This window comes from Stenotrophomonas maltophilia, from assembly GCF_900186865.1.
GTDB lineage: Bacteria > Pseudomonadota > Gammaproteobacteria > Xanthomonadales > Xanthomonadaceae > Stenotrophomonas > Stenotrophomonas maltophilia.
The window spans coordinates 3,215,824-3,272,575 of record NZ_LT906480.1 but is presented as its reverse complement, the minus strand read 5'-3'; the positions used below and the strand labels follow the sequence as shown (position 1 = coordinate 3,272,575).

General features: G+C 66.1%; 50 protein-coding genes (2 of these 50 running past the window's edge). 18 read left to right on the top strand and 32 right to left on the bottom strand.

From position 1 onward, the window contains the following. From lpdA to CKW06_RS15570, 5 genes are all read right to left on the bottom strand, one after another. On the bottom strand, positions 1-411 hold the beginning of the coding sequence (lpdA, locus tag CKW06_RS15590; protein ID WP_005410273.1) for a dihydrolipoyl dehydrogenase. Its footprint begins 1,026 nt before the window's first position; the window shows 411 of its 1,437 coding nt (coding positions 1-411); its start codon is at positions 409-411; its stop codon lies beyond the left edge, outside the window. Positions 412-474: 63 nt separating this feature from the next. Continuing rightward, entirely contained in the window at positions 475-1,677 is a 1,203-nt protein-coding gene (gene sucB / locus CKW06_RS15585) for a dihydrolipoyllysine-residue succinyltransferase (protein WP_005410272.1), read from the bottom strand. A 40-nt stretch (positions 1,678-1,717) separates the two neighbouring features. Beyond that, entirely contained in the window at positions 1,718-4,549 is a 2,832-nt protein-coding gene (locus tag CKW06_RS15580; protein ID WP_005410271.1) for a 2-oxoglutarate dehydrogenase E1 component, read from the bottom strand. A gap of 186 nt (positions 4,550-4,735) precedes the next feature. Next, complete coding sequence (locus CKW06_RS15575; RefSeq protein WP_024956655.1) at positions 4,736-5,632, bottom strand: GNAT family N-acetyltransferase; 897 nt, start codon at positions 5,630-5,632, stop codon at positions 4,736-4,738. An 8-nt stretch (positions 5,633-5,640) separates the two neighbouring features. Continuing rightward, complete coding sequence (locus tag CKW06_RS15570; protein ID WP_038645462.1) at positions 5,641-7,056, bottom strand: ribosomal protein uL16 3-hydroxylase; 1,416 nt, start codon at positions 7,054-7,056, stop codon at positions 5,641-5,643. Between the two features lie 572 nt (positions 7,057-7,628). Here CKW06_RS15570 and CKW06_RS15565 point away from each other — a divergent pair. Then, positions 7,629-8,980 (top strand): IS3 family transposase gene (locus CKW06_RS15565; protein ID WP_095052030.1). Its coding sequence is split into 2 segments (ribosomal slippage): positions 7,629-8,076 and positions 8,076-8,980, totalling 1,353 coding nucleotides; the frame shifts between segments, so codons are not numbered across the junction. 170 nt (positions 8,981-9,150) lie between these two features. Here the strand turns inward: CKW06_RS15565 and purB are convergent. After that, positions 9,151-10,518 (bottom strand): adenylosuccinate lyase, encoded by a 1,368-nt coding sequence (purB, locus tag CKW06_RS15560; protein ID WP_024958488.1) that lies wholly within the window; start codon positions 10,516-10,518, stop codon positions 9,151-9,153. A 293-nt stretch (positions 10,519-10,811) separates the two neighbouring features. Between purB and CKW06_RS15555 the strand changes: the two genes are divergently transcribed. After that, complete coding sequence (locus tag CKW06_RS15555; RefSeq protein WP_024958487.1) at positions 10,812-12,239, top strand: class II fumarate hydratase; 1,428 nt, start codon at positions 10,812-10,814, stop codon at positions 12,237-12,239. Between the two features lie 103 nt (positions 12,240-12,342). Here CKW06_RS15555 and CKW06_RS15550 read toward each other — a convergent pair whose 3' ends face one another. From CKW06_RS15550 to CKW06_RS15520, 7 genes are all read right to left on the bottom strand, one after another. Further along, positions 12,343-12,768: a hypothetical protein gene (locus CKW06_RS15550; protein ID WP_005413932.1), complete on the bottom strand. Its 426-nt coding sequence runs from the start codon at positions 12,766-12,768 to the stop codon at positions 12,343-12,345. A 100-nt stretch (positions 12,769-12,868) separates the two neighbouring features. Continuing rightward, positions 12,869-13,480, bottom strand: a complete 612-nt coding sequence (locus CKW06_RS15545) for a YggN family protein (protein WP_005413931.1) — start codon at positions 13,478-13,480, stop codon at positions 12,869-12,871. A gap of 30 nt (positions 13,481-13,510) precedes the next feature. Beyond that, entirely contained in the window at positions 13,511-14,398 is an 888-nt protein-coding gene (locus CKW06_RS15540; protein WP_024958486.1) for a GIN domain-containing protein, read from the bottom strand. A 25-nt stretch (positions 14,399-14,423) separates the two neighbouring features. Beyond that, positions 14,424-15,452 carry an ABC-2 transporter permease gene (locus tag CKW06_RS15535; protein WP_024958485.1) on the bottom strand — a complete coding sequence of 343 codons (1,029 nt, stop codon included), beginning with the start codon at positions 15,450-15,452 and terminating at the stop codon, positions 14,424-14,426. Further along, on the bottom strand, positions 15,449-16,324 hold the full coding sequence (locus tag CKW06_RS15530; RefSeq protein ID WP_005410262.1) for an ABC transporter ATP-binding protein: 876 nt from the start codon (positions 16,322-16,324) through the stop codon (positions 15,449-15,451). Before CKW06_RS15530 ends, CKW06_RS15535 begins: the two co-directional genes overlap by 4 nt. Further along, the gene (locus CKW06_RS15525) at positions 16,324-16,683 is read right to left on the bottom strand and encodes a GntR family transcriptional regulator (RefSeq protein ID WP_005410261.1); all 360 of its coding nucleotides are present in this window, start codon (positions 16,681-16,683) and stop codon (positions 16,324-16,326) included. The genes CKW06_RS15530 and CKW06_RS15525 overlap by 1 nt, the downstream gene beginning before the upstream one ends. 2 nt (positions 16,684-16,685) lie before the next feature. Next, positions 16,686-16,922: a hypothetical protein gene (locus tag CKW06_RS15520; RefSeq protein WP_005410260.1), complete on the bottom strand. Its 237-nt coding sequence runs from the start codon at positions 16,920-16,922 to the stop codon at positions 16,686-16,688. Between the two features lie 366 nt (positions 16,923-17,288). On the opposite strand from CKW06_RS15520, the gene CKW06_RS15515 reads away from it, so the two are divergent. From CKW06_RS15515 to CKW06_RS15495, 5 genes are all read left to right on the top strand, one after another. Beyond that, a complete protein-coding gene (locus tag CKW06_RS15515; RefSeq protein ID WP_005410259.1) occupies positions 17,289-17,876 on the top strand; it encodes a glutathione peroxidase in 588 nt (195 codons plus the stop codon). A 96-nt stretch (positions 17,877-17,972) separates the two neighbouring features. Continuing rightward, on the top strand, positions 17,973-18,950 hold the full coding sequence (locus tag CKW06_RS15510) for an FKBP-type peptidyl-prolyl cis-trans isomerase N-terminal domain-containing protein (protein WP_005410258.1): 978 nt from the start codon (positions 17,973-17,975) through the stop codon (positions 18,948-18,950). Positions 18,951-18,973: 23 nt separating this feature from the next. After that, positions 18,974-20,323, top strand: coding sequence for a UDP-glucose dehydrogenase family protein (locus CKW06_RS15505; RefSeq protein WP_005410257.1), 1,350 nt, complete (start codon positions 18,974-18,976; stop codon positions 20,321-20,323). Further along, positions 20,316-20,558 (top strand): SlyX family protein, encoded by a 243-nt coding sequence (locus tag CKW06_RS15500; protein ID WP_005410256.1) that lies wholly within the window; start codon positions 20,316-20,318, stop codon positions 20,556-20,558. Before CKW06_RS15505 ends, CKW06_RS15500 begins: the two co-directional genes overlap by 8 nt. Before the next feature lie 10 nt (positions 20,559-20,568). After that, positions 20,569-21,249 (top strand): DUF2058 domain-containing protein, encoded by a 681-nt coding sequence (locus CKW06_RS15495; RefSeq protein WP_024957247.1) that lies wholly within the window; start codon positions 20,569-20,571, stop codon positions 21,247-21,249. Between the two features lie 48 nt (positions 21,250-21,297). On the opposite strand, the gene CKW06_RS15490 is transcribed toward CKW06_RS15495, so the two are convergent. From CKW06_RS15490 to CKW06_RS15475, 4 genes are all read right to left on the bottom strand, one after another. Continuing rightward, positions 21,298-22,485, bottom strand: coding sequence for an MFS transporter (locus tag CKW06_RS15490; RefSeq protein WP_024957246.1), 1,188 nt, complete (start codon positions 22,483-22,485; stop codon positions 21,298-21,300). 85 nt (positions 22,486-22,570) lie between these two features. Further along, complete coding sequence (metH, locus tag CKW06_RS15485; protein ID WP_024957245.1) at positions 22,571-25,255, bottom strand: methionine synthase; 2,685 nt, start codon at positions 25,253-25,255, stop codon at positions 22,571-22,573. A 57-nt stretch (positions 25,256-25,312) separates the two neighbouring features. Beyond that, positions 25,313-26,404 (bottom strand): homocysteine S-methyltransferase family protein, encoded by a 1,092-nt coding sequence (locus CKW06_RS15480; RefSeq protein ID WP_024957244.1) that lies wholly within the window; start codon positions 26,402-26,404, stop codon positions 25,313-25,315. 13 nt (positions 26,405-26,417) lie between these two features. Beyond that, positions 26,418-27,347 carry an ArsR/SmtB family transcription factor gene (locus tag CKW06_RS15475; protein WP_005410251.1) on the bottom strand — a complete coding sequence of 310 codons (930 nt, stop codon included), beginning with the start codon at positions 27,345-27,347 and terminating at the stop codon, positions 26,418-26,420. A 153-nt stretch (positions 27,348-27,500) separates the two neighbouring features. Here CKW06_RS15475 and CKW06_RS15470 point away from each other — a divergent pair, with 153 nt between their 5' ends. After that, the gene (locus tag CKW06_RS15470) at positions 27,501-28,649 is read left to right on the top strand and encodes an acyl-CoA dehydrogenase family protein (RefSeq protein ID WP_024957243.1); all 1,149 of its coding nucleotides are present in this window, start codon (positions 27,501-27,503) and stop codon (positions 28,647-28,649) included. Positions 28,650-28,694: 45 nt separating this feature from the next. Here CKW06_RS15470 and CKW06_RS15465 read toward each other — a convergent pair whose 3' ends face one another. After that, positions 28,695-29,612 carry a hypothetical protein gene (locus tag CKW06_RS15465; RefSeq protein WP_024957242.1) on the bottom strand — a complete coding sequence of 306 codons (918 nt, stop codon included), beginning with the start codon at positions 29,610-29,612 and terminating at the stop codon, positions 28,695-28,697. 208 nt (positions 29,613-29,820) lie between these two features. On the opposite strand from CKW06_RS15465, the gene CKW06_RS15460 reads away from it, so the two are divergent. Then, positions 29,821-30,183 (top strand): hypothetical protein, encoded by a 363-nt coding sequence (locus CKW06_RS15460; protein WP_231910789.1) that lies wholly within the window; start codon positions 29,821-29,823, stop codon positions 30,181-30,183. A gap of 153 nt (positions 30,184-30,336) precedes the next feature. Here the strand turns inward: CKW06_RS15460 and CKW06_RS15455 are convergent, their stop codons facing one another. From CKW06_RS15455 to CKW06_RS15445, 3 genes are read right to left on the bottom strand one after another with little or no spacing between them, the layout of a single operon-like run. Next, positions 30,337-33,510 (bottom strand): multidrug efflux RND transporter permease subunit, encoded by a 3,174-nt coding sequence (locus CKW06_RS15455; RefSeq protein WP_024957240.1) that lies wholly within the window; start codon positions 33,508-33,510, stop codon positions 30,337-30,339. Between the two features lie 15 nt (positions 33,511-33,525). Then, complete coding sequence (locus CKW06_RS15450) at positions 33,526-34,794, bottom strand: efflux RND transporter periplasmic adaptor subunit (protein ID WP_024957239.1); 1,269 nt, start codon at positions 34,792-34,794, stop codon at positions 33,526-33,528. Further along, on the bottom strand, positions 34,794-35,450 hold the full coding sequence (locus tag CKW06_RS15445) for a TetR/AcrR family transcriptional regulator (protein ID WP_005410245.1): 657 nt from the start codon (positions 35,448-35,450) through the stop codon (positions 34,794-34,796). Before CKW06_RS15445 ends, CKW06_RS15450 begins: the two co-directional genes overlap by 1 nt. Positions 35,451-35,700: 250 nt before the next feature. On the opposite strand from CKW06_RS15445, the gene CKW06_RS15440 reads away from it, so the two are divergent. The 3 genes from CKW06_RS15440 (at position 35,701) to CKW06_RS15430 (ending at position 42,633) form a co-directional block, all read left to right on the top strand. Next, entirely contained in the window at positions 35,701-40,677 is a 4,977-nt protein-coding gene (locus CKW06_RS15440) for an NAD-glutamate dehydrogenase (RefSeq protein ID WP_024957238.1), read from the top strand. A 190-nt stretch (positions 40,678-40,867) separates the two neighbouring features. Further along, positions 40,868-41,641, top strand: coding sequence for an NAD kinase (locus CKW06_RS15435; protein WP_005410243.1), 774 nt, complete (start codon positions 40,868-40,870; stop codon positions 41,639-41,641). Positions 41,642-41,688: 47 nt separating this feature from the next. Beyond that, positions 41,689-42,633, top strand: a complete 945-nt coding sequence (locus CKW06_RS15430; RefSeq protein ID WP_024957237.1) for a 5'-nucleotidase — start codon at positions 41,689-41,691, stop codon at positions 42,631-42,633. A 180-nt stretch (positions 42,634-42,813) separates the two neighbouring features. On the opposite strand, the gene CKW06_RS15425 is transcribed toward CKW06_RS15430, so the two are convergent. From CKW06_RS15425 to asnS, 11 genes are all read right to left on the bottom strand, one after another. Further along, a complete protein-coding gene (locus tag CKW06_RS15425; RefSeq protein ID WP_024957236.1) occupies positions 42,814-43,365 on the bottom strand; it encodes a DUF2939 domain-containing protein in 552 nt (183 codons plus the stop codon). A 55-nt stretch (positions 43,366-43,420) separates the two neighbouring features. After that, positions 43,421-44,107 carry a DUF2461 domain-containing protein gene (locus CKW06_RS15420; protein WP_005410240.1) on the bottom strand — a complete coding sequence of 229 codons (687 nt, stop codon included), beginning with the start codon at positions 44,105-44,107 and terminating at the stop codon, positions 43,421-43,423. Further along, the gene (gene sbcB / locus CKW06_RS15415) at positions 44,104-45,543 is read right to left on the bottom strand and encodes an exodeoxyribonuclease I (RefSeq protein ID WP_024957235.1); all 1,440 of its coding nucleotides are present in this window, start codon (positions 45,541-45,543) and stop codon (positions 44,104-44,106) included. Before sbcB ends, CKW06_RS15420 begins: the two co-directional genes overlap by 4 nt. Continuing rightward, a complete protein-coding gene (locus CKW06_RS15410; RefSeq protein WP_012480765.1) occupies positions 45,543-46,910 on the bottom strand; it encodes an FAD-dependent oxidoreductase in 1,368 nt (455 codons plus the stop codon). The genes sbcB and CKW06_RS15410 overlap by 1 nt, the downstream gene beginning before the upstream one ends. A 31-nt stretch (positions 46,911-46,941) precedes the next feature. Beyond that, complete coding sequence (gene kynU / locus CKW06_RS15405) at positions 46,942-48,216, bottom strand: kynureninase (RefSeq protein ID WP_024957234.1); 1,275 nt, start codon at positions 48,214-48,216, stop codon at positions 46,942-46,944. 162 nt (positions 48,217-48,378) lie between these two features. Further along, on the bottom strand, positions 48,379-48,900 hold the full coding sequence (locus CKW06_RS15400; protein WP_005413911.1) for a 3-hydroxyanthranilate 3,4-dioxygenase: 522 nt from the start codon (positions 48,898-48,900) through the stop codon (positions 48,379-48,381). Between the two features lie 20 nt (positions 48,901-48,920). Continuing rightward, entirely contained in the window at positions 48,921-49,583 is a 663-nt protein-coding gene (gene can / locus CKW06_RS15395; protein ID WP_005413910.1) for a carbonate dehydratase, read from the bottom strand. A gap of 74 nt (positions 49,584-49,657) precedes the next feature. Next, positions 49,658-50,296 carry an FMN-binding negative transcriptional regulator gene (locus CKW06_RS15390; RefSeq protein ID WP_024957233.1) on the bottom strand — a complete coding sequence of 213 codons (639 nt, stop codon included), beginning with the start codon at positions 50,294-50,296 and terminating at the stop codon, positions 49,658-49,660. Positions 50,297-50,303: 7 nt separating this feature from the next. Continuing rightward, positions 50,304-50,618, bottom strand: a complete 315-nt coding sequence (locus tag CKW06_RS15385; protein ID WP_005410233.1) for a hypothetical protein — start codon at positions 50,616-50,618, stop codon at positions 50,304-50,306. Between the two features lie 7 nt (positions 50,619-50,625). Beyond that, positions 50,626-50,925, bottom strand: a complete 300-nt coding sequence (locus CKW06_RS15380; RefSeq protein ID WP_005410232.1) for a hypothetical protein — start codon at positions 50,923-50,925, stop codon at positions 50,626-50,628. A 30-nt stretch (positions 50,926-50,955) separates the two neighbouring features. Beyond that, positions 50,956-52,350 carry an asparagine--tRNA ligase gene (gene asnS, locus CKW06_RS15375; protein WP_005410231.1) on the bottom strand — a complete coding sequence of 465 codons (1,395 nt, stop codon included), beginning with the start codon at positions 52,348-52,350 and terminating at the stop codon, positions 50,956-50,958. 128 nt (positions 52,351-52,478) lie between these two features. On the opposite strand from asnS, the gene CKW06_RS15370 reads away from it, so the two are divergent. The 6 genes from CKW06_RS15370 to smc form a co-directional block, all read left to right on the top strand. Beyond that, complete coding sequence (locus CKW06_RS15370) at positions 52,479-52,817, top strand: HesB/IscA family protein (protein ID WP_005410230.1); 339 nt, start codon at positions 52,479-52,481, stop codon at positions 52,815-52,817. 66 nt (positions 52,818-52,883) lie between these two features. Beyond that, positions 52,884-53,426: a CbrC family protein gene (locus tag CKW06_RS15365; protein WP_024957232.1), complete on the top strand. Its 543-nt coding sequence runs from the start codon at positions 52,884-52,886 to the stop codon at positions 53,424-53,426. A 229-nt stretch (positions 53,427-53,655) separates the two neighbouring features. After that, positions 53,656-54,093: a 30S ribosomal protein S6 gene (gene rpsF / locus CKW06_RS15360; RefSeq protein ID WP_005410228.1), complete on the top strand. Its 438-nt coding sequence runs from the start codon at positions 53,656-53,658 to the stop codon at positions 54,091-54,093. An 11-nt stretch (positions 54,094-54,104) separates the two neighbouring features. Then, positions 54,105-54,335, top strand: a complete 231-nt coding sequence (gene rpsR, locus CKW06_RS15355; RefSeq protein ID WP_002804494.1) for a 30S ribosomal protein S18 — start codon at positions 54,105-54,107, stop codon at positions 54,333-54,335. 104 nt (positions 54,336-54,439) lie between these two features. Continuing rightward, complete coding sequence (gene rplI / locus CKW06_RS15350; RefSeq protein WP_005410227.1) at positions 54,440-54,889, top strand: 50S ribosomal protein L9; 450 nt, start codon at positions 54,440-54,442, stop codon at positions 54,887-54,889. 258 nt (positions 54,890-55,147) lie between these two features. Next, on the top strand, positions 55,148-56,752 hold the 5' portion of the coding sequence (gene smc / locus CKW06_RS15345) for a chromosome segregation protein SMC (RefSeq protein WP_024957231.1). The gene runs 1,899 nt beyond the window's last position; the window shows 1,605 of its 3,504 coding nt (coding positions 1-1,605); its start codon is at positions 55,148-55,150; its stop codon lies off the right edge, out of view.

Genomic DNA, 56,752 nt, shown 5'->3' with positions numbered 1-56,752 from the left:
ACCGTCATGCTGGGTGACCTTGACCACGTTGCCTGGCTGCAGTTCGCCAAAACCATAATAGGCAGCGACCTTGTTGGCCTTGAACAGCATGCCGATGCCGCCGGTGAACTGCTTGACGATCTTGTCCTTGCGGCCAACCATCGCCTCGACGTCGATCTTGGCATCCTTGAAGCTGATGCCGTGGTCGCCAAAGATGTGGCCCATGTTCCAGAACTGGCGCGAGGAATCCAGCAGCGCCTTGGACGGGATGCAGCCCACGCGCAGGCAGGTGCCGCCGAGGGCCGGCTTGCCGTCCTTGCCCAGCGCCGCGTCGATGCAGGCGGTCTTCAGGCCCAGCTGGGCCGCGCGGATGGCAGCGTGGTAACCGGCCGGGCCGGCACCGATGACGACGACGTCGAATTGTTCAGCCATTGAATTATTCCTTGATGCATTACCAGAACCCCTCCGCGCAGGCGCGGAGGGGCGGGAGGTGTCTTACAGGCCGAACAGCATGCGGCCCGGGTTTTCCAGCTGGTTCTTGATGTCCACCAGGAACTGCACCGAATCCTTGCCGTCGATGATGCGGTGGTCGTACGACAGCGCCAGGTACATCATCGGCGCGATCACGACCTGGCCGTTCTGGGCGATCGGACGCTCCTTGATGGCGTGCATGCCCAGGATGGCGCTCTGCGGCGGGTTGATGATCGGGGTCGACAGCAGCGAACCGAAGGTGCCGCCGTTGGTCACGGTGAAGGTACCGCCCTGCAGTTCATCCAGGCCCAGCTTGCCGTCACGCGCCTTCTTGGCGTAGTCGGCGATGGTCTTCTCGATGTCGGCAAACGACATGCGCTCGACATTGCGCAGGACCGGGGTGACCAGGCCCTTTTCGGTCGAGACGGCGATCGAGATGTCCGAGTAGCCGTGGTAGATGATGTCGTCGCCGTCGATCGAGGCGTTGACCAGTGGGAAGCGCTGCAGCGCGTTGGCGGCGGCCTTCACGAAGAAGCTCATGAAGCCCAGCTTGATGCCGTGGGCCTTGACGAACTCGTCCTGCAGTTCCTTGCGCGCCGCCGACACCTTGGACAGGTCGACTTCGTTGAAGGTGGTCAGCATGGCGGTGGAGTTCTTCGACTCCATCAGGCGCTCGGCAATGCGCTTGCGGATGCGGGTCATCGGCACGCGCTCTTCCGGACGTGCACCACCGGCCTTGCCGGCGCCGCCGTTGCGGGCGAAGTTGACGATGTCTTCCTTGGTCACCGCGCCGCGACGGCCGGTGCCGTCGACGTCGGCCGGGTTCACGCCTTCGGTGATGGCGGTGAAGCGGGCGCCCGGCGGCAGCGCATCGGCGGCCGACTTGGCGGCCGGGGCCGGAGCGGCGGCAGCGGCCGGAGCAGCAGCGGCCGGGGCAGCGGCTGCAGCCGGAGCGGCTTCGGCAGCCGGAGCCGGGGCAGCAGCCACGGCGCCTTCTTCGATGATCGCCACGACCTGGCTGGAGGTCACGGTCGAGCCTTCGGCGAACTTGATTTCCTTCAGCACGCCGTCGACCGGCGACGGCACTTCCAGGACGACCTTGTCGGTTTCCAGGTCAAGCAGGTTTTCGTCGCGCTTGACGGCGTCGCCCACCTTCTTGTGCCAGGTGGCGATGGTGCCGTCGGCGACGGATTCGGGCAGTACCGGGGCTTTGACTTCGGTGGCCATTGCGGGAGCTTCCTGGTTTGTCTTCTAAATAGGGGGAGGATTATTCAGCGAACGTGTCGTTGAACGGGTTGACCAGCGCGTCGGCGATCAGCTGCTGCTGTTCGCGGACGTGGTCAGCCATGTGACCGGCAGCCGGCGACGCCGAACGTGCGCGACCGGCGTAGTGCAGGTTCTGGCCATCGGCCAGGCAGAACTGCAGGTGGTGGCGGATCTGGTACCACGCACCCTGGTTCTGCGGTTCTTCCTGCGTCCACACCACGTCGGTGGCCTTGCCGTACTTCTTCAGCTCGGCAGCCAGCAGCGCACGCGGGAACGGATACAGCTGCTCCACGCGGATGATCGCCACGTCGTCCTGGCCACGCTTGGTCTGGTCTTCCAGCAGGTCGTAGTAGACCTTGCCCGAGCACAGCACCACGCGCTTGACCTTCTTGGCGTCCGCACTGGCGTCGCCGATCAGGTGCTGGAACTCGCCGTTGGCCAGTTCGTCCAGGGTCGACACGGCCAGCTTGTGGCGCAGCAGCGACTTCGGCGACATCACCACCAGCGGCTTGCGGGTGGTCAGGTGCAGCTGGCGGCGCAGCATGTGGAAGGCCTGTGCCGGGGTGGACGGAACCACCACCAGCATGTTCTCCAGTGCACACAGCTGCAGGAAGCGCTCCAGGCGCGCCGAGCTGTGCTCCGGGCCTTGCCCTTCATAGCCATGCGGCAGCAGCAGGGTCAGGCCGGAAATGCGGCCCCACTTGGCTTCACCGGCGGCGATGAACTGGTCGATCACCACCTGGGCGCCGTTGGCGAAGTCGCCGAACTGGCCTTCCCAGATGCACAGCGTGTTCGGATCGGTGGTGGAGAAGCCGTACTCGTAGGCCATCACCGCTTCTTCGCTCAGCAGCGAATCGATGACGGTGGCCTTCTCCGGCGAATCCACCAGCTGCCGCAGCGGCATGTAGTAGTTGTCGGTCTTCTGGTCGTGCAGGATCGCGTGGCGGTGGGTGAACGTACCGCGACCGACGTCCTGGCCGACCAGGCGCAGTGCGTGGCCTTCGTCGAGCAGGGTGGCGTAGGCCAGGTTCTCGGCAAAGCCCCAGTCGCCCGGGATCTCGCCGGCGGCCATCTTGCGGCGGTCGTCATAGACCTTGGCCACGCGCGAGTGCAGCTGCACGTCTTCGGGAATGGTGTTGATCAGCTTGGCCAGTTCGACCAGCTTGTTCTTCTCGACCTTGGTCGAGACCGGGTCGGACAGCTTGCCTTCCAGCAGCTTCGGCCAATCGACGAACAGCGGGCTGGTCGGCGGGGTCTTCTCGACCTTGGCCAGCTCGGTGGTCACCTCACCGGCATCGAGCTTCTCGCGGTAGGCATCGACCATCGCCTTGCCGGCACCGGCAGCGATCACGCCTGCCTTTTCCAGCTGCTCGGCGTACATCTCGCGGGTGGTCGGGTGCTTGCGGATCACCTGGTACATCAGCGGCTGGGTGATCGCCGGCTCGTCGGCCTCGTTGTGGCCCCAACGGCGGTAGCACATCAGGTCGATGACCACGTCCTTGGCGAACTTCTGGCGGAACTCGAAGGCCAGCTGCGCGGCGAACACCACCGCTTCCGGATCATCGCCGTTCACGTGCAGCACCGGGGCGGCGATCATCTTCGCCACGTCGGTGGCGTAGCGCGTGGAGCGCGTGTCCAGCGGGTTGGAGGTGGTGAAGCCGACCTGGTTGTTGACCACGATGTGCACGGTGCCGCCGACGGCGAAGCCGCGGGCCTGCGACATCTGGAACAGCTCCATGACCACGCCCTGGCCCGAGAAGGCCGCATCGCCGTGGATCAGGATCGGCATGACCTGCTTGCGTGCGGTGTCCTTGCGGCGCTCCTGGCGCGAACGCACGGAACCGGCCACGACCGGGTCGGCGATTTCCAGGTGCGACGGGTTGAACGCCAGCGCCAGGTGCACCGGGCCGCCGTCGGTAGCCACGTCGGCCGAGAAGCCCATGTGGTACTTCACGTCGCCGGCAGAAGCGTGCTCGTCGTGCTCGAACTTGCCTTCGAACTCGTCGAACAGCTTGCGCGGGTTCTTGCCGAGGGTGTTGACCAGCACGTTCAGGCGGCCGCGGTGGGCCATGCCGATCACCACGTCCTTGACGCCATCCTTGCCGGCGCTGCGGATGATGGTGTCCATCATCGGGATCAGCGAGTCGCCGCCTTCCAGCGAGAAGCGCTTCTGGCCGACGTACTTGGTGTGCAGGTAGCGCTCCAGGCCTTCGGCCGCGGTCAGGCGCTCCAGGGTGCGGCGCTGGGTGTCAGCGTCCAGCTGGTAGTTGCCACCGGCTGCTTCCAGCTTCTTGTAGATCCACTGGCGCTGCTCGACCTCGGAGATGTGCATGAACTCCGCACCGATCGAGCCGGTGTAGGTCGCCTTCAGGCGTGCCAGCAGGTCGCGCAGCTTCATGCGCGGCTGGCCACCGACGCCGCCGGTGCTGAACTCGCTGTTGAGGTCGGCATCGGACAGGCTGTGGAACGGCAGGCCCAGGTCCGGGGTGTTGACCGGCGCGGCCAGGCCCAGCGGATCGAGGCGGGCGTCCAGGTGGCCGCGCGAGCGGTAGGCGGTGATCAGACGACCGACATTGCGTTCACGCTCGTCGCCCGCACCGTTGCCGGTGCCGGCCTTCAGCGCTTCCTTGGCCGCGTCCGCAATGTGGGAGATGACGGCCGAGTGCGGAATGTCGCCTGCTTCGCGGCCCTTGAAGCCGTCGAAGTAGGTCTTCCATTTGGGATCGACACTGTCCGGGGAGACCAGGTACTGCTCGTACAGGTCCTCGACATAGGAGGCGTTGCCGCCGGCGAGCTGCGAAGATTGCGCAAACTGCTTCAGTTGATTGTCCACGATGGAGGGTGTTGATTCGCTTTGTGGGGTATGGCTTCAGAAGGACCCGGCAGGAAGATGAATAGCCCTGCGCGGGCGCGTTCAAACAGCCAAATTGTACCCCCATCCGGACAGGAAGGGGCACCAGAACGGGCATCCCGGGTCCCCCGGTGCCGCTTCCAGACAGGTTGAGTGGGCGGTACCCGCTCAGATGCCGAGCGCACGCAGTTCGCTGCAATCGCGCGAACGGTCCCAGACCCGCTGCAATTGCTGCTCGAACGGCTGCGAACGTGCAGGCAGCGCGACGCCTGCCTCGCCGTCGAGGCGATGACCGATCAGACGAAAGTAGAAGTCGCCGGCGTCGTTGAGCAGGCAGGCCGAGGCCAACGCACGGTCGATCGGGTCGGTGACCTCGCGGAACTGGATCACGCTGGGCAGGCGCTGGGCCAAGGCCAGCAGCGGCGCCCCGGCAGACGCGATGGCGGCGGCGTCGTGCACGATCACCCGGAGCTGCTTGTCGTGGCGGGCGGTGACGAAGCGGCGCAGGGCGGCCTGTACCGGCGGCGCGTCGAGCAGTCCCGGGTCCAGCTGACGGCTGTGCAGCCACACTTGGCGGCGGGCGCGGTGGACGATGGCCGTGGTGATGGCCACCGCCTGCTCGCGGCTGTCGATGGCACTGGCCGCGCCCAACCGGCGTCGCATCTGCTGGTGGCCGATGCCGGCCTCCTCGAATACCTCGCCTTCCGGCAGGAAGCCCTGGCGGGCATAGAAATCGCGGGCGGGCAGCTGGGCGTGCAGGTGCAGCTCGGCCAGGCCGAGCCTGCGCCCGGCCTCGACCAGTGCCTCCAGCAGGGCCTCACCGACCCCGTGGCTGCGATGGCTGGCCAGCACCGCCATGCGGCCGATGCGGCCGTCCGGGGCCAGCCGACCGGTGCCGACCGGCTGGTTGTCACTGTCCAGCGCCAGCACATGGGCGCTGAGCGGGTCCAGCGCATCGCGTTCCAGCTCGGCGGCGATGCCCTGTTCCTGCACGAACACGCGTTGGCGCACGTCGTGGATGGCGACGTGGGCGTCGGCGTGGCTGACCTGCTGGACCCGGACCATGGCAGGGCTCAGGCGCGACCGTCGTCGCTGTCGTCTTCGTCGTGATCCTCGAAGTTGACGATGACCTCGATGCCGTCGTCGTGCACGGTCACGGTGTGGACGTCGTCGGACACCGCGTCGGCGTCGATCGCGTCGACACGGTCACGGCCTTCGACCACTTCGCCGAGCACCACGGCGTCTTCGCCGTCATCCTCATCTTCAGCGTCATACACCTCGTTCGGATCGATCAGCTGGAACACGCCACCGACCAACAGCTGCTGGACCACCGCGCGGCCCTTGTCGGACAGGCCGCGATAGGCGGCGGCATCGAGCTGCTCGGCGCCGGCCAGGCGCTGCGCGTCCTTCACCGGCAGCGCGAAGTCCTGGCCGCTGACGTACAGGCTGGCGCCGCGCTTGGCCCGGCGCCAGGCCAGGCGTGCCCACGGATGACGCTGCAGCAGCAGGCCCGAGGCCAGGGCCTGGACCACTTCCTCCGGTGCCGGTGCGGCCTGGTGAGCCATCACTTCGCCAGCGGCGCGGTAGGTGGTGATGAAACGGCCGAACCAGTCACCCAGCTTGTCTGGATCGTTCATGCGGATGGCATTGAGCGCGGTGATCACCCGCGCCATCGCCACCGTGTCGATCTCGTTCGGGTCGGCCGGCACCTTCAGGTCGGCATCCTGGTAGCGGATGTTCTCGTCGGCATCGGCGATCAGGGTGTCCAGGTAGTCGCTGATCAGTTCCGCCGACGATGGCGCGCGCATGCCGAAGGAGAAGGTCAGGCAGGGGTCTTCGGCGACGCCGTGGTGCGGCACGTTCGGCGGCAGGTAGAGCATGTCGCCCGGCGCCAGCACCCAGTCGTGGGTGGGCTTGAACACCTTCAGCAGCTTCAGCTCCACGTCGGGGCGGAAGCCCAGCGGCGGCTGCCTGCCCTTGATCGATTCGCTGGCATCGATCTGCCAGCGGCGGTGGCCGTGGGCCTGCAGCAGGAATACGTCGTACTGGTCGACGTGGGCGCCGACCGAGCCGCCGGTGGCGGCGAAGCTGATCATCACGTCATCCATGCGCCAGCGCGGCAGGAAGCTGAAGTGCTCGATCAGGGCGCGCACGTCCGGGTCCCACTTGTCCACGTCCTGTACCAGCAGGGTCCAGTCATGGTCGGGCAGGGCGGGGAACACGTCTTCCTGGAACGGGCCGGTGCGCACGCGCCAGCCGTCCTGGGTCTTGTCGTGCTCGATCAGGCGCGCCAGCACGCCTTCTTCGCAGGCCAGCCCGGCCAGGTCTTCCGGCTGCACCGGGGTCTGGAAGTCGGGGAAGGCGTTGCGGATCAGCAGCGGGCGCTTCTGCCAGAAGTCGCGCAGGAAGGTGGCCGGCGCCATGCCCAGCGGCTGGCCGGGGCGGGCGGTGACTTCGATGAGGGGGGCGGAGGACTTGCGGGCGGCCATGGGGGAATCCTTGCAGCGGAAAGCGGGAGGGGCGGCGCAGCGGGCCGCCTGAGATATCCATTGTCCGCCGTTCGTGGGGATTGCGCACGTGCGCGGGTTTGTCGCGGGGTGTCCGGCCAACGGCGGAGCCCCTCGTGGCGGGGGGGGTTGGTCGCGCAAAGCGCTGGCTTCATGGGCTGGGCCGGGCGGGGTGGGTTCGCGGGACACGCCGTGAACCCGTCCCTGGGGGCTCGATGGCGCCATCCATGGCGCCAACGGTCCCGCGAACCCACCCCGCCCGGCCCCTGACAGTTTCCTGCGCGGCCCGCCACGGAATGGAAGAAGAAAAAGCAAGGCAAAAGCGGGTCGCGCGCTGCGCTTGCTCATCCCAAAACAAAAGAGGGACGCGGCGAAGCCGCGTCCCTCTCAATTCCGTCCCGAAAACCCAACGCTCTTCGATCCGTCACCGGGAAACTGTCAGAGGCGGGGCGGGAGGGGCCAGCGGGACCGTTGGCGCCATGGATGGCGCCATCGAGCCCCCATGGTGAAGTGCCCCCCGGGAGTTGGACGTCAGATCCAACCCCGAGGGATACATGAACAGATACGACGCACGTTTCAAACTGCAGGTCGCCAAAGAGGCCTGCAAGACCTCCACATCGGTCAAAGCCATTGCCCGTCGCCACGGCCTTGAGTTCTCCACGGTCAGGCGCTGGGTGGCGACCTATCGGCTGCATGGTTGGCGCGGATTTCATCGCCAGGCCCGGTTCTATGACCTCCCGTTCAAGCTGGCTGTCCTGGAAAAGATGAGCCAGGACGGCATGTCCGGGCGGGAGGCCACCACCTACTTCCAGATTGGTGATGCCGGCGCGGTGGGGCGATGGCAGCGCCTGTATGCTCAAGGCGGTGCCCAAGCGTTGGCACCGCCTCCGCCGCTGCCCCGAAAGCCGATGAAAAAGACCCGGTCGTCCAAGCCACCTGAGGAAATGAGTCGCGATGAGCTGCTCAAGGAAGTCGCCTATCTGCGTGCGGAGACCGACTACCTAAAAAAACTCGATGCCTTGATCCGGGAAGAGCAGGCGGCGCAAGACGCAAAGCGCAAGCCATCCAAGGATTGAGGCAGGTTCATACGCTGTCGCTTCTGCTCGAAGCGGCAGAGCTGTCACGCAGTACGTTCTATTACCAGAACCATGTCCTGGCCCATCCGGATCAGGACGAGGCAGCCCTGTGCGAGCGCATCCGTGCAATCTACGATCAAAGCCAAGGGCGCTATGGCTATCGCACGGTGACGCTGGAATTGGCCAATCAGGGTCATCGGACCAATCACAAGCGGGTACAGCGCCTGATGGGGGAGATGGGCCTGAAATCACGGGTACGGGTGAAGCGCTACCGGTCCTTCAAGGGGGCCGCCAATGTTGTGGTTGGCAATGACCTCAATCGTCAATTCCACGCCGAGCGCCCCAACCAGAAGTGGGTGACCGACGTGACCGAGTTCAAGGTACAAGGCATGAAGCTGTACCTGTCGCCGATCATGGACCTCTACAACGGCGAAATCGTGGCTTATCAGATCAAGCGCCAGCCCGTGTTCGATCTGGTAGGTCAGATGCTGGAGGAGGCCATCAAGAAGCTTTCGCCGGATGAGCGCCCCATGATCCACTCCGACCAGGGCTGGCAGTACCAGCATGAAAACTACCGGCACATGCTGGAAAAACATTCGTTGAAACAAAGCATGTCCCGGCGTGGCAACTGCCTGGACAATGCGGCGATGGAGAGCTTCTTCGGGACGCTGAAGTCGGAGTTCTTCTACCTGAACAGCTTTGACAGCATCGAGAGTCTGGAGGCTGGGCTGGTGGAATACATCCAGTACTACAACCAGGAGCGCATCAAACTGAAACTGAAAGGTCTGAGCCCGGTAGAGTACCGGGAGCGGGCCCAATCGGCCGCCTGACCCCGTCCAAGTCTCGGGGGTCACTTCATGGATGGGTTCACGGCGTGTCCCGCTGGCCCCTCCCGCCCCACCCAGCCCGCAGCAACCCAGAGCCTGGATCGCTGTTGCTGTTGCTGTTGCAGTTGCCTGCCGCAGGCAGCGCCCGCGGCCGCCGCCGCAAAGGAAACCCCTTAAATCTTCTTCGCCAGGGCCTCGGCCAGGCCGGTGTAGCTGCCCGGGGTCATCTCCAGCAGGCGCTGCTTCGCATCCGCCGGCAGCTCCAGCCCCTGCACAAACGCACGCATCGACTCGGCCGTGATGCCCTGGCCGCGGGTCAGCGCCTTCAGCTGCTCATACGGGTTCGGCAGGCCGTGGCGGCGCATCACCGTCTGCACGGCCTCGGCCAGCACTTCCCAGGCCGCGTCCAGATCGGCATCCAGACGCTGCGGGTTCACTTCCAGCTTGCCCAGGCCCTTGGCCAGCGAATCCAGCGCCACCTGGCTGTGGCCGAACGCGGTGCCCAGTGCGCGCAGCACGGTGGAATCGGTCAGGTCACGCTGCCAGCGGCTGATCGGCAGCTTCGCGCTGAAGTGCTCGAACAGCGCGTTGGCGATACCGAAGTTGCCTTCCGCATTCTCGAAATCGATCGGATTGACCTTGTGCGGCATCGTCGACGAGCCGACTTCGCCTTCCTTCAGCCGCTGCTTGAAGTAGCCCAGCGAGATGTAGCCCCAGATGTCGCGGGCCAGGTCGATCAGGATGATGTTGGCGCGGCGCGCAGCATCGCCGATCTCGGCAACATTGTCGTGCGGCTCGATCTGCGTGGTGTACGGGTTGAACACCAGGCCCAGGCCGGTCACGAAGCGCTCGGCGAAGGCCGGCCAGTCCACGTCCGGGTAGCTGGCCACGTGGGCGTTGTAGTTGCCGACCGCGCCGTTGATCTTGCCGGTCAGCTCGACCGCAGCGATCTGCCGGCGCTGGCGCTCCAGGCGGGCGACCACATTGGCCAGTTCCTTGCCCAGGGTGGTCGGCGAGGCGGTCTGGCCGTGGGTGCGCGACAGCATCGGCTGGCCGGCCTGGGCGTGGGCGAGGTTGCGCAGCGTGGTGGCGATGCCGTCCAGGGTCGGCAGCAGCACCTCGCGGCGGGCCTGTTCCAGCATCAGGCCGTAGCTGAGGTTGTTGATGTCTTCGCTGGTGCAGGCGAAATGCACGAATTCCAGCGCCGGAGCCAGCTCGGCGTCGTCCTTCAGCTGTTCCTTGATGAAGTACTCCACCGCCTTGACGTCATGGTTGGTGGTGCGCTCGATCTCCTTCACGCGCGCGGCCTGGGCCGGGCTGAAGCGGGCGGCCAACCCGCGCAGGCGGGCGACGGCGGCGTCGGAGAACGGCGCCAGTTCGACGATGCCCGGTTCGGCGGCCAGCGCCAGCAGCCATTCCACCTCGACCACGATGCGGGCCTTGATCAGGCCGTATTCGGAGAAGATCGGGCGCAGGGCGTCGACCTTGCCGGCGTAGCGGCCATCGAGCGGGGACAGGGCGAGCAGGGCGGAATCGGACATGTCGGCAGGGCTGGGACGAGCGGCGGGGGCCATATTCTACGACGTGCCGGTCAGGTAGTGCCGGCCGCTGGCCGGCAACCACGCCCGGCCCTCGATTGCATGGATTGCCGGCCAGCGGCCGGCACTACCCTTGCGCGCGCAGAACGGCCGTGCAGGTGGAACGATCTGGCCCGCCCTCGTCATCCCACGCTGCGGGCAAGGGAGTATTGTGGCCGCAGCCGCCAGCCCGGGAAGCGACACCCTGCCAGCCGCCGCTTCCCTTTCCCCAACTGAAGTAGTGCGGAGTTGATGCAATGAGCAAAGCTGCAAGCAAGGGTTTCAGAATCGAACACGACAGCATGGGCGAGCTGCAGGTGCCTGCCGATGCCCTGTGGGGCGCGCAGACCCAGCGCGCCGTGCAGAATTTCCCGGTGTCGGGCCAGCGCATGCCGCGCGGTTTCATCCGCGCGCTGGGCCTGGTCAAGGGCGCGGCCGCCGGCGTCAACGCGGAGCTGGGCCACCTGCCGAAGACCGTGGCCAAGGCCATCCAGACCGCTGCCGCCGAAGTGGCCGCCGGCAACTGGGACGCGCAGTTCCCGATCGATGTCTACCAGACGGGTTCGGGCACGTCGTCGAACATGAATGCCAACGAGGTCATCGCCACCCTGGCCAACCGTGCCGGCAAGGCGGGCAAGACCACCGTGCATCCCAATGACCACGTCAACCAGGGGCAGAGCTCCAACGACGTGATTCCGACTGCGCTGCGGGTGTCGGCAGTGCTGGCGGCGCACGAGCAGCTGCTGCCGGCGCTGGTGCACCTGCGCAAGACCCTGGACAAGAAGGGCCGCAGCCTGCGCAAGGTGGTCAAGACCGGCCGTACCCACCTGATGGACGCGATGCCGCTCACCTTCGAGCAGGAATTCGGTGCGTGGTCGGCGCAGCTGGCCTCGGCGCAGGAGCGCATCGAAGACAGCCTCAAGCGCGTGCGCCGGTTGCCGCTGGGCGGCACCGCCATCGGTACCGGCATCAACGCCGACCCGCGCTTCGGCGCGCAGGTGGCCAAGGCGCTGAAGCAGCAGACCGGTTTCAAGTTCGACAGCGCCGAGAACAAGTTCGAAGGCCTGGCCGCGCAGGACGATGCGGTGGAACTGTCCGGCCAGCTCAATGCGCTGGCCGTGGTACTGATCAAGATCGCCAATGACCTGCGCTGGATGAATGCCGGTCCGCTGGCCGGGCTGGGCGAGATCGAACTGCCGGCACTGCAGCCGGGCAGCTCGATCATGCCGGGCAAGGTCAACCCGGTCATTCCGGAAGCCACGGTGATGGCCTGCGCGCAGGTGATCGGCCACCACACCGCGATCACCGTGGCCGGGCAGACCGGCAACTTCCAGCTCAACGTCACCCTGCCGTTGATCGCGGTGAACCTGCTCGATGGCATCGGCCTGCTGGCCAATGTGTCCAGGCTGCTGGCCGACAGCGCGATCGCCGGGCTGAAGGTGCGCGAGGATCGCGTGGCCGAGGCGCTGGCGCGCAACCCGATCCTGGTCACCGCGCTGAACCCGATCATCGGCTACGAGAAGGCAGCGGCGATTGCCAAGCGTGCCTACAAGGAACAGCGCCCGGTGCTGGACGTGGCGCTGGAAGACAGCGGGCTTGATGAGGCCGAGCTGCGTCGCCTGCTGGACCCGACTGCGCTGACTGCTGGTGGCATCCAGGCTGGCGGTGGTGGCGCCGGGGGGTGATCTGCCGGTTGCAGAGTCGAGCCACGCTCGACGGTTGTTCCGGAGTCGGGCATGGCTCGACTCTACGGAAACGAAGAACGCCGCCCTCGGGCGGCGTTTTTCTTCAGCGACGGTCGGCGACGATGTTGCCGAAGGTGTCGGTGTAATCCTTGAACTCGGGGATGCGCTGGATCAGGTCGGCCGGGATCACCTCCATGCCCTCCGGCGGCTGGATCTTCACCGGCTGCATGTTCGGATCGGCCGGTGCGGCCACCAGCGTGTTCTGGCGCAGCACCTGCAGCTTGCCGAACATCGTCTGCAGCATCTGCTTCTGCCCGTCGTCCAGTGGAATCTGGATCTCGTCCACCTTCATCGTGCCGTCGCCGAGGATGATGATGTTCGGTGCCGGCGGGCGGCGCACGGTCACCATGCCTTCGCTGACGGAAATCTTGGGCTTGCCGCGCTCGGCGCGGTGATTGCGGTAATCCTTGTCGCAGCCGACCAGGCCCAGGCAGAGCAGGGTGGCCAGCAGCAGGAACAACTTCTTCATGGCGTTCGGTTCGGGGGCATCCGGGGCCCCCATTGTAAGCCCGCCGACAGTGCCCGACCGGCAACGGAAGGCCGCAGCCGGTCGGGTGCGTCGATTTGTCTCAGTTGGAGAACGTGACCGAGTTGTCCTTGCCGCAGTCGTCCACGTCGCTCTGGTCCATCGTCGCGTAGGGCTTGAATGCCGGCAGCTCGCGCGCCAGTGCCTGCTGGCTGGCCAGCATCGCCGGCAGGCGATCGCAGATGCGCTTGGCCTGGGCCTCGATCTTGGCGGCTTCGGCGTTGATGCGCTTCTCCACCCCTTCGCTGTCGCCGCTGAAGATGCCCTTCAGCGCTTCACCGGCGGCGTTGGCGCCGAGCTTGGCGCCGGCCAGCCCGACATCCATGCCCGCCATCGCAACGGCGACCACGTGACCGCGGTACTCCTGCAGGTGGCGGCGCTGGACGTCGTTGGCGGCGACCTCCTTGCCGGCGATCAGCAGGCGGCCATCCGGCGTGATCTCCGCACGCGGCTGCTTGTCGGCCGAGATCTTGATGTTGCCCTGGGCGATGTCCTTGCGGGCATCGTCCATGGCTTCTTTGACGGTCTGGCCGACGCCGCTGGTGGCTTCGGCGACGCTCTTGCCGACGCTCTTGTCGGGGGCGGAGGACGTGCCACCACAGGCGATCAGCGGCAGGCACAGCAGGGTGGCGGGCAGCAGGCGCAACAGGTTCATGATGTTCCCCTGGACGTGTGTGGAAGAGGATTACTTGCTGCGCGGCAGGGTGACCCGGCCGCTGACGTTGCGGTGTTCGATATCGCCGCTGCCGCTGTGATCGACGGTCAGGCTGCCGCGTACGCCGTCCACCTGGATGTCGCCCGAGCCGTGGCTGCGCACATGCACGTTGCCGCCGATATCGGCCAGATCGATGCCACCGGAGCCGACCACGCCGACTTCGACGCTGCCCTGCACGCGCTTGAACTCGATGTCGCCGGAGCCGACCGTATCCAGGCGTGCGTTGCCGCGCACATCGGTGATCTTCAGGTCACCCGAACCAACAGTGCCGGTGATGGCATCGCCGCCGATGTTGCGGGCATTGACGTCGCCCGAACCCAGCGACAGCAGATTCAGCGAACTGCCGCCATCGATGTTGAGGTCGCCGGAACCCACTGCAGCGTGGATGCTGCCACGGGTACCGCGGGCCACCGCGTCACCGGAGCCGACGTCCACGCTGAGCGACTGTGCGTTCTCCACGCTGGCGTCACCCGAGCCGACCTTGAACTGCAGCGGCAGGTTGTCCGGCACGCTGCCACGGATATCCAGCCAGGCGTAGCTGTTGCCCAGGCTGATGCCGCTTTGGCGGCCGTCGCGGCGCAGGCTCACCACCAGCTTGTCGCCCACCTTGCGCTGGTCCAGTACCAGCTGGTCCAGCCATTCCTGGCTGGACGCGCAGGCGCGGCCGTCCAGCTGGCCGCCGCCGGCGCTGGCGACCACCTTCAGGTCATGCTGGTTGACCTCGAACACCACCGTCCTGGCACCGGCCACGTTCAGCTTCAGTGACCGGGCGGCAGTGAACTTGCAGTTCGGAGCATCGGCGGCCAGCGCCGACAACGGCAACAGCAACAACGCAGAACAGGCGAGCAGAGAACGCATGGGTGGTGCCTCCGGATGGATGGGATCAGATCTCGCCGGCGCGCTTGCGCAGGCGGATGGCAAGGAAGATGAACACTGCACCGACGACGGCGCCGATCCACAGCTCCGGCATCGCCAGCGACTTCAGCTGCGAGGCGGGGGACATCAGGCTGACCACCGAATCCAGGTCGCGGCGCGAACCTTCACCTGCGCCGAGGCGGTACAGCAGGTCCATGCCGGGCACGCCGCCCAGCAGCAGGCGGCCGACGATGTTCTGCCAGAACCAGCCGGTGGTCAGGCCGAACAGCGGCATGATCTTGGTGGTGCTGACGATGACGCCGGCAAACAGTGGCAGCATCACCGCCCACAGGAACGGCTTGCTCTTGGCCCAGGCCGAGCACAGCAGCAGCCACCCTGCAGTGGGCAGGGCCCAAAGCGCGTAGACCGGAATCCAGCTCAGGTGGCCAGCGGCCAGGGTCAACGGGCTGGCGGGCCCCCAGATCAGCGCCATCGGGCTGCCACCGTGCATCAGCGCGACGATGCTGATGATCAGCATGAAGCCGAACATGGTGATGATGCCGGCAATCACCGCGATCAGCGGTGCCACGACCAGTGCGCTGATGACCTTGGACAGCACGGTCTGGGTATCGGACAGCGGCAACGACTTCCAGAACAGGATGCTGCGGTCGCGGCGGTCGTCGTACAGGGCGCCGAGGCAATAGAAGAACACCACGAAGGCCAGCACCAGGAACGGCCATGCCGAGCTGAGCACCAGGGTCAGGTCAAGTCCGTTACCGAGGTCGGCAAGGTCCTTGCCGTCGATGTTGCGGGTGAGCAGCGCCAGGTCCAGGCCATTGACGTTCACGCTCTCGCCATCGACATGCAGCGCACCGTTGCGCGCCGCGCGGTTCAGCGCAAACAGGCCGAAGGCGATGCCGACAGTGCTCATCACCAGCGAGATCAGGCCGGCGATCAGCGGGGCATACAGGAAACCGCCGCGGTTTTCCCAGTACTCGCGCTTGAGCAGCCAGCGCAGCGTGCCGAGGGGGCTGACGGGATGGTTGACGGCATTCATGCGTAGGTCCCCTTCATGACGGCGACGAACAGGTCGGCCAGGCCCGGGCTGCGGGTCTCGCCAAGGGTGGAAAGCTGGGCGCGCGGTACGCCGTCGAACAGCATCACGGTCTTGCCGAACGCCAGGCTGCGTTCGTCGATCGGCTTCAGGGCGCGCGCGGTCTCCAGCTGGTCGGCGTTGACCAGCAGTTCGGTGTAACGCTGGCCGACCTCGTCCATTTCCGCATCGAGCACGATTCGGCCATCACGGATGAACATGACGTCGCTGAGGATGTGCTCGATCTCTTCCACCTGGTGGGTGGTGACGATGATGGTTTTCTGCTCGTCGAAGTAGTCTTCCAGCAGGCGCTGGTAGAACTCCTTGCGGTACAGGATGTCCAGGCCCAGGGTGGGCTCGTCCAGTACCAGGATGCGGGCATCGATGGCCATCACCAGTGCCAGGTGCAGCTGCACGATCATGCCCTTGGACAGCTCGCGCACGCGCTGCTTCGGCTGCAGCTTGGTGTTGGCCAGGAAGCGCTCGCAGCGGGCGCGGTCGAAGCGCGGATGCACGCCGGCGACGAAATCGATGGCTTCGCGCACCTTCAGCCAGCGCGGCAGCACGGCGACGTCGGCGATGAAGCAGATGTCGTTCATCAGTTCGTCGCGGTGCAGCCGCGGGTCGCGCCCGAGCACGCTCAACTCACCTTCCACCGAGGTGAGGCCAAGAATGGCCTTCAGCGCGGTGGTCTTGCCGGCGCCATTGGGACCGATCAGGCCGACGATGCGCCCGCTCGGAATGCTGAAGCTGGCACTGTCGAGGGCAACGGTGGACTTGTAGGCCTTGCGCAGGCCGCGGGCGGTGATGACCGGTTCGCTTGCGGTGCTATTCATCAGACTTTCCCCTGGGGCAGCAATTCGTCGAGGCTCAGGCCCAGGCGCTGGATGCGCTCCAGCACGGCCGGCCATTCTTCATTGAGGAAGCGCTCGCGCTCGCTGCTGCGCAGCTGCGTGGCGGCCTGCTCGGTCATGAACATGCCCAGCCCGCGGCGCTTTTCGACCAGGCCTTCGTCGGCCAGTTCCTGGTAAGCGCGCGAAACGGTGATGGGGTTCAGTTGGTAATCGGCGGCCACCTGGCGCACCGAAGGCAGGGCATCGCCCGGCTTGAGGATTCCGTCGAGCATCATGGCGATCACGCGCTCCTTCAACTGACGGTAGATGGGAGCGCCGTCGCTCCACTGGATGTCGCTCATATTCAGCTCCGTGGGGTCAGCGGCTGGGCGAACGAGAAATACGGCATGGACAGGGAGCTGTGCAGCCGACGCGGGGGAGGGGGGGAGGAATCGGCGTTCCCGGCCGGTGTAGCGATTGCATCCTGCGCACTGTCGGGCGAGGCGGGGGCGGTGGGCGTGGCCAGCCAGGCCAGCACGATCAGGGTCGAAACAGCAGCGGCCGCGGGTGCGGTGAGGTTGCGACGGATCCGGGCGTTCATGGCTTCCCCCTGTCTCAGGTGACTGGTGTTGTATGCAACTATAACACCGGCACGCCTACGTGCAACCCCTTGCCGTCCCCAACTGATGGCAGGGGTGGTCAAATCGCTGAAATATCCGTTTATCCGATTGATTCGGAAGGGAAATCAGGTTCTGGCGCGGGCCGACCCAGGCCCGCCTTCCATTCAGCGTTGTCCATGCTATGTCATTACTGCGCCGTTGCTGGCGGGTCGTGCAGGAAAGCGCCACGCCGCGCAAAGCCACAGGCGCCCCTTGCAACAAGGGGGAAGGGGGGGGCGGTGCTATAGTTCGGCCGACTCCGGCCGCTACCGGCCGGCCCTGTGAATGGCCACTGCGGACTGCTCTCGATGCCCTTGCCGACCGTTATGCCGCGACGCCTGCGCGGCCTGTCCCTGCTGACCCTGCTGGTAGCCGGCCTGGCCGGTTCCACCCAGGTGCTGGCGGCCGATCTTCTCGACCTCGACTACCGCCCGCTGGCCAGCAAGCAGCAGGTCAACCTGCAGCAGCGCTACCACGGGCAGGTGCTGCTGGTGGTCAATACCGCAAGCAAGTGCGGCTATACCCCTCAGTACGAAGGCCTGGAGGCGCTGCAGAAGCGCTATGCCGGCCGAGGTTTTGCCGTGCTCGGCTTCCCGTCCAACGATTTCAAGGGCCAGGAGCCCGGTGACGAGAAGCAGATCCAGGATTTCTGCACGCTCACCTACGGGGTCAAGTTCCCGATGTTCGAGAAGGTGCACGTGGTCGGTGCGGAGGCGACGCCGCTCTATCAACGGTTGACCGCGGCCACCGGGGTGGCACCGGGCTGGAATTTCCACAAGTACCTGGTCGGCCGCGATGGCAAGGTCATCGCCCAGTTCGCCAGCAAGGTGACGCCGGATGATCCGCAACTGACCGCGGCCATCGACAAGGCGCTGGCCGCAGCGGCCGCACATTGATATCCGGCACGGATGCCTCGACATCGACGGCATGCGTGCGACAATGCTTCTTTTCGCGCCGACGTCGGCGCCCAGACACTTCCAGGAATGCAGCGAATGAAGATGGGAATGCGCGGCGCCGCGGCGTCGGTTCTGATTCTGGCGATGGGCACTTCAGGTGTCGCTCTGTCGCAACAATCGGCTGCCCCCGCAGCCGCCAAGGAGACCGCAACCTTGAATTCCCCCAAGCAGAAGCTCGGCTACGCCATCGGCCTGGACGTGGCCAAGTCGTTCACCCCGATCGCCGATGAGATCGACGTGGCCGCGCTGCGCACCGCCGTGGAGCGTTCGTTCGAAGGCCTGCAGCCGCAGATCACCCAGGAACAGGCCAAGGCCACCGACGCGGCCCTGCGTCAGGTCGTGATGGCCCGCAGCGGCCAGCAGGTGCCGGGCATGGCGCCGGGTTCGCAGCCGCCGAAGGTCGACCGCGTCAAGGTGTCGCAGATGATCGGTTCCTACTCTGTGGGCCCGTCGCTGGCGCAGCTGAAGGACGACATCGATGTTGCCTCGCTGTTTGACGCGATCAGCACCGGCCTGACCAAGGGCCAGCCGAAGATGACGGAAGCTGACGCGACCGCTACCATCCAGGCCTTCATGGGCAGCAAGCAGGCTGAAATGCAGGCCAAGGCTGCCGCTGCTGCGCAGACCAACCGCGAAGAAGGCAATGCCTTCCTGGCCAGGAACAAGACCCAGCCGGGCGTCGTGACGACGGCCTCGGGCCTGCAGTACCAGGTCATCCGCCCGGGTAGCGGCGAGCGCCCGCTGCCGAGCAGCAAGGTGCGCGTGAACTATGAAGGCAAGCTGCTCAACGGCACCGTGTTCGACAGCTCCTATGGTCGTCAGCCGGCCGAGTTCGGCCTGGACCAGGTGATCAAGGGCTGGACCGAGGGCGTTGCGCTGATGCCGGTCGGTTCGAAGTACCGCTTCTGGATCCCGGGCAATCTGGCTTATGGCGAGAACGGCACGCCGGGTGGCCCGATCGGCCCGAACGCGACTCTGACGTTCGACGTCGAGCTGCTGGGCGTCCTGCCGTAAGCCACCACGGAGCCTGCACGGACATGCGCGTTGCGATTTTCGGTACCGGTTATGTAGGTCTGGTGACCGGTACCTGCCTGGCCGATGTCGGTCATCAGGTGGTCTGCGTCGATATCGACCAGGCCAAGGTGGATGGCCTCAACCAGGGCATCATCCCGATCTATGAGCCCGGCCTGGAGCCGATGGTGAAGGCCAACCACGCCGCGTCGCGGCTGGCATTCACCACCGATGCCGCGTCCGCGATCGCGCATGGCCAGGTGGTGTTCATCGCCGTCGGCACGCCGCCGGACGAGGACGGCAGCGCTGACCTGCAGTACGTACTGGCCGTGGCCCGTACCATTGGCCGGCACATGAGCGTGCCGACCGTGGTGGTCAACAAGTCGACGGTGCCGGTGGGCACCGCTGACAAGGTGCGTGCGGCCATTGCTGAAGAACTTGCCGCGCGTGGCGCGGACATCACCTTTGACGTGGTGTCCAACCCGGAATTCCTGAAGGAAGGCGACGCGGTCGCCGACTGCATGCGCCCGGACCGCATCATCATTGGTGCGACCAGCGAGGAGTCGGTCGCGGTGATGCGTCGTCTGTATGCGCCGTTCAACCGCAACCACGACCGCGTGGTGGAAATGGACGTGCGCTCGGCCGAGCTGACCAAGTACGCGGCGAACGCGATGCTGGCGACCAAGATTTCGTTCATGAACGAAATCGCAAACATCGCCGAGCGCGTCGGTGCCGACGTCGAGCAGGTCCGCCAAGGTATCGGCTCGGACCCGCGCATCGGCTGGCACTTCATCTACCCGGGCGCCGGCTACGGTGGCTCCTGCTTCCCCAAGGACGTGCAGGCGCTGGCCCGCACCGCCCAGCAGCATGGTCTTGAGCCGAAGCTGCTGAACGCGGTGGAAGCGGTCAACGATGCGCAGAAGGGCCACCTGTTCGCCCTCATCCAGCGTCATTACGACAAGGGCGAGGACGAAGGCGTGCGCGGCAGGACCTTTGCCGTGTGGGGCCTGGCCTTCAAGCCGAATACCGACGACATGCGTGAAGCCTCCAGCCGTCGCCTGCTGGCGCAGCTGTGGGAAGGCGGTGCTACGGTGCGTGCCTATGATCCGGAAGCGATGCATGAATCGCAGCGCATCTTCGGCGAGCGCGATGACCTGGTGTTCTGCAGCAGTGCTGATGAGGCCCTCGAAGGGGCCGATGCGCTGGTGGTGGTCACCGAGTGGAAGCAGTTCCGCAGCCCCGACTTCCAGAAGCTGCGCGAGCAGCTGAAGGACGCGGCGGTGTTCGATGGGCGCAATCTGTACGATCCGGCCGAAGTGGAAGCTGCGGGCCTGGCGTACTACGGCATTGGCCGGGGGCGTTCGCTGCATGTCTGACCTGCTGCCGACCGAACGGGAGCAGGCGCTGGAAGCGCGCCTGGTCGAACTGGAAATGCGCGTGTCCTTCCAGGAACAGGCGCTTGCCGAATTGAGCGATGCGCTGGCCGATGCCCGCATGCAGGGCATGCGCAACGCCGACGTGCTGCGTGTGCTGCTGGAGGACCTGGGCAAGGTCCGCAACGCACTGAATTCTTCCGATCCGGCGAGCGAACCACCGCCGCCGCACTACTGATCCGAATCCTATGAGCGATACCCTCCGCGACCAGCTGATGGGCCTGGGCTTCAAGCCCGCGCCCAAGCCCGAGCGCAAGAATGATGGCCCCCGCCGTGATGGCCGCCCGCAGGGCAAGGGTGGCAACGGCAATGGAAAGCCGCAGGGCGCTGGCAAGGGCGAGCACAAGCCCAGTGAGCGTCGCGGGCATGGCCACGGTGGCCCGGGCAGGCCCGGCCAGTCGCGTGGCCCGGGCCAGCAGGGCCCGCGCAAGCCGCGCAGCGCCGAAGAGATGGATCTGGCCAAGGCCTATGCCATCCGTGCGCAGCGTGAGAAGGAAGAGCGCATCGAGACCGAGCGCCTGAAGCAGGAAGAAGCACGCGTGCGCCGCGAGGCGAAGGCCAAGCTGGAAGAACTGCTGAAGGACAAGGGCCTGAACTCCGAGGCGGCTGATATCGCTCGCCACTTCCCGTATGGCGGCAAGATCAAGCGCATCTACGTGACCGCCGAACAGCTGACCGCGCTCAATGCCGGTGAGCTGGGCGTGGTCCAGCTCAATGGCCGTTACCTGCTGGTGACCGCCGAAGTGCTGGCACAGTCCGAAGCGGTGTTTGCCGCATCGGTGGCACTGAAGGTCGACCCGAACGCGCCGGCCGAGGAAGATCCCTACGCGGACCCGCAGTACCAAGTACCGGACGACCTGGTCTGGTAACTGCACCTGCTGCACGATGAAAACGCCGGGCATTGCCCGGCGTTTTCGTTACCGGACGCGCGCAGTGCTGTGGCGTGCACGGATCAACGGCAGGCTCAGCGCGAAGAAGCACAGCAGTGCGCCGACCAGAGCGAATCCGCTACCTGCGAGGAAGGCCGTGCGTCCCTCGTCGATCTTCCACAATTGGCCGGCGATGAGCGCGCCCAGCACGCCGCCGACACCGGACGAGAAACCGTACAGCAGGCCCTGGCCATGGCCATTGAGGCGTCCGGGGAAGTAGATCGCCAGCATCTGCATCGCCGCGGCGAAGAACGCGGCAAAGCCCAGCGCGTGCGCGGTCTGCGCCAGCAGCATCACCGGCAGGTTTTCCGGGTACAGTGCGGTCACGGCCCAGCGCAGGCAGGAACTGACCAGTGCGATCAGCAGCATCCAGCTGGCGTCATAGCGGCGGAAGAAGCGGCCGATGGTGAAGAACACGCCCACTTCGAACACCACGCCGATGGTCCAGAGCAGGCCGAGCGTGGATGTGCGATAGCCATGGTGGTCCATGTAGACCGAGAAGAAGGTGTAGTACGGGCCGAACGAGAGCTGCTCCATGAAAGCGGCCAGGAAGAACGCCAGCACCGGCGGGCGGCGCACGATCTGCCAGAAGCCGCTGGCATCGCCGCCGGTCCTGCCGATGTCGCGTGCGTAGTGGTTGCTGAAGGCCGAGGCGACCAGCAGGACGAACAGCGGCAGCATCATCCAGGGCAGCAGCCCGGCGCGGCCGGCGGTGCCGTCACCTTCGATCAGCCAGCCGAACAGGGTGACGATGGCGATGAAGCCAAGCGAACCCCAGACCCGGATCAGGCCGTAGCGATGGCTGTCGCTGCCGAGATGGGTGAGGGTGATCGACTCGAACTGCGGCATCACCGCGTTGTAGAAGAAGCAGAACACGATCATCGCCGGATACATCCACGGCTGCGGCAGAGGCAGCAGGAATGCGGCGAAGCTGATCAGGGTCAGCACGCAGCCGATGCGCAACAGTCGGATCGGCCGCGGTGAGGTGGCTGCCAGCGAGGTCCAGGCACTGGGTGCAACCACGCGTGTGGCATACCACAGCCCCATCATCACGCTGATGGCGGTCACGCTCATCCCGCGTGCAGTGAGGAACAGGCTCCAGTACGGAGTGAACGCGCCCAGCGCCGCGTAATAGAACAGGTAGAAGCTGGAGAGGCGGGCAACGGGAACGGTCATCGGGGAATGATGAGGCAAAAAGGGGACGGAGGGGATCAAGTCGTTTGTGCATAAGCGACTTGATCCCCTCCGTCCCCTTTTCGGGTCATTCGGGATCGTAGTCGAGGTTGGAGGCCAGCCAGCGCTCGGCCTGGGCGCGCTCCACGCCCTTGCGCCGGGCGTAGTCGGTGACCTGCTCGCGGCTGAGGCGCCCGACCACGAAATACTGGCTTTGCGGATGGCTGAAGTAGTAGCCCGATACCGCGGCGGTCGGAAGCATCGCAAAGCTCTCGGTCAGTTCCATGCCGGCGTTGGCCTCGGCCCGCAGCAGATCGAACAGGCGCCGCTTCTCGCTGTGCTCGGGGCACGCCGGATAGCCGGGAGCGGGGCGGATGCCACGGTACTGCTCATCGATCAGGGCGTCGTTGTCCAGCGTTTCGGCCTGGTCATAACCCCAGAATTCCGTACGTACACGCTGATGCAGGCGCTCGGCCAGGGCTTCGGCGAAGCGGTCGGCCAGGGCCTTCAGCAGGATCGCGTTGTAGTCGTCATGCTCGGCTTCGAAGTGCGCCACGCGGGCATCGATGCCGATGCCGGCAGTGACCGCGAACGCGCCGATCCAGTCCTGCCTGCCGCTGTCGGTCGGCGCGATGAAATCGGCCAGGCAGAAATCCGGGCGCTCGGCCGGCTTGTCCACCTGCTGGCGCAGGAAGTGCAGGGTGGTCTCGCCCTGTGGGTGCTGCACGCGCACGTCGTCGCCGACGCTGTTGGCCGGCCACAGGCCGAACACGGCCTTGGCGGTCAGCCACTTCTCGCCGACGATGCGGTCGAGCATCGCGCGGGCATCGCGGTACAGCTCGCTGGCCTGGCTGCCGACGATCTCGTCGGTGAGGATTGCCGGGAACTTGCCGGCAAGCTCCCAGGCCTGGAAGAACGGCGTCCAGTCGATGTACTCGACCAGCTCGGCCAGCGGATAGTCATCGAAGACGTGCAGGCCCGGCTGCTTCGGTGCGGGCGGCGTGTAGTTCCCCCAGTCGCCCTGGAACTTCTGCCCGCGTGCATGTTCCAGCGACACCAGGCGCTTGGCATCGCCACGATTGCGGTGCCGTGCCCGGATCTCGGCATAGTCGGCCTCGTTGGCGGCAACGAAGGCTTCGCGCAGGTCGCGCGAGATCAGCGACTGGGCCACGCCGACCGCGCGCGAGGCGTCCTTCACCCACACCGTAGGCGCTTTGTAGTGCGGGTCGATCTTCAACGCGGTGTGCGCGCGCGAGGTGGTGGCGCCGCCGATCAGCAGCGGCAGATTGAAACCCTGGCGCTCCATCTCGCGGGCGACGTGGCTCATCTCCTCCAGCGAGGGAGTGATCAGACCGGACAGGCCGATCAGGTCGGCGTTGTGCTCGCGCGCGGCATCGAGGATCTTCTGCGCCGGCACCATCACGCCAAGGTCGACCACCTCGAAGTTGTTGCAGGCCAGGACCACGCCGACGATGTTCTTGCCGATGTCATGCACATCGCCCTTCACCGTGGCCATGATGATCTTGCCGTTGCTCTTGGCAGTGTCGCCGCTGCGCGCCTTCTCCGCCTCGATGTACGGCAGGAGGTAGGCCACGGCCTTCTTCATCACACGCGCGGATTTCACCACCTGCGGCAGGAACATCTTGCCGGCGCCGAACAGGTCACCGACGATGTTCATGCCGTCCATCAGCGGGCCCTCGATCACGTCCAGTGGGCGGCTGGAGGCCTGTCGGGCCAGTTCGGTGTCTTCCTCAACGAAGGCATTCAGGCCGTGCACCAGTGCATGCGCCAGGCGCTGCGCCACCGGCTTGTCGCGCCAGGCCAGGTCTTCGGTCTTCGCCGCACCCTTCCTGCCCTTGTAGCGCTCGGCGATCTCCAGCAGGCGTTCGGTGGCATCGCTGCGGCGGTTGAGGATCACATCCTCCACGCGCTCACGCAGCTCCGGCTCCAGCTCATCGTAGATCGGCATGGCACCGGCATTGACGATGCCCATGTCCATGCCGGCGGCGATGGCGTGGTACAGGAACACCGAATGGATGGCCTGGCGCACCGTTTCGTTGCCGCGGAACGAGAACGAGACGTTGGAGACACCACCGGAGACGTGGCAGTGCGGCAGCGTCTGCTTGATGATGCGGGTGGCTTCGATGAAGTCCACCGCATAGTTGTCATGTTCTTCGATGCCAGTGGCGACGGCGAAGATGTTCGGGTCGAAGATGATGTCCTGCGGCGGGAAGCCGATCTCGTCGACCAGGATGCGGTAGGCGCGGGTACAGATCTCGACCTTGCGCGCACACGTATCGGCCTGCCCGCTTTCATCGAAGGCCATGACCACCGCGGCGGCGCCATAGCGCAGGACCTTGCGCGCGTGTTCGCGGAAAAGCGCCTCGCCTTCCTTCAGCGAGATCGAGTTGACCACGCTCTTGCCCTGCAGGCACTTCAGGCCGGCCTCGATCACGCTCCACTTGGAGGAGTCGACCATCACCGGGATGCGGGCGATGTCCGGCTCGGACATGATCAGGTTGAGGTAGCGGGTCATCGCCGCTTCCGAATCGATCAGGCCCTCGTCCATGTTGACGTCGAGGATCTGCGCGCCGCTCGCCACCTGCTGGCGGGCCACGTCCACGGCTTCTTCGTAGCGGCCTTCCTTGATCAGCTTGCGGAACTGCGCACTGCCGGTCACGTTGGTGCGTTCGCCGACGTTGATGAACAGCAGGTCCGGGGTGATGACCAGGGGTTCCAGGCCGGACAGGCGGGTAGGGCGGACAGGCGTCATGGCAGGCGTCGGCTCAGCAGCAATAGGGCGGGAAGTGCGGAACGGTGGCGGCGACATTCATGCGGCCTGCTCCCGGGTGCCGGGCAGTGCGCGCGGCGGCAGCCCGGCCACAGCCGCGGCAATGGCGCGGATATGGTCGGGCGTGGAGCCGCAGCAGCCGCCGACCAGGTTCAGCAGGCCATCTTCGGCGAAGCCTCGCAGGGTGCTGGCCATGTCCTCCGGCGTCTCGTCATACTCGCCGAAGGCATTGGGCAGACCGGCATTGGGGTGTGCGCTGACGTAGCAGTCGGCGACCTGCGCAAGGGTTTCCACGTGCGGTCGCATCGCATCGGCGCCCAGCGCGCAGTTCAGCCCGATCGACAGCGGCCGAGCATGCGCCAGCGAGGCATGGAAGGCTTCCGCAGTCTGCCCGGACAGGGTGCGACCGGAAGCGTCGGTGATGGTGCCGGAGATCATCACCGGCAACCGCGCGCCGCGCGCATCGAACGCTTCCTCCAGCGCATACAGCGCGGCCTTGGCGTTGAGCGTGTCGAAGATGGTCTCGACCATGATGGTGTCGGCGCCGCCGTCGATCAGGCCCTCGATGGCTTCGCGGTAGGTGTCGCGCAGTTCGTCGAAGCTGGTGTTGCGGAAGCCCGGATCGTTCACGTCCGGGCTGATCGAGGCGGTGCGGCTGGTCGGGCCGACCACCCCGATCACGAAGCGCGGCTTCCCCGGGGTGGTTGCGGCCACGGCGTCACAACAGGCGCGCGCGACCGCAGCGCCGGCCTTGTTCAACTCGTACACCAGGTGTTCGAGGTGGTAGTCGGCCTGGCTGACCGAGGTTGCATTGAAGGTGTTGGTCTCGACCAGGTCCGCGCCCGCTTCCAGGTAGGCGGTGTGGATGTCTGCGACGATCTGCGGCCGGGTCAGCAGCAGCAGATCATTGTTGCCCTTCAGGTCATGGCCCTCCGGTGCCGCGTGGTCGCAGCCCGGGCCATGTGCATGGTCGTAACCGCCGGCGAAGCGTTCGCCACGGTAATCGTCTTCCTGCAGGCCGTGGCGCTGGATCATCGTTCCCATCGCACCGTCGATGATCAGGATCCGCTCGCGCAGGGCGTCGAGCAGGGCGTTGGCACGCTCAGGATGCAACCAGGGCAGGGCAGGCATGGCGTTCTCGGGCTCAGGGTTTGTGGGCGATCAGCGAAATCACTTCGAAGTGCGGCGGACGCTTCTCGCGGGTGACCGTCTCCAGGCTGGACACCTGCAGGCCGGCCTTGTCGACGAACCTGCGCAGCTCCTTGTCGCTGAAGCCGAGGTTGACGTGGCCGTAGGCCTCCACCGCGGCCTTGTGTTCATGGCGGGCCAGGCTGCACAGCAGCAGGCGCCCGCCCGGGCGCAGCACGCGCGCGCCTTCGGTCACCGCCTGCGCCGGCTTGCTGGCGTAGGTCAGCGCGTGCATCAGCACTACCAGATCGAAACTGTTGTCCTTGAAGGGCAGCGCATGCATGTCGCCCTCGCGCACTTCCACGTTGGGCAGACGGCGCAGGCGCTCGCTGGCGGCGGCGACCACGCGCGCGCTGGTGTCGATGCAGATGTAGCGCTTGGCATGCGGGGCCACCAGTTCGGCCAGCACGCCGTCACCAGAGGCGATGTCCAGCACGTCGCCGGTCTCCAGCAGCGGCAGCGCGGTGCGGGCGAGGGCTTCCCAGGTGCGCCCCGGGGAGTAGTGGCGTTCCATGTCGCCGGCCACGCTGTCGGCCCAGTTCTGGTCGGAGGCGCGGTGGGCCAGCACGGCAGCGACGCGTTCAGCGTCCTGGCGCAGCAGCGGGTCATCGCTTCCGTTGCTCAAGGCATGCCACAATGCACGCTGCGCCGGGTCCAGCTGGGCCTCGTCGAAGCGGTAATAGGCCGATACGCCGGCACGGCGGTCGCGGACCAGGCCGGCTTCCTTCAGGCGCGCCAGGTGGGTGGACACGCGTGGCTGTGCCAGCCGGGTGATCGCCGACAGTTCGGCCACGGTCAGTTCCTCCTGCTCCAGCAGCGCCAGCAGGCGCACGCGGGTCGCATCGGCGAACACCTTCAGGCGGGTCGACCAGTCTTCAAGATCCATAAATATCTACCTATCGCGATATAGAGATATATTCGCTGAAAGGGCCCGTCGCGGTCAAGTCGCCAGCGTACGGAAACAGCCGGGCCCCGGTACAATCGGGACACCTGGGCGCGCCGTATGTAGCCCATAACTTCATGTACCCGGGAGGGTGTTGTGGATTTCAGCTTTACCGAAGAGCAGTTGATGCTGCAGGACGTTGCGCGGCGCATCGCGCAGGAGAAGATCGCCCCGAGCGCGGAGCACCATGACCGTACCGGCGAGTTCCCGCTCGACAACATCCGCCTGCTGGGCGAGAACGGCCTGATGGGCATCGAAGTGCCGACCGAATACGGTGGCGCGGGCATGGACCCGGTTGCGTACGTGCTGGCGATGGTGGAGGTCGCCGCCGCCGACGCAGCCCATTCGACCATCATGTCGGTCAACAACTCGCTGTTCTGCAACGGCATCCTCACCCACGGTACCGAGCAGCAGAAGCAGACCTACGTGCGTGCCATCGCCGAGGGCGAGGCCATCGGCGCGTTCGCGCTGACCGAGCCGCAGTCCGGCTCCGATGCCACCGCCATGCGCTGCCGCGCGGTGAAGCAGGCCGACGGCACCTTCGTCATCAACGGCAAGAAGAGCTGGATCACCTCCGGCCCGGTGGCCAGGTACATCGTGCTGTTCGCGATGAGCGAGCCGGACAAGGGCGCGCGCGGCATCACCGCCTTCATCATCGATACCGACAAGGCGGGCTTCGGTCGCGGGAAGACCGAGCCGAAGCTGGGCATCCGCGCTTCGGCCACCTGCGAGATCGAGTTCAACGATTACGTGGCGCAGGCCGAAGACGTGCTGGGCCAGGAAGGCGAGGGCTTCAAGATCGCCATGAGCGTGCTCGATGCCGGCCGCATCGGCATCGCTTCGCAGGCCATCGGCATCGCCCGCGCCGCCTATGAGGCGACCCTGGAGTACGTGAAGGAGCGCAAGGCGTTCGGCGCGGCCATCGGCACCTTCCAGATGACCCAGGCCAAGATCGCCGACATGAAGTGCAAGCTGGACGCAGCGCTGCTGCTGACCCTGCGTGCCGCGTGGGTGAAGGGCCAGGGCAAGCGTTTCAGCACCGAAGCAGCGGTGGCCAAACTGACCGCTTCGGAAGCAGCGATGTGGATCACCCACCAGGCGGTGCAGATCCACGGCGGCATGGGGTACTCGAAGGAGATGCCGCTGGAGCGTTACTTCCGTGATGCCAAGATCACCGAGATCTACGAGGGCACCTCGGAGATCCAGCGCCTGGTGATCGCGCGCAACGAGACCGGGTTGCGCTGATGGACGCGACGGGGCGGCGATTGCCGCCCCGTTTCCCTTATGCGATCAACGTGGCAATCGGCAAACGATATCCGTTCCGTTCCATTCACAGACGATCTGCAGCGACTCAGGTGGAGCACCGGGGAACATGTTCACCCCATAGAGGCGACCGGAGTCGATCCATCGATCCAGATCGTCCCGGCTGTTGAAGTTGTAGGTGCCGGCGAAGTGTTGGGCCAGGCCGGGGCTGGTTGCCGCGCCGTCGGGAATCATGTTGCCATTGGCGTCCTTGCTCTGGCCTTGCACGTATCTGGCGGTGTCCACTGACGAAGAGACGATGGCCAGCGTAGTCTTCGAGCCATCGCGCCAGGTGATCCTGTAGATTGCACCGTCGATTCCGAGGGCCTTGCTGACGAAGCTCAGGCCGATCGAGGACAGGAATGTCGCCATGCTGTTCCAGGCCCTCGACGATGTCGTGGCGCCAGTGAATGCCTTGCCCATGGCGCTCTCCAGCCTGAATCGCTCGGTTGCCATCTGCACGACATCGTAGGCGTTGAGGTTCTTGTGCTCTTCCGGGAAGCCTATGCCGTTGGCGTATTGCGGGTCATCAGGATGAACCTCGTACTGGACTCCTCTTCCGGCCCACTGCCGCGGCGCGAACTGTACGGTTGGCACGTTGTTGTCGAGCATCCCCATGATCCGATTGAAGGATGCGTTGATTGGCTCGGGAATCTGCGCCCTGGTGGCGCGATACCGACGCAGCTCGCGATCGTATTCCACATCGAAGCCATGGAGCCGGCGCTGCTGGAAGTCGACGACGATGGTGGGCCCCGTGCCCGAGTAAAGCGCCAGTGCGCGTGGATCGCGACAGTTGTCGCAGACGAGGACGCCTGCCGCATGTGCGTCTTGGACGCTGCTGGCCGCGAAGAGCGCGCCAAGCAGAAGGGCGGGGCGGCTGAAGCGTCGTAGTGTTGCTCTTTCCATGAACTGTCTCCTGGGCGGCATCGGATCGATTGCCGTGGAGGCATCTGGATAGCAACGATCCGGGCGTGCCGCACTTCTGCGCGCCCAGGAATCCAAAGCGGGGGCCTTATGCGAAACCGGTAGACGCCTTGAGCGCCTCATTGTCGGCGCAGCAGTGGAAGGGACTTTTCAGTACAGGCCGTATGCGACCGGTCTCCGGGCAGGCGACATGCCAACGATCCATTGGCATTCCCGCTCCTTGGTCGCAGAATGCTCCACCGTTCATGGACGCCACCACATGCTCATCTATCAAGGCGCAGGGCTGCTGACCCTGCTCACACCGATCGCTGCCGTGCTGCTCATCCTCATCCTGTTCCCGGATCCAGCGGTGGGTCGCGGCAATACTTCACTCAGCCAGGTCCTGCTGGCGTTCGGCCTTGGCTCGGCAATCAACACGGTGCTGGGTTTCGTGCTCAATCGAAAGCCGCGTGCACCTGGGCAGCATGCTCCGCATCACTTCTTCTTCCTGCCGATGCAATGGCCTGCACTGGCGATTGTGGCGGCATGCGTGGTGATCGCAGTGTTGCGCTGAGACGCTGCCCGGACAGCGCCCACCAAGGTTGGCGACTACCGGGTATGCCGTTGCCCCGGTAGATGCCAACCTGGGGCGGCATGGATCCAGAAGCGGCAACAACAAAGGCCCCGGATCGCTCCGGGGCCTTTCTCGTTTCAGTTCACCGCTGGATCAACGATCCGGACGGTGTGCTGCATCCGCGTCGCGCTGGCGTTCCATGAACTCCTTGGACGGTTCATCCAGCTTGTCGCCCAGCATGCGGCGCACGACCACGAAGAACACCGGGATCATCAACAGGCCGAGCAGGGTGGCGAACAGCATGCCGCCGATCACGCCGGTACCGATGGCGTGGCGGGAGTTGGCGCCCGCGCCGGTGGAGATCGCCATCGGGATCACGCCCATGATGAACGCGAACGAGGTCATCAGGATCGGGCGGAAACGCAGGCGGGCCGCTTCGATGGTGGCATCGCGCAGGTTCTTGCCGGCGGCGCGCTGCTCCACCGCGAACTCCACGATCAGGATCGCGTTCTTCGCCGCAAGGCCGATCACGGTGATCAGGCCGATCTTGAAGAACAGATCGTTTGGCAGGCCGCGCAGCATCGACAGGCCGAGGGCACCGAGCACACCCAGCGGCACCACCAGCAGCACCGCCACCGGGATCGACCAGCTCTCATACAGCGCGGCCAGGCACAGGAACACCACTACGATCGACAGCACCAGCAGCAGCGTCGCCGCGTTGCCAGCCAGGATTTCCTGGTAGGACATGCCCGACCAGTCGTAGCCGAAGCCGGCCGGCAGATCGTCGTTGACGATGCTCTCCATGGTCTGCATCGCCTCGCCCGAGCTGGTACCCGGGGCCTGCGAGCCGACGATGTTGATCGCCGAGTAGCCGTTATAGCGGCTCAGCGACGGCGGTGCCGACACCCATTCGGACTTGACCACCGTGTTCAGCGGGATCATCGAATTGGTGCCATCGGCGTTCTTGGTCAGGCTGGAGGGGCTGTAGAAGCTCTTCAGCGATTCCTGGCCGGTGCGGTACGGACCATCGGCCTGCATGGTCACGCGCTTGATGCGGCCTTCGTAGAAGAAGTCGTTGACGTACACCGGGGCCAGCATCAGCTGGATGGTGCTGTACACGTCCGACACCGACATGCCCATCGACTGCGCCTGCACGCGGTCCACATGCAGCTGCAGCTGCGGCGCGTTTTCCAGGCCGTTCGGGCGCACGCCGACCAGGTGGTCCGGCTTCTGCGCGGCCTGGCCGAGCAGGATGTTGCGGGCCTGCGTCAGCTGCTCGTAACCGGCACCGCTGCGGTCCTGCAGCCACATGTCGAAGCCGCCGAACTGGCCAAGGCCCTGCACGGTGGGCAGGTTGACCACGAAGATCTGCGCTTCCTTGATGCCATAGAACGCGCCGTTCATGTTCTGGATGAACTCGGGCGCAGTGAACTTGCGTTCCTCCCACGGCTTCAGGCGGATGAAGCCCATGCCCACGTTCTCACCGGAACCGACGAAGCTGAAGCCGGCCACCTGCAGCATGCCTTCATAGCCATCCTGCTTTTCCAGGATGCCACGCATCTGCGCGAACACTTCGTTGGTCTGGCCATTGGTCGAGCCCGGCGGCAGCTGCACGATCGCCAGCGCATAGCCCTGGTCTTCTTCCGGCAGGAAGCTGCCCGGCATGCGGGTGAACAGGAAGCCGCACAGTGCGGTGAGCACCACGAACAGGATCATCCAGCGCGGCGCATGGCGCACCGCCGAGGTGATGTGGCCGACATAGGTGTGGCTGATCTTGTCGTAGTACTTGTTGAAGGTGCGGTAGACGATGTTCGGATTGTCGTTGTGCGTCGGCTTCAGGAAGGTCGCGCACAGCGCCGGGGTGAAGCCCAGCGCCAGGAACGCCGAGAACGCCATCGAAATGGCGATGGTCAGGGCGAACTGCTTGTAGATCTCACCGGCGGCGCCGCCCTGCAGGGCGGACGGGATGAACACCGCAGCCAGCACGACGGTGATCGCCACCACCGCGCCGGTGATCTGGGTCATCGCCTTCTGCGTGGCCGGCTTCGGCGCCAGGCCTTCCTCGGTCATGATGCGTTCGACGTTCTCGATCACCACGATCGCGTCATCGACCACGATGCCGATCGCCAGCACCATCGCGAACAGGGTCAGCTGGTTGATCGTGAAGCCGATCATCCACATGCCCAGGAAGGTACCGAGCAGCGCCACCGGGATGACCAGGGTCGGGATCAGCGTGGCGCGGAAGTTCTGCAGGAAGATCAGCATCACCAGGAACACCAGGAACACTGCTTCAAACAGCGTCTTGACCACTTCCTGGATCGAGATCTTGACGAAGGTGGTGCTGTCGTACGGCGAGAACCAGGTCACGCCGGCCGGGAAGCTGGGCTGCAGCTCGTCCATCTTGGCGCGCACCGCCTCGGCCACGTTCAGGGCGTTGGCGCCCGGCAGCAGCTGGATGGCGAAGGCACCGGTCGGCTTGCCGTTGTACTGGGTGTCGAAACCGTAGTTGTTGGCACCGAAGGCAACGCGGGCGATGTCCTTCAACAGCACCCGCGAGCCGTCAGCGTTGGCGCGCAGGATGATGTTCTCGAACTCCTGCGGCGAACTGAAGCGGCCTTCGGCCGAGACCGTGGCGGTGAAGTGCTGGCCTTCCGGCGACGGATCCGAGCCAAGCGCACCGGCGGCGAACTGCACGTTCTGCGCGCGCACCGCAGCCAGCACCTGGCTGGCCGACAGGCCATAACCCTGCATCTTTTCCGGGTTCAGCCAGATGTTCATGGCGTACTCGGAACCGAACTGCTGGGTGCTGCCGACGCCGGGGATACGCGAGACCTGGTCGAGCACGCGCGAACCAACGATGTCGTTCAGCGCATCACGGTTGATGGTCGGGGTATCGGACTGCAGCGCCACCATCATCAGGAAGCCGGCGTTGGCCTTGGCCACCACCACGCCCTGCTGGGTCACTTCCGAAGGCAGTCGTGGCGTGGCCAGCGAGACCTTGTTCTGCACCTGCACCTGGGCGATGTCCGGATCGGTACCCGTCTCGAAGGTCAGGGTGATCTGCGCACGGCCGTTGGACGACGAGGAAGAGCTGAAGTACAGCAGGTGATCGATACCGGTCAGCTGCTGCTCGATCACCTGGGTGACCGATTTTTCCGTGGTGTCGGCACTGGCGCCCGGGTAGGTGGCCGAGACGGTGACCTGCGGCGGGGCGATGTTGGGATAGGACTCCACGCCCAGGTTGAGGATCGCGATCACGCCGCTGAGCGAGATCAGGATCGCCACCACCCAGGCGAAGACTGGATGTTCGATGAAAAATTTAGGCATGACGGAAGGTTCCCGTTACTGCTTGTTCGAATCGGTGGCGGCCGGCTTGGCCGCATCGGCCTGCTCGGGCTTGGCCGCGTCGGCCGGTGCCTTGCCAGCAGCCGGTGCGGTGCCCGCCGGAGCGGCGCCGCCTGCGGCCGGCTTGCCGTTGGCGTCCTGCCCCGGGCTCCACGGCTTGGCCACCGCCGGTGCACCTTCCTTGACCTTCTGCACGCCGGCCACGATCACCTTGTCGCCGGCGGCCAGGCCGTCGCTGACCAGCCAGTTGCCGTTCTGCGCGCCATCGGTCTTCACGTTCTTGCGCACGACCTTGCCGTCGGCGCCGACCACCATCACGTAGCCGCCGGTGGTGTCGCGCAGCAGGGCCTGCTGCGGTACCAGGAAGGCATTGTTGCGTTCGCCCAGGTTGGCCTGGAAGCTGACGAAGGCGCCCGGCAGCAGGATCTGCTGTGGGTTCGGCAGCAACGCGCGCAACGACACCGCACCGGTGGCCGGGTCGACCGTGGTCGAGGAGAAGTCCAGGGTGCCCGGCTCGCTGTAGGTGCTGCCATCGGCCAGCTTGACGTTCACCGTGGCCTTGCCGTCGCCCGACAGCGCCAGCGCGCCCTTGGCCTGTTGCGCGCGCAGCTGGGTCAGCTCGTCCACGCTCAGCGAGAAGTTCACGTACAGCGGGTCGAGCTGGTCGACGGTGGTCAGCAGGGTCACATCGCCCTGGCCGACCAGCGCGCCTTCGGTGACCTGCTGCTTGTTGGCCACGCCGCTGATCGGTGCGGTTACTTCGGTGTAGCCCAGGCTGATGCGCGAGGAAGTCACTGCTGCTTCGGCCTGCTTGACCGCCGCCAGCGCGGTACGCTCGGCCGATTCAGCGTTGTCCAGGTCGGACTTGGAGACAAACTGCTGCGGCGCCAGCGAACGTGCACGGTCGGCGGCCACCTTGGCGTTGGCGTAGGTCGCGCGGGCCGACGCCAGCTGTGCTTCGGAGGCGTTGAGCGAGGCACGCAGCGGCGCCGGGTCGATCAGGAACAGGGTCTGGCCCTGCTTGACCTGCGAGCCTTCCTGGTAGACGCGCTTGAGCAGCACGCCCGGCACGCGCGCACGCACGTCGGCGCTGCGGAACGGCGACAGGCGACCGACCAGCTCGCGCTGCAGCGGCAGGGTCTGCGGCTTGGCGTCGATCACGCCCACCTCCGGCGGCGGGGGCGTCTGCTGTTCCGGCTTCTTGCAGGCAGCCAGCGCGACAGCAACGGCGCACGTCAAGGCAAGGGTGCGGAGTGGGGCGGTCATCAGGAGGAACTCCGGGGTTGGTTTGAAGACGGGGCCGGCGACGGCTGAGGCGCGAAGGCGCGCAGGAAGCTGTCGACGGAGAACTCTGCCCAGCGCCGACGCAGCCGCGCGTCATCACGATGGGGGGTATGGAAACGCTGTTTGTCGAAATCCTGACCGGCAATCATGCTCAGCAGCAGTTCGGCCATGAAGTGCGGGTCGTCATGCCGGAGCTGGCCACGCATGCAAACGGTTTCAATCCATTCAGCAAGATGAAGCGTCAGTGCGCCGGCTCCGTGCCGGTACAGCGTACGCGCCTCTTCGGGAAACTGGGCCGCGTCGGCGGCGATCAGCCGGCAGGCCTGGCCCACGTGCGGTTGGTTGAAGTGCTCCAGGAAGTCGGTGGCGAACTGGAGCAGGCTGGCACGCAGGTCGTCAGTGCGGAGTGCACGAACCATGGCGCCGGTAGCGTGGCCGACGTGGCGCTGCATCACCCGGCGCAGCAGTTCCTGCTTGCTGCCGTAGCGCGAGTACAGGGTCTGCTTGGAGCAGCCGGCGTGCTGGGCCACCGCCTCCATGCTCATCTGCATGCCCTGCTGGGCCAGCAGTTCGCGTACGGCGTCGAACACACGCTCATCGCGTGCATCGAGGGCAACGGGGAGGTAGGCCGGGTTCACGCGGTGGACTATACCGTCCAGTTCAGGATTGTGGAATCGCATCGGCGTCGCCGCGTGTGTCTTCCGGTAACACGTTTTGCCGATCCTGTCGGCAGTGCTGAAACAGGCGCCAGCACCATACCGGTGCGAACTGAATAGGCGTTTGAACCGCAGCAAACCCGAATCTGCTTATTCCGTCCTGCAGCAAGGCCTTTTCGCGCGGTAGGGCTACAATTTCATTTTCCCAACTGAGCAAGCGCATCGCTCTGCCATGAAACCGCAAAAAACCGCAGCCAAGACCGTGAAGAACAAGACGAAACCAGCAGAGTCGGAGGTCGCAGTGACCGCTGGTTTCTCCCTGGAGCCGGTGTACACGGCCTTGCGCAAGCGCTACCCCGCGGCCGCACAGGCCGAAGCAGTGGCCTTTGCCACTGACTTCTACAAGCGCATGGAATCGGACGAGTTCCCGCACCACAGCGCTGAAGAGTGGGCCGCTCTCGCGGCTGAGACGCTGGAATTCGCGCGTGCCCGCAAGGCCGGCAAGGCCAACGTCCGCGTGTTCAATCCGACCGCGAAGGCCAACGGTTGGGAATCGCCGCACACCGTGCTGCAGATCGTCAACGATGACATGCCGTTCCTCGTCGATACGGTCACCATGTCGCTGGCCGAGCAGGGCGTGGGCGTCCACGTGCTGGGCCACCCGGTGCTGCGCTTCACCCGCGACAAGGCCGGCAAGCTGGTCAAGGTCGGCGAGGGTGATGCCGAGTCGGTGATGCTGCTGGAGATCGACCGCCAGCCGGCCGAAGCCATGGCCGCCATCGAACAGGCCATCAACAAGGCGCTGGACGAAGTACGCGCGATCGTGCGCGACTGGCAGCCGATGAAGGACAAGGCACTGGCACTGGCCGACGACCTGGGCAAGCGCCAGCTGCCGGTCGACGATGCATCGCGCAAGGAAGCACAGGAGTTCCTGCGCTGGGCCGCCGACAACCACTTCACCTTCTTCGGCTACCGCGAGTACCGCGTCGAGAAGCAGGGCAAGGAAGACGTACTGGCGCCGCTGAACGACACCGGCCTGGGCCTGATGCGCGGCAAGGACAAGTCCGCGGCCCGCCCGGTCAAGACCCTGGCCGCGCAGGGCCTGAACGCCACGTCCGGCCTGAAGGACGCGCTGATCCTGACCAAGACCAATGCCCGTTCGCGCGTGCACCGCGCCGGCTACATGGACTACATCGGCGTGCTGGAATTCGACGCCAAGGGCAAGATCATCGGCGAGCAGCGCTTCCTTGGCCTGTTCACCTCCGGTGCCTACAACCGTCGCCCGTGGGAGATCCCGCTGGTGCGCCAGCGCCATGAGCACGTGATGAAGCAGTCGGGCCTGGCCCCGGCCAGCCACAGTGGCAAGGCCCTGCGCCACATCCTGGAAACGCTGCCGCGCGAAGAACTGTTCCAGTCCAGCGAGGACGAACTGTTCCGCACCGCGATGGGCGTGCTGGGCCTGCAGGAACGCGTGCGCAGCCGCCTGTTCCTGCGCCGCGACAAGTACAGCCGTTTCATTTCCGCGCTGGTCTACCTGCCGCGCGAGCGCTTCAACACCGACGTGCGCCTGCGCATCGAGGCGATGCTGAAGGACGCGCTGCACGGTGAGTACGTGGATAGCTCGGTGGTGCTGGGCGAATCGCCGCTGGCCCAGGTGCACCTGATCGTGCGCCCGAAGCCGGGTGAAATGCTCGACGTTGATACCGCCGAACTGGAGCAGAAGCTGGCCCAGGTGCTGCGCAACTGGCAGGACGACCTGCGCGAAGCGCTGGTGGCCCGCCACGGCGAGACCGAAGGCCTGCGCATCGCCGCGCGTATCGGCAAGGCGCTGCCGGCCGGCTACATCGAAGACAACAGCACCGCGGTCGCAGCCAACGATGTCAGCCAGCTTGATGCCCTGACCGGCCCGGACGACCTGCGCCTGAGCCTGCAGGCCGTGCCGCGCGAAAGCGGTGATGGCCTGCGCCTGAAGCTGTATCGCCAGCTGGACGACATCCCGCTGTCGGACGCGCTGCCGATGATGGAAAACATGGGCCTGCGCGTGATCGCCGAGCGTCCGTACCGCCTGTCGGTCGACAACGCCCCGGTGTACGTGCAGGACTTCGAGGTCGAATCGACCGCCGGCGCGATCGATGCCGCCAGCGTCGATGAAGCCTTCGGCGAGACCTTCGCCCGCGTCTGGCACGGCGATGCCGAGAACGATGGCTTCAACCGCCTGGTGCTGGCTGCCGGCCTGCACTGGCGCCAGGTCGCCATGCTGCGTGGCTACTGCAAGTACCTGCTGCAGACCGGCGTGCCGTTCTCGCAGGCCTACGTGGAAGGCACCTTCGCGCGCTACCCGCTGCTGGCCCGACTGCTGGTCGAGCTGTTCGAAGCGCGCTTCGATCCGGCTACCGGCCACGAGAGCAAGGATGACATCGCCGCCGGCCAGGCCCAGCTGAAGGCCCACTTCGATGTGCTGGCTGCTGGCGACGACGCCACCCTTAAGGTGCTCAAGACCGTGGTCGACGCCCGCAAGGGTGACCGCGACGCGCAGATGCAGGCCGCGCGCGATGCGCTGCTGAAGCTGATGGACCGTGTGTCCAGCCTGGACGAGGACCGCATCCTGCGCTCGTTCATGGGCGTGATCGACGCGACCCTGCGCACCAGCTACTACCAGACCGATGCCAACGGTCAGCACGGCCATGTCATCAGCTTCAAGTTTGATTCGGCGCTGGTGCCGGACCTGCCGAAGCCGCGCCCGTACCGCGAGATCTTCGTCTACGGCCCGCGCGTGGAAGGTACCCACCTGCGCTTCGGCGCGGTCGCCCGTGGTGGCCTGCGCTGGTCGGACCGTCGCGAAGACTTCCGTACCGAAGTGCTGGGCCTGGTCAAGGCACAGATGGTCAAGAACACCGTGATCGTGCCGGTCGGCGCGAAGGGCGGCTTCTTCGCCAAGACCCCGCCGGTGAACGGCGACCGCGACGCGATCTTCGCCAACGGCGTGGCCTGCTACAAGCTGTTCATCCAGGGCCTGCTGGACATCACCGACAACATCGTCAACAACAAGATCGTGCCGCCGGTGGATGTCGTGCGCCACGACATGGACGATCCGTACCTGGTGGTGGCCGCCGACAAGGGCACCGCGACCTTCTCCGACATCGCCAACGGCCTGGCCATCGCGCACGGCTTCTGGATGGGCGATGCGTTCGCCTCCGGTGGTTCGGTTGGCTATGACCACAAGGGCATGGGCATCACCGCACGCGGTGCGTGGGAATCGGTCAAGCGCCACTTCCGTGCGCTGGGCCGTGACAGCCAGACCCAGGACTTCACTGCGGTCGGCGTCGGCGACATGTCCGGCGACGTGTTCGGCAACGGCATGCTGCTGTCGCGCCACATCCGCCTGGTCGCTGCCTTCGACCACCGCCACATCTTCCTGGACCCGAACCCGGATGCGGCCACCACGTTCGTCGAACGTGAGCGCCTGTTCACCGTGCCGCGTTCGAGCTGGGCGGACTACGACGCCAAGCTGATCAGCAAGGGCGGCGGCGTGTACCCGCGCAGCCTGAAGTCGATCGAGATCACCCCGCAGGTGCGTGAAGCGCTGGGCCTGGATGACAACGTCAAGGCGCTGTCGCCGAACGATCTGATGAGCGCGATCCTGAAGGCACCGGTCGACCTGCTGTGGAACGGCGGCATCGGTACCTACGTGAAGGCTGCCAGCGAGCAGCACAGCGATGTCGGCGACCGCGCCAACAATGCCCTGCGCGTGAACGGTGGCGAGCTGCGCTGCAAGGTGGTGGGCGAGGGCGGCAACCTGGGCATGACCCAGCTGGGCCGCATCGAAGCCGCCCAGGCCGGCGTGCTGCTCAACACCGACTTCATCGACAACTCGGCCGGTGTGGACACCTCCGACCACGAAGTCAACATCAAGATCCTGCTCAACGATGTGGTGCGGGCCAAGAAGCTGACCGTCGAGCAGCGCAACAAGCTGCTGGCCTCGATGACCGATGAAGTCGCCGAGCTGGTGCTCAATGACAACTACCGCCAGAACCAGGCGCTGAGCCTGATGGAGCGGATGGCGGTCAAGCGCCTGGGTTCCAAGCAGCACTTCATCCGTACCCTGGAACAGCAGGGCCTGCTGGATCGCCAGATCGAGTTCCTGCCGTCCGACGCCGAGCTGTCCCAGCGCAAGGCACGCGGCCAGGGCCTGACCCGCCCGGAACTGTCGGTGCTGCTGTCCTACTCGAAGCTGGTGGCGTTTGCCCAGCTGCTGGAATCGGACATCCCGGAAGATCCGTACCTGTCCAAGGAACTGCAGCGTTACTTCCCGACCCCGCTGCAGAAGAAGTACGCCGACGCGATGGAGCGTCACCGCCTGAAGCGCGAAATCATCGCCACGGCCGTGACCAACCAGACCATCAACCGCATGGGCGCCACCTTCCTGATGCGCATGCAGGAAGACACCGGCCGTTCCATCGCCGAGGTCGCCAAGGCCTACACCATCAGCCGCGAAACACTGGATGCGCGCGCGCTGTGGGCGCAGATCGATGCACTCGACGGCAAGGTGCCGGAGTCGGTGCAGATCGACGCACTGGAAGTGATCTGGAAGCTGCAGCGTTCGTTCGTGCGTTGGCTGCTGTCGCGCCCGGGCGCGATGCCGGGCATCACCGAAGCGGTCAACCGCTACCAGGGTCCGTTCAACGACATCCGCGTTGCCTCGGGTGTGCTGCCGGATTCGCAGCGTCCGACCTACGAAGCCCTGGTGGCCGAGTGGAAGGAAAAGGGCCTGCCGTCCGCGCTGGCGCAGCAGCTGGCCGAACTGCACTTCCTGGAGCCGGCGTTCGACATCATCGAACTGGCCCGCACCCGCAAGCTGAAGCCGGTGGACGTGTCCAAGGTCCACTTCCGCCTGGGCGATGCCCTGCAGCTGCCGTGGCTGTTCGAGCAGGTCGATGCGCTGGAGGTCAACGGTCGTTGGCACGCCGTGGCACGTGGCGTGCTGCGTGACGAGCTGGCCGCCAACCACCGCAACCTGGCCGGCCAGGTGCTGGGCACCAAGGGCAGCAGCGCGGAGGCCAAGGTCGCAGCCTGGATGGGCCGTGACGACAACAGCCTGCGCTTCACCCTGGCGATGCTGGCCGAACTGGCCGAGCAGAAGACCCTGGACTACCCGACCGTTTCGGTCGCGGTGCAGCGCCTGGGCCAGCTGGCGGCACACGGCGCGTAAGTGAAGTAGTGCCAGGCCATGCCTGGCATGCGTGAACCGGAACGGCCCCGCGAAAGCGGGGCCGTTCTGCATTGCACGGTAGTGCCGGCCGCTGGCCGGCAGCCGCATGAACCGCAACCGGGTGCAGCTGCCGGCCAGCGGCCGGCACTACCGGGTATGCTCTTGCAGGCACACCCACCCGGATCCACCGATGAGCGACACCCCCCGCATCGCTTTCCTGGCCAGCACCGCCGAGCCCGCGCAGATGGCCCGCGCGGCGATGATCTCGCGTTATGGCGATCACGCGCCGGAGCAGGCCGACGTGCTGTGCCCGCTGGGGGGCGACGGCTTCATGCTGCAGACCCTGCATCGGCATGGGCACCTGGGCAAGCCGGTGTTCGGCATGAAGCTGGGCACGGTCGGCTTCCTGATGAACCAGTACCGTGGAGACGACGACGTGCAGGCCCGCATCGCACGCGCAGAACCGGCCAACCTGCGCCCGCTGGAAATGGTGGCGCTGACCGAGTCCGGCACCAGTACCGGTTCGCTGGCCTACAACGATGTTTCGCTGCTGCGCCAGACCCGGCAGGCCGCGCATATCGGTATCGATCTGAACGGCCAGGAGCGCGTGGCCGAACTGATCGGCGACGGCGTGCTGGTGGCCACCCCGGCCGGCAGCACCGCCTACAACTATTCCGCGCATGGTCCGGTGCTGCCGCTGGGCTCGCACACCATCGCGCTGACGCCGTTGGCCCCGTACCGGCCGCGGCGCTGGCGCGGCGCGATCCTGAAGGCCGATACCGAAGTGCGCTTCCGCGTGCTCGATCCGTACAAGCGCCCGGTCAGCGTGACTGCCGATTCGCACGAGACCCGCGACGTGGTCGAGGTGACCATCCGTGAGTCGAAGGACCGCCGCGTGACCCTGCTGTTCGACCCGGAGCACAACCTGGAAGACCGGATCCTGAGCGAACAGTTCGTTTTTTGAGGACAATGGGCAGCCGGCCGTGCCGACCGCTTGAAGGACCCCCACCGATGGGCGACAACTCCCCCCGTTTGCTGACCGTCGCGGTGACCTCGCGCGCGCTGTTCGACCTCGAGGAAAGCCACGCGCTGTTCGAGAGCGATGGCGTGGCGGCCTATGCCGAATTCCAGCGCCAGCACGAGGACGATATCCTCGGCCCCGGCGTGGCGTTTCCGGTGGTACGCAAGCTGCTGGCTTTGAACCAGGGCGCCAGCCCGGAGAATCCTCGCGTCGAGGTGATCCTGCTGTCGCGCAACTCGGCCGATACCGGCCTGCGCATCTTCAATTCCATCCAGCACTACGGCCTGGGCATCATCCGCGCAACGTTCACCGCCGGCGAGCCGACCTGGCCGTACGTGAAGCCGTTCGGCACCGACCTGTTCCTGTCGGCCAACCCGGAATCGGTGCGCAGCGCGCTGCGCCACGGCATCGCCGCGGCGACCATCCTGCCCAAGCCGCCCGGCGAGACCGCGGCAGCGGCGGCCGACCAGATCGATACCGGGCGCCCGGCCGGCCAGTTGCGCATCGCCTTCGACGGTGACGCGGTGATCTTCGGTGACGAGAGTGAGCGCATCTCACGCGAGCAGGGCGTGGAGGCATTTGGCCGGCATGAGCGTGAACGGGCCCGCGAACCCCTCAGCGGCGGCCCGTTCCGCGGTTTCCTGTCGGCCCTGCATACGCTGCAGGAAGTATTCCCGGCCGACGAAAGCGCACCGATCCGCACTGCGCTGGTGACCGCACGCTCGGCACCGGCGCATGAGCGGGTAATCCGCACCCTGCGCGAGTGGGGAGTGCGCCTGGACGAAGCGCTGTTCCTCGGCGGCCGCCACAAGGGGCCGTTCCTGCAGGCGTTCGGTGCCGACATCTTCTTCGATGATTCGCAGCACAACATCGACAGTGCGCGAGAGCATGTGGCCGCCGGCCACGTACCGCACGGTGTCGCCAACGAGGGGTGAAACCATGCCGGGTGGGTGCCAACCGTTGGTTGGCACAGCCATGCATCGGCGCCCACCAAGCTGGGCATCTACCAGAGCGCTGTACCGCGGTAGTCGCCAACCTTGGTTGGCGCCGTCCTGGGTCCATGCCCACCAAGGTGGGCACCTACCGAAAGCAGCACCGTCGAAGGGCATGACCCGTCACGGGGTGGCCGACATCCCCAACCGCAGATCCACCACCTTCCAGCGCATGCCCTGCGGTTCCAGCACCACTTTCATCGGCGGCTGGTCGGGGCCGCGATCGACGTCGATCACGAAGCGGTCCAGCGCTTCGAAGTGATGCTCGGCGTTCTTCAATGGCCGTGCCGGCTCGGTCGCGCCGAAGGCATCACTGCCCTGCAGTTCATTGCGGCCGCGCTTCCACAGCACGTGGCCCTGCAGCATTGCGCCGATGCCGGTCGGGGTCACCATGGTCTCCACCGCTGCACCGCCGATCTGGTCGCCGAGGCCGTACAGCAGGGCGCCGAACGGGCTGGCCGCTACATCCGGGCCGGCCTGGCGTACCAGATAGTCGTTGAGCTGGGCGCGCAGGCTGCTGCGCACGCGAGGGAAATCGACATAGCGTTCCAGTCGCGCCGTGTCGCGTTCTTCGATGGCCCTGGACAGGCCGTGCACGGCCATGTACGGGCCGCCGAACCACCACGCAGCCAAGGCCAGGACCAGCAGCACAGCCAGTGCAGTGAGCTTCTTCATGCTGTCCAGACTGCCGCAAGTGAGGCAGCCAGTGGTGAACGGCAGGTGATGCGGCTCAGAACTCCAGGTCCAGCGCCGCGCACAGGTAGTCAACGAACGGGCCGAGCCCAGCCAGGTCCTTGCCCAGCGTGGACAGCAGGCGTGGGCCGGTCATGGTGGCATCGTCCAGCGAGCGCCACATCACCCAGTTGCGGTGCTTGAGGTCGTCGATGAACTCGAAGTCGGCCGGGAAGCCACGCGGGGGCCGCACCAGCTTTTCGCTCTCCTCGAAATCGAAGCGTTTGCGCAGGGCCGGTGCATGCGCGGCGGCCTTCCAGCTGCCCGGATTGTCGAGGATGAAGTGGCGTACGCGGCGCTGGGTTTCCGGTTCCGGATGCCACAGGCCAGCGCCGACGAAGCTCTCGCCCGGCTGCAGGTGCACGTAGAACGAGGGCGCGGCCACTTCGCGGCGGCGCTCATGGAACAGGCGTGCACCCTGCCAGGTCTTGTACGGCGACTTGTCGTTGGAAAAACGCGCGTCACGATGGATGCGGAACAGCGAGCCACCGACGCCACGGGTATCGGCGCGGAAGTGCTCGCTGACCTCGGCCAGCGCCGGCTGCAGGTCGCCCAGCAGGCGCAGGAACGGTTGCCGCACGTGGTCTTCGTACTGCTGGCGGTGATCGTTGAACCAGGCCTTGTCGTTGTGCCGCGCAAGGCTGCGCAGGAACTTGAAGCTGGCGTCCGAGAAATAAGTGCTCACAGCGTCTCCTGCATGTGCTGGCCCCAGTCGCGCAGCGATTGCAGCAGGGCCTGGCGCCGGGTGTCATCGGGCGCTTCAGCGGCCAGTGCATCCAGCTGCTGCTGGTACTGGGGCAGGTTGAGTTCGCCCAGGCCGCCGTCTCCGAGCAGGCGCTGGCGGCGGTAATCCTGCCAGCGCTGGCGTTCAGGCGGCGCGAGGCTGTCGGGATGATTGCGCGCGCGGTAGCGGAACAGCAGCTCCGGCAGGCGCGGGTCGCGGAAGCGACCTTCCAGCGCGGCCAGCTGCTCGGGCGCAGTGGTGCGTGCAAGCGCAAGCAGCGGCTTGTCACCGTTGCCGAGGAAGCCGTCGTACAGCGAGGCATCGACGTCGGCCACGGTGGCGGCGCGGGGCTGGTTGTAGACCTGCCGGGCTTTTTCGGCCAGCTGCGGGGCGAACGCGCGCAGGCGTTCCACCTTGGCTTCGATCGCAGCCACATCCAGGCCGAGGCGCGCGTGGTCATCGGCGCGCAGGTGGTTCCAGGCGATCAGCGCCGGCACCTTGTTCAGATGCACTTCCTTCAGAGGTACCCGTGCCACGCCTTCGGGCAGCTCGCTGGCGCGCATGTACAGGCGCTGTGCGATCACCTCGGCCGGCAGTTCCAGCAGGTCGTCGATCTCGCCTTCCAGGTCGAACACGATCACCCGGTTGTTGATGGTCGGGTGCACGGCCAACGGCAGCACCGGTGCCGCGCACAGGCGGCTGGCCGGGTAGCGCATGGAAATGTGCAGCACCGGCTTCATCGCGGCCACGTCCAGCAGGCCGCCGACGAAGCGCTTGTCGCGCAGCTTCAGGGCGTAGTCCCACAGGCGTGGTTGCGACTGCTTGAACAGCCGCGCCATGCCGATGGTGGCGCGCACGTCGGACAGTGCTTCGTGTGCATCGCCTTCGCGCACGTGGTTGGCTTCGGCCAGATGTTCGAGCTTGAACGAGGTGGCGCCATCCTCGCGCAGCGGCCACCGGATGCCGTCCGGGCGCATCGCGCGCATCAGCCGCAGCATGTCCAGCAGGTCCCAGCGCGAATTACCGTTGCGCCACTCGCGTTCGTACGGGTCGTGGAAGTTGCGGAACAGCCCGTAGCGGACGAACTCATCGTCGAAGCGCAGCGTGTTGTAGCCCAGCGCGCAGGTGCCGGGGCGCGACAGCTGCTCGTTGATGCGGTCGAAGGCCTCGGCCTCGCTGATGCCTTCGGCCAGTGCCTGCTGCGGGGTGATGCCGGTAACCAGGGTGGCCATCGGCGAGGGCAGCAGGTCATCGGCCGGGCGCACGAAGAAGCTGACCGGGGTGTCGATTTCGTTGAGATCGGCGTCGGTGCGGATGGCGGCGAACTGCGAGATGCGCGTGCGCCGCGGGTCCTGGCCGAAGGTTTCCAGATCGTAGAACAGGAAGCTGTCAGCCATCAGTGCGCGCCCTCCAGGACCGGCAGCTGCGCGTGGATCTGCGCTTCCAGCGCGGCCCAGTCGATGTTGTCCAGTGAATCGTGGCCGGTGGTGGCGGCCACCAGCATGTCGCGTTGCAGTTCGGTGCGGCGCAGTGCCTCGGCGTACGGCGTGTGCAGGAAGGTGACCATCGTGTAGTGCGGCACGAAGCGGGTCGGCCAGCGCCGCTGCAGTTCCTGTTCCAGTTCGCGCTGCAGCAGGAATGCAGGGTCGGCAACGCGGTCGCGCATTTCCAGGTAGTTCTCCAGCGCCATCTGCTGGATGGCACGTGCATTCGGCTTGCGCTCGGCTTCGAACGCGGCGAACGCACCTTCCAGATCATCGGCCTCCATCAGGTGGCGGGCCAGCGCAACGCAGTCCTCGAACGCGCAGTTCATGCCCTGGCCGTGGAACGGCACCATCGCATGCGCGGCGTCGCCGATCAGCACGGCACGGCCCTGCTGGTGCCAGCGATCGAGCGTCAGCGTGCCAAGCAGGCCCGGCGGGTGCTGTTCCCAGTCTGCGCGCAGGTTCGGGATCAGCGGCAGGGTGTCGGCGAACTCGCGCGCGAACAGCGCCTCGGCCTGCGCGCCGGTATTGATCGTGGCGAAGCTGGGATCGCCCTGGTTGGGCAGGAACAAAGTGACGGTGAAGGTGCCTTCGTGATTGGGCAGGGCGATGCACATGTAATGGCCGCGCGGCCAGATATGCAGCGCGTTGCGCTCGATGCGGAAGCTGCCATCGTCGGCCGGCGGAATTTCCAGCTCCTTGTAGGAGTGATCGAGGAACGCGATGTCCTCGCCCAGCGGCGCCCGCCGGTTCATCGCCGCGCGCAGGGCCGAGCCTGCACCATCGGCACCGATCAGGGTGTCGAAGCGGATGTCATGCGGGCTGTCGTCGCGGTCGTCGATGAAGCGTGCGTAGCCGGCGTCGAAATCGACGGTGTGCAGGCGGCGGTGGAAGTGTACGGTCGCGCCAGCCTGTTCGGCCAGTTCCAGCAGCGTGGTGTTGAGGTCGCTGCGATGGATCGACCAGATCACTTCGCTGTCGTCGCGGCCATAGCGCTGCAGCTGCGGTTCGCCTTCGCGCGGATGCACCATGCGTCCGCGCATCATCACCGCGCGCGCCATGACCTCGTCTTCCACACCGGCCTGGCGCAGCGCATTGCGCCCACGCTCGGCCAGCGCCAGGTTGATCGAGCGGCCGCTCTCGTAGTCGGCCACGCGTGGATCGCCACGGCGTTCGTACAGGGTGATGCGCCAGCCCTGGCGTGACAGCAGGATGGCCAGCAGCGACCCGGCGAGGCCGGCACCGATAATGCTCAACGAGCGGGAAGCATGTGCGATCAACGAACTGTCCAGCAGTAGGGGAGGGACCGGCTCAGAGGCCGGCCCAGGCTTCCACTTCCTCGACGAAGTGGTGCACGTCCAGGTAGCGGTTGTAGAGCGGGGTGGGCGAGATGCGGATCACGTCCGGCTCGCGCCAGTCGCCGAGCACGCCGATGCCGCGCAGGTGCTCGAACAGCGCACGGCCGCGCTCGCGCCCACCGATCACGCGCAATGACAGCTGGCAGCCACGGCGCTGTGGCTCGGCCGGGGTGATGATGTCGAGCACGCCGGAAAGGCGTGCACGTACAAGCGCTTCGAGCATGCCGGTCAACGCCAGCGACTTGTTGCGCAGTGCCTCCATGCCGGCGCGCTCGAACAGGTCCAGCGACGCGCGCAGCGGCGCCAGGCCGAGGATCGGCGGATTGCTGAGCTGCCAGCCTTCGGCACCGATGGCGGGGGTGAACTGCGGTGCCATCTGGAAGCGGGTGGCTTCCTCATGGCCCCACCAGCCGGCAAAGCGCGGCAGCGTGGTGTCGCGGTGATGGCGCTCGTGCACGAACGCGCCGGCCACCGCACCCGGGCCGCTGTTGAGGTATTTGTAGTGGCACCACACGGCGAAATCGGGTGCGACGTCATGCAGGCGCAGCGGCAGGTTGCCGACCGAGTGCGCCAGGTCGAAGCCGATGCGCGCGCCCTGCAGGCGGGCAGCACGGGTGATTGCATCGAGGTCGAAGGCCTGGCCGGTGCGGTACTGCACGCCGGGCCACAGCACCAGTGCAAGGCGCGGACCGTGTTCGGCGATGGCGCGCTCGATCGCGGTAAGCGAGATCGTTCCGTTGGCGTCGTCCGGTTGCACTTCCACCAGGCACTCGGCCGGGTCGAACCCGTGGAAACGGATCTGCGCTTCGACCGCGTGTCGGTCGGTCGGGAACGCACCGGCTTCCATCAGGATCACCGGGCGCTGCGCGGTCGGTCGGTAGAAGCTGACCATCATCAGGTGCAGGTTCACGCTCAGCGTGTTCATCGCCACCACTTCGCTGGGCAGTGCACCAACCACGCGGGCCAGCTGCGCGCTCACCAGACGGTGGTAGGACAGCCACTGCGTCGGACCGGTGAAGTGGCCTTCCACCGCCAGCTCGCCCCATTGCTTCATCACTTCCTGCACCGCGGCCTGGGCGCCACGCGGCTGCAGGCCCAGCGAGTTGCCGACGAAGTAGGTCTGCTCGCCACCGCCATGGCGCGGAATCAGGAATTCGTTACGCAGCGGGCGCAGCGGATCGGCGGCGTCCAGGGCAATGGCGTGGGTGCGGCTGAGCAGGTCGGACATGGTCGGGCAACAGGCTGCAACGGGACCGCCAGTGTAGCGCCTGGGGCATGGCCCGGTAGACGCGGCCACGCTTCGAGCGCCGCGTTTTCTGGTAGTGGCCCACCTTGGCTGGCGCGCGTGGATCCATGCGCCCACCAGGGTGGGCGCCTACCGGTGTGGGCGTCAGCCCGCCGCCGGCACCGGCAGCGGATCCACATGCCCGCACTGGCTGCAGGTGCGCAGCTCCAGGCTGGCGTGATAGCGCGCAAACACCTTGGGCAGGTCGGTCTCGATGTTCTGCAGCGGGAAGAACTCTTCGTGCAGCTTGTGGTTGCAGCGTTCGCAGTGCCAGATCACGCCGTCCTTCTCGTGCGGCAGGCGCTTGCGCTCGACCACTAGGCCGATGCCGCCGGGCGGGCGCCGCGGCGAGTGCGGCACCCTGGCCGGCAGCAGGAAGATCTCGCCGGCGCGGATCGGGATGTCGCGCACCGCGCCGTCCTCCTGCACCTTCAGCACCATCTCGCCCTCGAGCTGGTAGAACCACTCCGGGCCTTCGTCGTAGTGATAGTCGGTGCGCGAATTCGGCCCGCCCACGACCATCACGATGAAGTCGCCGTTGTCGATCATCTTGTTGCCCACCGGCGGCTTCAGCAGGTGGCGGTTTTCTTCGATCCAGGCGTGCAGGTTGATCGGCGAGGCGAGCATGGTCGTGGTCCGTAGTGAGGTCAGTCGCGCCGGCCCTGGCGGGGCACGTAGGACAGTGCCTTTTCATAGGCTGGCTTCAGCTCTTCCGGTCCACCGACATCGATGCCCATTTCGCTGACCCGGCCGTTCTTCAGGCTGTAGACCCAGCCGTGCACCATCAGCTTCTGCCCGCGCGCCCAGGCGTCCTCGACGATGGTCGAACGGCACAGGTTGGCGACCTGCTCGATCACGTTCAGTTCGCACAGGCGGGCATGCTTCAGCTCGTCATCCTCGATCGCATCGAGGATGCCCTGGTGCTTCTGCACCACGTCGCCGACATGGCGCAGCCAGTTGTCGGCCAGGCCGACGCGGGTATTGTGCAGGCAGGCGTGCACGCCGCCGCAGCCGTAGTGGCCGACGATCAGGATGTGCTTCACCTTCAACTGGTCCACCGCGTACTGCACCACGCTCAGGCAGTTCAGGTCGGTGTGCGCGACCACGTTGGCGACGTTGCGGTGCACGAACACTTCACCCGGCGCCATGCCGATGATCTGGTTGGCCGGCACCCGCGAGTCGGAGCAGCCGATCCACAGGTATTCCGGATGCTGCTGCTTGGACAGCTGCTGGAAGAACTCAGGGTCTTCCTTGGCGATGCGGTCGGCCCAGTCGCGGTTGTTCTGCAGCAGGCGGTGGATGTCTTTCATGTGCGGTATCCCTGGCGTCGGGTGGGGGCAAGGCGCGGCCGTTCTGGTCGCGCCGTCGCGGGAAGCTGGGGTGATCAGCCGCTGGAGGCGGACTGTTCACGGTGCCAGCGCATCCACTGCGCCAGCTCATGGGAGGACGGGGAGGCGAGCGCGTCCAGTGCGGCGATCACGGCCTGCTGGTTGGCGTCGGGATGGTTCTGGCTGAGTTTCAGCTTCAGCTGCACGTGTTCCACCTGGAAGCGGAAGCCGACGATGGCGCGCAGCTCCGGGCCGTGTTCGGCGCGCGTGGCATCGAACCGCCAGGCCTGGCCGGCGCTGGCTTCGAAGTGGTCGCTGATCGCGCCGACCAGTTCGGCCAGCGCATCAGCGTCGTCGAAGGTCTGCAGCTGGCCACGCAGCTCGGCAGCGGCGTAGTTCCAGGTGGGTACCCGCGCGGCGGGCTCCTTGTCCGGATACCAGCTGGCCGACACGTAGCCGTGTGGGCCATCGACCAGTACCTTGGCCGCGCCGCTGTGGCGCGACTGCGGGTTGGCGCGGGCCCAGTGGCCGCGCAGTTCGATCTGGTCGCCGTCACGCCGGTACAGCACCGGCATCCGGGTCAGCTCCGGCAGGCCATCGCTGCCGGGGGTGAGCACGGTAACGAACGGGTCGCGCGCCAGCAGGCGGTCCAGCCAGAGCAGGTCGGTCTCGGCGAAGGCGCGCGGGGTGAACATGCAGGGGTCAGGCGCGCCCGCCCAGCGACTGGACCATGCGGCCACGCAGACCCTCGTCGCTGTCGGCCTGCGGCGGCTGCACTTCGTGCAGGCTGAAGCCGCGCACCAGTGCGTCCTCCTCGTCCAGGCCGTCGTACTCGACGAACTCGGCGTCGAACAGCTGCGAACGGGCGGTGTCTTCGCTGTCGTAGCTCAGCGTGTTGCCATCGCTGTCGAGCACTTCGGCGGTGCCGGCCGGGCGAACGCGCAGGCGCGCCCAGATCAGGGTGTTGCCGAGGCTGGCCAGCCACCAGCTGTCGCGCGAGGCGGTGATGTCGTTCATGAGCGTATTACCAGAGCGAGGCCAGCCAGAGCAGGGCGGCCATGCCCAGTCCGGCCAGCAGGGTCAGCAGCGATACCCAGGCCGGTGTCGCCAGCCCGGACAGCGAGCGGTCCGGTTGCTGCCGATAGTCGCGGCGCAGCAGCCAGGCCAGGGCATCGGGCTTGAGGAAGGCGCCGCTGCCGAAGCGCGCGGCGAGCGCCGGATGGCGGTCGCGCACGTGCACCAGGGTCAGCGGCCAGAAGATCACGAAGGCACTGAACCCGGCCACTGCAACGCCGACGAAACAGAGGGCGAAGAACAGGGTCATGGGGGCAGTACCTCCGTGGTCGTATGGGGCTTAGAAGTCCGCGCTGCCCGGGGCGCGCGGGTAGGGGATCGCATCGCGGATGTTGGACAGCCCGCAGACGTACACCACGAGGCGCTCGAAGCCCAGGCCGAAGCCGGCGTGCGGCACCGAGCCATAGCGGCGGAAATCGCGGTACCAGCTGTAGTGCTCGCGATCCAGGCCGAACTGGGCCATGCGCGCGTCCAGCACGTCCAGGCGCTCTTCGCGCTGGCTGCCGCCGATGATCTCGCCGATGCCCGGGGCCAGCACGTCCATCGCGGCAACGGTCTTGCCGTCGTCGTTCAGGCGCATGTAGAAGGCCTTGATGTGCTCCGGATAGTTGGTCACCACCACCGGGCGGCCGACGTGTTCCTCGGTCAGCCAGCGCTCGTGCTCGGTCTGCAGGTCCAGGCCCCATTCGACCGGGAAGTCGAACTTCCTGCCGGACTTCTGCAGCAGGCTGACCGCGTCGGTGTAGTCGATGCGCTCGAACGGTGCGTTGATGAAGTCTTCCAGCTTGGTGATCGCGTTCTTGTCCACGCGCTCGGCGATGAAGGCCAGGTCGTCGCTGCGCTCGTTCAGCACCGCACGGAACAGGTACTTCAGGAACTCTTCGGCCAGGCGTGCGTCTTCGGCCAGGTCGGCGAAGGCGATTTCCGGCTCGATCATCCAGAACTCCGCCAGGTGGCGGGTGGTGTGGCTGTTCTCGGCGCGGAAGGTCGGGCCGAAGGTGTAGACCTTGCTCAGCGCCAGGCAGTAGGCCTCGACGTTCAGCTGGCCGGACACGGTCAGGAAGGTTTCCTTGCCGAAGAAGTCGCGGCTGAAATCGATCGCGCCCTTCTCATCGCGCGGCAGGTTCACCATGTCCAGGGTGGACACGCGGAACATCTGGCCGGCGCCTTCGGCGTCGGAGGTGGTGATGATCGGGGTGCTGATCCAGTTGAAGCCGTTCTCGTGGAAGAAACGGTGCACGGCCTGGGCGAGGCAGTTGCGGATGCGGGTGACCGCGCCGAACAGGTTGGTGCGCGGGCGCAGGTGCGCCACTTCGCGCAGGAACTCCGGCGACATCGGCTTGGGCTGGATCGGGTAGGTGAGCGGGTCTTCGACCCAGCCGACCACTTCCACTGCACTGGCCTGGATCTCGAACGACTGGCCCTTGCCCTGCGACTTCACCAGGGTGCCGGTGGCGATGACCGAGCAGCCGCTGGTCAGGCGCTTGATCTCGTCGAAGTTGGCCAGGCTGTCGCCGGCCACGACCTGGATCGGGGCGAAGCAGGAGCCGTCGCTCACATTCACGAAGGCCAGATTCGCTGAACCGCGCACCGTGCGCACCCATCCGCGTACCGTGACTTCGCCGCCTTCCGGGATCTTCCCGGCAAGCGCATGTTCAACGCTGACCACCGTCATGACTTGAATCCTCTGCTGATCGACTCGATCTGTGAACACGGGAGTTTACCGGTTGCAGCGTTCTGCTTGCGAGGCATTTTTCGCGGCAACGGCTCCTTATAATGTCCCCGTACCTCTGGAGTAGCCCCATGGCCGTCAGCCTGACCCCCATTGCCTTCGAGCGCGTGCAGCGCTTTGTCGCCCAGACCCCCGGTGCGCTGGGCCTGCGTTTCGGCGTGACCAAGACCGGTTGCTCCGGTTGGGGCCACATCACCGACCTGGCACGCGACGAGCGCGAGGGCGATACCGTGTTCGAGCAGGACGGCGTGAAGATCTATGTCGACGCCAAGAGCCTGGCGCTGGTGGACGGCACCGTGATCGACTTCGGCAAGCACGGCCTGAGCGAGACCTTCACGTTCAGCAACCCCAATGCCACCGCCGAGTGTGGCTGCGGCGAGAGCTTTACCACCGACGCCGACAAGGCCTGACGGCCCGGCGCGTCCCGGTAGCTGCCGACCTTGGTCGGCACGCGGGGCCTGGCAGGGACCCCACGGATGGAACGACCGGCTTTTACCTATCACCCCAACGCCTACGCCCTCTCCTTCGAAGAGGTCGACGGAATCTGTGACTGCTGCGGCCAGCCGCGCACACTGCGCTACCGCGGGCCGTTCTACGCCCGTCTGCGTCCGGATTACCTTTGCCCTTGGTGTATCGCCGACGGCAGGGCGGCGGCCAGCTACGAGGGTGAATTCACCGGCTGGAGTGATATCGAAGGGGTCTCGCCAGACCCGGCCAACCCGCCGCCGAGCATCGCCCGTGAGCTGCTGCTGGAGATCTGCGAGCGCACCCCGGGCTACCCGTCCTGGCAGCAATCGGTCTGGCTGAGCCATTGTGAACGGCCCTGCGCCTTCCTCGGTTTCGCCGGCAGCGACGATCTGCTGCCCATCCTCGACCAGGTCCGGCCCGATGTGGCGGAGGTCAATCCACGCGACGCCGACTGGGTGCTGGCGCACCTGAGCCGGGACGGGATGATGGTCGGCTGCCTGTTCCAGTGCCTGGAATGCGGCCAGCATCGCCTTCACGTCGACCTGGGGTGAATCCAGGCGGATTCGTGGGCTGTGCGGGGCTCCGGTAGCGGCCAGCCTGGGGCGGCATAGGGGCTGCGCCCCCGGTTCAGGTTGCCCTGTGACCCGCCGGTTGCCCGGCACCCCCATCTGCGCCATAATGCGCGGCTTCCTGCCTCCCGGCGGGAATCCTTGCCCCACCGCGGTATCAATGGCGGGGGGCTGTCCGGCCGCAAGGCCACATCCGAAAGGTAGAAAAAACATGAGTCGTCATTACGAAATCGTGTTCATGGTCCACCCGGACCAGAGCGAGCAGGTCCCGGCCATGATCGAGCGCTACAAGTCGCTGGTCGAGAACGGCAACGGCACCATCCACCGTCTGGAAGACTGGGGCCGCCGCCAGCTGGCGTACCCGATCCAGAACCTGGTGAAGGCCCACTACGTGCTGATGAACATCGAAGCCGACCAGGCCGTTCTGAACGAACTGACCGAGAGCTTCCGCTTCAACGACGCCGTGCTGCGCAACCTGGTCATCAAGCGTGACGAGGCTGACACCGAGCAGTCGCTGATCATGAAGAGCAAGGACGAGAAGGGTGACAAGCCGGAGCGCGGTGAGCGCCGTCGTCGTGACGACGAAGAAGGCGAGTCCAACAACACCGCTGACAACGAAGCCGGCGACGACGCCGCTTCCGCCGCCTAAGGAGCCTTCCCATGTCCAAGTTCTTCCGTCGCCGCAAGTTCTGCAAGTTCACTGCTGAAGGTGTGAAGGAGATCGACTACAAGGATCTCAACACCCTGCGCCAGTACCTGACCGAGAACGGCAAGATCGTGCCGAGCCGCGTCACCGGTACCAAGTCGAAGTACCAGCGCCAGCTGGCGACCGCCGTCAAGCGCGCTCGCTTCCTGGCCCTGATCCCGTACACCGACAACCACGACGTCTGATGCCAGCGGGGCGGCCCGGCGCCGCCCCCGCTGTGCCAGCTATTCGGACAGCCTTTGTTGCGGGGCATCGCCTCGCTAACGAATAACTTATCTGGAGCAATACCATGCAGCTGATCCTCCTGCAGAAAGTCACCAACCTCGGCAACCTGGGCGACCTGGTCGACGTGAAGCCGGGCTACGGCCGTAACTTCCTCGTGCCGCAGGGCAAGGCCGTGCCGGCCACCGAGAGCAACAAGGCCGAGTTCGAAGCCAAGCGCGCCGAATACGAAGCCAAGGCCCAGGCCATCCACGCTGACGCCGAAGGCCGCAAGGCCAAGCTGGAAGGCGCGAGCGTGACCATCGCCGCCAACGCTTCGACCGAAGGCAAGCTGTACGGCTCGGTTGGCCCGCGCGACATCGCCGAGGCCTTCACCGCCGCCGGCCTGCCGCTGGAAAAGAGCGAAGTCATCCTGGGCGAAGGCGCCTTCCGCAACATCGGCGAATACGACGTGCTGGTCCACCTGCACGCCGACGTCGAGACCACCGTCAAGGTCGTCGTCGTCGCCGAAGCCTGATCCCACGCCGCAAGGCCTGGCATCACCGCAGAACGGGCGCCCGCAAGGGTGCCCGTTTTGTTTTTGGCGCCGTTCCGCGGCGTAGGGCCAGGTCCGTCCGACGGGGTGGGGGTGGACAATGTTCCACGCCCATTCGTAGAACACGTCCACATCGGTATACTCAGGGCGTCACACCCGTTCCACGGGCATCGATCCCAACAGGATCAATGGCTTGGAGGGTAAACGCAGGCCGCTTGCCGGCCCCAGTCCGGAACCCCTATGCGTCTTTCCACGATCAAGCTCTCCGGCTTCAAGTCGTTCGTCGATCCGACCACCCTGCACCTGCCGACCAACATGACCGGCGTGGTGGGGCCCAATGGCTGCGGCAAGTCGAACATCATCGACGCCGTGCGCTGGGTCATGGGCGAGAGTTCGGCCAGCCGCCTGCGTGGCGACTCGCTGACCGACGTGATCTTCTCCGGGTCCAATGCCCGCAAGCCGGTGTCGCAGGCCACGGTCGAGCTGATCTTCGACAACTCCGACCACACGATTTCCGGCGAGTACGCCTCGTTCAACGAGATCTCGGTCAAGCGCACGGTCAGCCGCGACGGCACCAGCAACTATTACCTCAACGGCACCAAGTGCCGTCGCCGCGACATCACCGATCTGTTCCTCGGCACCGGCCTGGGCCCGCGCAGCTACTCGATCATCGAGCAGGGCATGATCAGCCAGATCATCGAGGCGCGCCCGGAAGACCTGCGCGTGTACCTGGAAGAGGCAGCCGGCATCTCCAAGTACAAGGAGCGCCGCAAGGAGACCGAGACCCGCATTCGCCACACCCGTGAGAACCTGGACCGGCTGGGTGACCTGCGCGACGAGATCAGCAAGCAGCTCGAACACCTCAAGCGCCAGGCCAAGCAGGCCGAGCAGTACCAGGCCCTGCAGGAAGAGCGCCGGATCAAGGATGCCGAGTGGAAGGCGCTGGAATTCCGTGGCCTCGATGGGCGCCTGTCGAAGCTGCGCGAAGGCCTGTCGCAGGAAGAGACCAAGCTGCAGCAGCTGATCGCCGATCAGCGCGACGCAGAGGCCCGAATCGAAACCTCGCGAGTGCGTCGCGAAGAGGCCGCCGATGCGCTCAACACCGCGCAGGCGGCGGTCTATCAGGTCGGCAGCACGCTGGCCCGCCTGGAGCAGCAGATCCAGCACCAGCGCGAGCTGTCGCAGCGCCTGCACAAGGCGCGCGACGAAACCCAGCAGGCCCTGGCCGAACTGGGGCAGCACATCAGTGGCGACGAGGCCAAGCTGAGGGTGCTGCGGGAGGCGGTAGAGGCCGCCACCCCGCAGCTGGAAGAACTGCAGGAAGAAAACGAGATAAAGCAGGAAAGCCTGCGCGAGGCTGAAGACCGGCTGGCCAGCTGGCAGCAGCGCTGGGAACAGCACACCTCGCAGAGTTCGGAAGCCTCGCGCGCCGGCGACGTCGAGCGCACGCGCGTGGACTACCTGGACAAGCAGATCCTCGATGCCGACCGGCGTCGTGAAGCCCTGGCCGCCGAGCGCGCCGGGCTGGACGTGGACGCGCTGGAAGAAGCCTTCGAGCAGCTGCACCTGCAGCACGACACGCAGAAGACCGCGCTGGATGAACTGAGCGAAGACGTTGAGCTGCGCAAGCAGGGCGTGGCGGCGGTGCAGGAACAGCAGCGCAATGGCCAGAACGAACTGGCCGAACTGCGCAAGCAGGCCAATGGCCTGCGCGGTCGCCTGGCTTCGCTGGAAACCCTGCAGCAGGCTGCGCTGGGCCAGGAGCAGGGCGCCGCCGTGGCCTGGCTGAAGGCGCGTGGGCTGGATTCGGCGGCGCGTGTCGGCGAACGCCTGGATGTCGATGCC

What these genes read in the sequence shown, in the direction of transcription:
- sucB (WP_005410272.1), bottom strand. Translation starts at nt 1,677, where the DNA reads ATGGCCACCGAAGTCAAAGCCCCGGTACTGCCCGAATCCGTCGCCGAC.
- CKW06_RS15575 (WP_024956655.1), bottom strand. Translation starts at nt 5,632, where the DNA reads ATGGTCCGGGTCCAGCAGGTCAGCCACGCCGACGCCCACGTCGCCATC.
- CKW06_RS15570 (WP_038645462.1), bottom strand. Translation starts at nt 7,056, where the DNA reads ATGGCCGCCCGCAAGTCCTCCGCCCCCCTCATCGAAGTCACCGCCCGC.
- purB (WP_024958488.1), bottom strand. Translation starts at nt 10,518, where the DNA reads ATGTCCGATTCCGCCCTGCTCGCCCTGTCCCCGCTCGATGGCCGCTAC.
- CKW06_RS15555 (WP_024958487.1), top strand. Translation starts at nt 10,812, where the DNA reads ATGAGCAAAGCTGCAAGCAAGGGTTTCAGAATCGAACACGACAGCATG.
- CKW06_RS15550 (WP_005413932.1), bottom strand. Translation starts at nt 12,768, where the DNA reads ATGAAGAAGTTGTTCCTGCTGCTGGCCACCCTGCTCTGCCTGGGCCTG.
- CKW06_RS15545 (WP_005413931.1), bottom strand. Translation starts at nt 13,480, where the DNA reads ATGAACCTGTTGCGCCTGCTGCCCGCCACCCTGCTGTGCCTGCCGCTG.
- CKW06_RS15540 (WP_024958486.1), bottom strand. Translation starts at nt 14,398, where the DNA reads ATGCGTTCTCTGCTCGCCTGTTCTGCGTTGTTGCTGTTGCCGTTGTCG.
- CKW06_RS15535 (WP_024958485.1), bottom strand. Translation starts at nt 15,452, where the DNA reads ATGAATGCCGTCAACCATCCCGTCAGCCCCCTCGGCACGCTGCGCTGG.
- CKW06_RS15530 (WP_005410262.1), bottom strand. Translation starts at nt 16,324, where the DNA reads ATGAATAGCACCGCAAGCGAACCGGTCATCACCGCCCGCGGCCTGCGC.
- CKW06_RS15525 (WP_005410261.1), bottom strand. Translation starts at nt 16,683, where the DNA reads ATGAGCGACATCCAGTGGAGCGACGGCGCTCCCATCTACCGTCAGTTG.
- CKW06_RS15520 (WP_005410260.1), bottom strand. Translation starts at nt 16,922, where the DNA reads ATGAACGCCCGGATCCGTCGCAACCTCACCGCACCCGCGGCCGCTGCT.
- CKW06_RS15515 (WP_005410259.1), top strand. Translation starts at nt 17,289, where the DNA reads ATGCCCTTGCCGACCGTTATGCCGCGACGCCTGCGCGGCCTGTCCCTG.
- CKW06_RS15510 (WP_005410258.1), top strand. Translation starts at nt 17,973, where the DNA reads ATGAAGATGGGAATGCGCGGCGCCGCGGCGTCGGTTCTGATTCTGGCG.
- CKW06_RS15505 (WP_005410257.1), top strand. Translation starts at nt 18,974, where the DNA reads ATGCGCGTTGCGATTTTCGGTACCGGTTATGTAGGTCTGGTGACCGGT.
- CKW06_RS15500 (WP_005410256.1), top strand. Translation starts at nt 20,316, where the DNA reads ATGTCTGACCTGCTGCCGACCGAACGGGAGCAGGCGCTGGAAGCGCGC.
- CKW06_RS15495 (WP_024957247.1), top strand. Translation starts at nt 20,569, where the DNA reads ATGAGCGATACCCTCCGCGACCAGCTGATGGGCCTGGGCTTCAAGCCC.
- CKW06_RS15490 (WP_024957246.1), bottom strand. Translation starts at nt 22,485, where the DNA reads ATGACCGTTCCCGTTGCCCGCCTCTCCAGCTTCTACCTGTTCTATTAC.
- metH (WP_024957245.1), bottom strand. Translation starts at nt 25,255, where the DNA reads ATGACGCCTGTCCGCCCTACCCGCCTGTCCGGCCTGGAACCCCTGGTC.
- CKW06_RS15480 (WP_024957244.1), bottom strand. Translation starts at nt 26,404, where the DNA reads ATGCCTGCCCTGCCCTGGTTGCATCCTGAGCGTGCCAACGCCCTGCTC.
- CKW06_RS15475 (WP_005410251.1), bottom strand. Translation starts at nt 27,347, where the DNA reads ATGGATCTTGAAGACTGGTCGACCCGCCTGAAGGTGTTCGCCGATGCG.
- CKW06_RS15465 (WP_024957242.1), bottom strand. Translation starts at nt 29,612, where the DNA reads ATGGAAAGAGCAACACTACGACGCTTCAGCCGCCCCGCCCTTCTGCTT.
- CKW06_RS15460 (WP_231910789.1), top strand. Translation starts at nt 29,821, where the DNA reads ATGCCAACGATCCATTGGCATTCCCGCTCCTTGGTCGCAGAATGCTCC.
- CKW06_RS15455 (WP_024957240.1), bottom strand. Translation starts at nt 33,510, where the DNA reads ATGCCTAAATTTTTCATCGAACATCCAGTCTTCGCCTGGGTGGTGGCG.
- CKW06_RS15450 (WP_024957239.1), bottom strand. Translation starts at nt 34,794, where the DNA reads ATGACCGCCCCACTCCGCACCCTTGCCTTGACGTGCGCCGTTGCTGTC.
- CKW06_RS15440 (WP_024957238.1), top strand. Translation starts at nt 35,701, where the DNA reads ATGAAACCGCAAAAAACCGCAGCCAAGACCGTGAAGAACAAGACGAAA.
- CKW06_RS15435 (WP_005410243.1), top strand. Translation starts at nt 40,868, where the DNA reads ATGAGCGACACCCCCCGCATCGCTTTCCTGGCCAGCACCGCCGAGCCC.
- CKW06_RS15430 (WP_024957237.1), top strand. Translation starts at nt 41,689, where the DNA reads ATGGGCGACAACTCCCCCCGTTTGCTGACCGTCGCGGTGACCTCGCGC.
- CKW06_RS15425 (WP_024957236.1), bottom strand. Translation starts at nt 43,365, where the DNA reads ATGAAGAAGCTCACTGCACTGGCTGTGCTGCTGGTCCTGGCCTTGGCT.
- sbcB (WP_024957235.1), bottom strand. Translation starts at nt 45,543, where the DNA reads ATGGCTGACAGCTTCCTGTTCTACGATCTGGAAACCTTCGGCCAGGAC.
- kynU (WP_024957234.1), bottom strand. Translation starts at nt 48,216, where the DNA reads ATGTCCGACCTGCTCAGCCGCACCCACGCCATTGCCCTGGACGCCGCC.
- CKW06_RS15400 (WP_005413911.1), bottom strand. Translation starts at nt 48,900, where the DNA reads ATGCTCGCCTCGCCGATCAACCTGCACGCCTGGATCGAAGAAAACCGC.
- can (WP_005413910.1), bottom strand. Translation starts at nt 49,583, where the DNA reads ATGAAAGACATCCACCGCCTGCTGCAGAACAACCGCGACTGGGCCGAC.
- CKW06_RS15390 (WP_024957233.1), bottom strand. Translation starts at nt 50,296, where the DNA reads ATGTTCACCCCGCGCGCCTTCGCCGAGACCGACCTGCTCTGGCTGGAC.
- CKW06_RS15385 (WP_005410233.1), bottom strand. Translation starts at nt 50,618, where the DNA reads ATGAACGACATCACCGCCTCGCGCGACAGCTGGTGGCTGGCCAGCCTC.
- CKW06_RS15380 (WP_005410232.1), bottom strand. Translation starts at nt 50,925, where the DNA reads ATGACCCTGTTCTTCGCCCTCTGTTTCGTCGGCGTTGCAGTGGCCGGG.
- asnS (WP_005410231.1), bottom strand. Translation starts at nt 52,350, where the DNA reads ATGACGGTGGTCAGCGTTGAACATGCGCTTGCCGGGAAGATCCCGGAA.
- CKW06_RS15370 (WP_005410230.1), top strand. Translation starts at nt 52,479, where the DNA reads ATGGCCGTCAGCCTGACCCCCATTGCCTTCGAGCGCGTGCAGCGCTTT.
- CKW06_RS15365 (WP_024957232.1), top strand. Translation starts at nt 52,884, where the DNA reads ATGGAACGACCGGCTTTTACCTATCACCCCAACGCCTACGCCCTCTCC.
- rpsF (WP_005410228.1), top strand. Translation starts at nt 53,656, where the DNA reads ATGAGTCGTCATTACGAAATCGTGTTCATGGTCCACCCGGACCAGAGC.
- rpsR (WP_002804494.1), top strand. Translation starts at nt 54,105, where the DNA reads ATGTCCAAGTTCTTCCGTCGCCGCAAGTTCTGCAAGTTCACTGCTGAA.
- rplI (WP_005410227.1), top strand. Translation starts at nt 54,440, where the DNA reads ATGCAGCTGATCCTCCTGCAGAAAGTCACCAACCTCGGCAACCTGGGC.